Source organism: Alicyclobacillus fructus, from assembly GCF_017329605.1.
In the GTDB taxonomy this organism is placed as follows: domain Bacteria; phylum Bacillota; class Bacilli; order Alicyclobacillales; family Alicyclobacillaceae; genus Alicyclobacillus; species Alicyclobacillus fructus.
Genome location: NZ_JAFMTY010000001.1, coordinates 1 through 56,727, shown reverse-complemented (window position 1 = coordinate 56,727; position 56,727 = coordinate 1). Strand labels below are relative to the sequence as shown.

59 protein-coding genes, 2 tRNA genes and 1 rRNA gene (1 of these 62 only partly in view) are annotated in these 56,727 nt (G+C 62.8%); 6 read left to right on the top strand and 56 right to left on the bottom strand.

Annotated features, from left to right (window positions below; translation table 11 throughout):
- From J3481_RS00310 to J3481_RS00280, 7 genes are all read right to left on the bottom strand, one after another.
- On the bottom strand, positions 1-1,740 hold the 5' portion of the coding sequence (locus J3481_RS00310; protein WP_206830435.1) for a helicase C-terminal domain-containing protein. 1,119 nt of this gene lie to the left of the window's left edge; 1,740 of the gene's 2,859 nt are visible here — the first part of the coding sequence; the start codon lies at positions 1,738-1,740; the stop codon falls past the left edge of the window.
- A gap of 19 nt (positions 1,741-1,759) precedes the next feature.
- Positions 1,760-2,632 carry a tetratricopeptide repeat protein gene (locus J3481_RS00305; RefSeq protein WP_206830434.1) on the bottom strand — a complete coding sequence of 291 codons (873 nt, stop codon included), beginning with the start codon at positions 2,630-2,632 and terminating at the stop codon, positions 1,760-1,762.
- Between the two features lie 91 nt (positions 2,633-2,723).
- Complete coding sequence (locus J3481_RS00300; RefSeq protein ID WP_206830433.1) at positions 2,724-3,725, bottom strand: biotin--[acetyl-CoA-carboxylase] ligase; 1,002 nt, start codon at positions 3,723-3,725, stop codon at positions 2,724-2,726.
- A complete protein-coding gene (locus J3481_RS00295; RefSeq protein ID WP_206830537.1) occupies positions 3,712-4,899 on the bottom strand; it encodes a tRNA cytidylyltransferase in 1,188 nt (395 codons plus the stop codon). Before J3481_RS00295 ends, J3481_RS00300 begins: the two co-directional genes overlap by 14 nt.
- A gap of 4 nt (positions 4,900-4,903) precedes the next feature.
- A complete protein-coding gene (gene bshA, locus J3481_RS00290; RefSeq protein ID WP_206830432.1) occupies positions 4,904-6,058 on the bottom strand; it encodes an N-acetyl-alpha-D-glucosaminyl L-malate synthase BshA in 1,155 nt (384 codons plus the stop codon).
- A gap of 32 nt (positions 6,059-6,090) precedes the next feature.
- Complete coding sequence (dapB, locus tag J3481_RS00285) at positions 6,091-6,819, bottom strand: 4-hydroxy-tetrahydrodipicolinate reductase (RefSeq protein ID WP_206830431.1); 729 nt, start codon at positions 6,817-6,819, stop codon at positions 6,091-6,093.
- Positions 6,812-7,174 (bottom strand): nucleotide pyrophosphohydrolase, encoded by a 363-nt coding sequence (locus tag J3481_RS00280; RefSeq protein ID WP_206830430.1) that lies wholly within the window; start codon positions 7,172-7,174, stop codon positions 6,812-6,814. The genes dapB and J3481_RS00280 overlap by 8 nt, the downstream gene beginning before the upstream one ends.
- A gap of 124 nt (positions 7,175-7,298) precedes the next feature.
- Between J3481_RS00280 and ylbJ the strand changes: the two genes are divergently transcribed.
- Complete coding sequence (gene ylbJ / locus J3481_RS00275) at positions 7,299-8,588, top strand: sporulation integral membrane protein YlbJ (RefSeq protein ID WP_206830429.1); 1,290 nt, start codon at positions 7,299-7,301, stop codon at positions 8,586-8,588.
- A 68-nt stretch (positions 8,589-8,656) separates the two neighbouring features.
- On the opposite strand, the gene J3481_RS00270 is transcribed toward ylbJ, so the two are convergent.
- Positions 8,657-9,460 (bottom strand): undecaprenyl-diphosphate phosphatase, encoded by an 804-nt coding sequence (locus J3481_RS00270; protein ID WP_206830428.1) that lies wholly within the window; start codon positions 9,458-9,460, stop codon positions 8,657-8,659.
- 172 nt (positions 9,461-9,632) lie between these two features.
- Here J3481_RS00270 and J3481_RS00265 point away from each other — a divergent pair, with 172 nt between their 5' ends.
- Together J3481_RS00265 and J3481_RS00260 are read left to right on the top strand one after the other, a co-directional pair.
- Complete coding sequence (locus J3481_RS00265; protein WP_206830427.1) at positions 9,633-10,676, top strand: YkvI family membrane protein; 1,044 nt, start codon at positions 9,633-9,635, stop codon at positions 10,674-10,676.
- A gap of 55 nt (positions 10,677-10,731) precedes the next feature.
- On the top strand, positions 10,732-11,610 hold the full coding sequence (locus J3481_RS00260) for a YitT family protein (RefSeq protein ID WP_206830426.1): 879 nt from the start codon (positions 10,732-10,734) through the stop codon (positions 11,608-11,610).
- 35 nt (positions 11,611-11,645) lie between these two features.
- Here the strand turns inward: J3481_RS00260 and J3481_RS00255 are convergent, their stop codons facing one another.
- From J3481_RS00255 to J3481_RS00180, 16 genes are all read right to left on the bottom strand, one after another.
- Entirely contained in the window at positions 11,646-12,218 is a 573-nt protein-coding gene (locus tag J3481_RS00255; protein WP_206830425.1) for a YpiB family protein, read from the bottom strand.
- Between the two features lie 135 nt (positions 12,219-12,353).
- Entirely contained in the window at positions 12,354-13,751 is a 1,398-nt protein-coding gene (locus J3481_RS00250; protein ID WP_206830424.1) for a hypothetical protein, read from the bottom strand.
- Between the two features lie 265 nt (positions 13,752-14,016).
- On the bottom strand, positions 14,017-14,841 hold the full coding sequence (locus tag J3481_RS00245) for a prephenate dehydrogenase (RefSeq protein WP_236010918.1): 825 nt from the start codon (positions 14,839-14,841) through the stop codon (positions 14,017-14,019).
- Positions 14,842-14,870: 29 nt separating this feature from the next.
- Complete coding sequence (aroF, locus tag J3481_RS00240; RefSeq protein WP_206830422.1) at positions 14,871-15,902, bottom strand: 3-deoxy-7-phosphoheptulonate synthase; 1,032 nt, start codon at positions 15,900-15,902, stop codon at positions 14,871-14,873.
- A gap of 90 nt (positions 15,903-15,992) precedes the next feature.
- Complete coding sequence (gene trpA, locus J3481_RS00235; RefSeq protein ID WP_206830421.1) at positions 15,993-16,796, bottom strand: tryptophan synthase subunit alpha; 804 nt, start codon at positions 16,794-16,796, stop codon at positions 15,993-15,995.
- A complete protein-coding gene (trpB, locus tag J3481_RS00230) occupies positions 16,780-17,994 on the bottom strand; it encodes a tryptophan synthase subunit beta (RefSeq protein ID WP_206830420.1) in 1,215 nt (404 codons plus the stop codon). Before trpB ends, trpA begins: the two co-directional genes overlap by 17 nt.
- Positions 17,972-18,673 carry a phosphoribosylanthranilate isomerase gene (locus J3481_RS00225; RefSeq protein ID WP_206830419.1) on the bottom strand — a complete coding sequence of 234 codons (702 nt, stop codon included), beginning with the start codon at positions 18,671-18,673 and terminating at the stop codon, positions 17,972-17,974. Before J3481_RS00225 ends, trpB begins: the two co-directional genes overlap by 23 nt.
- Positions 18,670-19,473, bottom strand: a complete 804-nt coding sequence (trpC, locus tag J3481_RS00220; RefSeq protein ID WP_206830418.1) for an indole-3-glycerol phosphate synthase TrpC — start codon at positions 19,471-19,473, stop codon at positions 18,670-18,672. The genes J3481_RS00225 and trpC overlap by 4 nt, the downstream gene beginning before the upstream one ends.
- Complete coding sequence (gene trpD, locus J3481_RS00215) at positions 19,470-20,519, bottom strand: anthranilate phosphoribosyltransferase (protein WP_206830417.1); 1,050 nt, start codon at positions 20,517-20,519, stop codon at positions 19,470-19,472. The genes trpC and trpD overlap by 4 nt, the downstream gene beginning before the upstream one ends.
- Before the next feature lie 152 nt (positions 20,520-20,671).
- The gene (gene aroH / locus J3481_RS00210; protein WP_206830416.1) at positions 20,672-21,040 is read right to left on the bottom strand and encodes a chorismate mutase; all 369 of its coding nucleotides are present in this window, start codon (positions 21,038-21,040) and stop codon (positions 20,672-20,674) included.
- Complete coding sequence (aroB, locus tag J3481_RS00205; RefSeq protein WP_206830415.1) at positions 21,037-22,128, bottom strand: 3-dehydroquinate synthase; 1,092 nt, start codon at positions 22,126-22,128, stop codon at positions 21,037-21,039. The genes aroH and aroB overlap by 4 nt, the downstream gene beginning before the upstream one ends.
- Positions 22,125-23,282, bottom strand: a complete 1,158-nt coding sequence (aroC, locus tag J3481_RS00200) for a chorismate synthase (RefSeq protein WP_328702022.1) — start codon at positions 23,280-23,282, stop codon at positions 22,125-22,127. Before aroC ends, aroB begins: the two co-directional genes overlap by 4 nt.
- A gap of 99 nt (positions 23,283-23,381) precedes the next feature.
- On the bottom strand, positions 23,382-24,365 hold the full coding sequence (locus tag J3481_RS00195) for a zinc-binding metallopeptidase family protein (RefSeq protein ID WP_206830414.1): 984 nt from the start codon (positions 24,363-24,365) through the stop codon (positions 23,382-23,384).
- Positions 24,362-25,402, bottom strand: coding sequence for a M42 family metallopeptidase (locus tag J3481_RS00190; protein WP_206830413.1), 1,041 nt, complete (start codon positions 25,400-25,402; stop codon positions 24,362-24,364). The genes J3481_RS00195 and J3481_RS00190 overlap by 4 nt, the downstream gene beginning before the upstream one ends.
- Positions 25,393-26,463, bottom strand: a complete 1,071-nt coding sequence (locus J3481_RS00185) for a M42 family metallopeptidase (protein WP_328702021.1) — start codon at positions 26,461-26,463, stop codon at positions 25,393-25,395. The genes J3481_RS00190 and J3481_RS00185 overlap by 10 nt, the downstream gene beginning before the upstream one ends.
- Before the next feature lie 27 nt (positions 26,464-26,490).
- Positions 26,491-27,507, bottom strand: coding sequence for an RluA family pseudouridine synthase (locus tag J3481_RS00180; RefSeq protein WP_236010917.1), 1,017 nt, complete (start codon positions 27,505-27,507; stop codon positions 26,491-26,493).
- 239 nt (positions 27,508-27,746) lie between these two features.
- Here J3481_RS00180 and J3481_RS00175 point away from each other — a divergent pair, with 239 nt between their 5' ends.
- Both J3481_RS00175 and J3481_RS00170 read left to right on the top strand, forming a co-directional pair.
- The gene (locus tag J3481_RS00175; protein ID WP_206830411.1) at positions 27,747-27,950 is read left to right on the top strand and encodes a hypothetical protein; all 204 of its coding nucleotides are present in this window, start codon (positions 27,747-27,749) and stop codon (positions 27,948-27,950) included.
- A gap of 78 nt (positions 27,951-28,028) precedes the next feature.
- On the top strand, positions 28,029-29,090 hold the full coding sequence (locus J3481_RS00170) for a lytic transglycosylase domain-containing protein (protein WP_206830410.1): 1,062 nt from the start codon (positions 28,029-28,031) through the stop codon (positions 29,088-29,090).
- On the opposite strand, the gene J3481_RS00165 is transcribed toward J3481_RS00170, so the two are convergent.
- The 7 genes from J3481_RS00165 to J3481_RS00135 all read right to left on the bottom strand — a co-directional run bounded on the left by J3481_RS00165 (position 29,083) and on the right by J3481_RS00135 (position 34,772).
- On the bottom strand, positions 29,083-30,924 hold the full coding sequence (locus J3481_RS00165; RefSeq protein WP_206830409.1) for a vWA domain-containing protein: 1,842 nt from the start codon (positions 30,922-30,924) through the stop codon (positions 29,083-29,085). The genes J3481_RS00170 and J3481_RS00165 overlap by 8 nt on opposite strands.
- A 12-nt stretch (positions 30,925-30,936) precedes the next feature.
- On the bottom strand, positions 30,937-31,773 hold the full coding sequence (locus tag J3481_RS00160; RefSeq protein WP_206830408.1) for an ATP-binding protein: 837 nt from the start codon (positions 31,771-31,773) through the stop codon (positions 30,937-30,939).
- A gap of 411 nt (positions 31,774-32,184) precedes the next feature.
- Positions 32,185-32,421, bottom strand: a complete 237-nt coding sequence (locus J3481_RS00155; RefSeq protein ID WP_206830407.1) for a biotin/lipoyl-containing protein — start codon at positions 32,419-32,421, stop codon at positions 32,185-32,187.
- A 12-nt stretch (positions 32,422-32,433) separates the two neighbouring features.
- On the bottom strand, positions 32,434-33,135 hold the full coding sequence (locus tag J3481_RS00150; protein WP_206830406.1) for a biosynthetic peptidoglycan transglycosylase: 702 nt from the start codon (positions 33,133-33,135) through the stop codon (positions 32,434-32,436).
- 12 nt (positions 33,136-33,147) lie between these two features.
- Positions 33,148-33,603: a cyclic-di-AMP-binding protein CbpB gene (gene cbpB, locus J3481_RS00145; RefSeq protein WP_206830405.1), complete on the bottom strand. Its 456-nt coding sequence runs from the start codon at positions 33,601-33,603 to the stop codon at positions 33,148-33,150.
- Between the two features lie 99 nt (positions 33,604-33,702).
- Positions 33,703-33,906 (bottom strand): hypothetical protein, encoded by a 204-nt coding sequence (locus J3481_RS00140; protein WP_206830404.1) that lies wholly within the window; start codon positions 33,904-33,906, stop codon positions 33,703-33,705.
- 95 nt (positions 33,907-34,001) lie between these two features.
- Positions 34,002-34,772, bottom strand: coding sequence for a CheR family methyltransferase (locus J3481_RS00135; protein WP_328702020.1), 771 nt, complete (start codon positions 34,770-34,772; stop codon positions 34,002-34,004).
- A gap of 22 nt (positions 34,773-34,794) precedes the next feature.
- Between J3481_RS00135 and J3481_RS00130 the strand changes: the two genes are divergently transcribed.
- On the top strand, positions 34,795-35,664 hold the full coding sequence (locus tag J3481_RS00130) for a patatin-like phospholipase family protein (RefSeq protein WP_206830402.1): 870 nt from the start codon (positions 34,795-34,797) through the stop codon (positions 35,662-35,664).
- Positions 35,665-35,700: 36 nt separating this feature from the next.
- Here J3481_RS00130 and ndk read toward each other — a convergent pair whose 3' ends face one another.
- The 25 genes from ndk to rrf all read right to left on the bottom strand — a co-directional run bounded on the left by ndk (position 35,701) and on the right by rrf (position 56,414).
- Positions 35,701-36,159: a nucleoside-diphosphate kinase gene (gene ndk, locus J3481_RS00125; protein ID WP_206830401.1), complete on the bottom strand. Its 459-nt coding sequence runs from the start codon at positions 36,157-36,159 to the stop codon at positions 35,701-35,703.
- A 77-nt stretch (positions 36,160-36,236) separates the two neighbouring features.
- Positions 36,237-37,202, bottom strand: coding sequence for a polyprenyl synthetase family protein (locus tag J3481_RS00120; RefSeq protein WP_206830400.1), 966 nt, complete (start codon positions 37,200-37,202; stop codon positions 36,237-36,239).
- Positions 37,203-37,214: 12 nt separating this feature from the next.
- Positions 37,215-37,919 (bottom strand): demethylmenaquinone methyltransferase, encoded by a 705-nt coding sequence (locus tag J3481_RS00115; RefSeq protein ID WP_206830399.1) that lies wholly within the window; start codon positions 37,917-37,919, stop codon positions 37,215-37,217.
- Position 37,920: 1 nt separating this feature from the next.
- Positions 37,921-38,628, bottom strand: a complete 708-nt coding sequence (locus tag J3481_RS00110) for a heptaprenyl diphosphate synthase component 1 (protein ID WP_206830398.1) — start codon at positions 38,626-38,628, stop codon at positions 37,921-37,923.
- A 69-nt stretch (positions 38,629-38,697) separates the two neighbouring features.
- Positions 38,698-38,931: a trp RNA-binding attenuation protein MtrB gene (mtrB, locus tag J3481_RS00105; RefSeq protein WP_206830397.1), complete on the bottom strand. Its 234-nt coding sequence runs from the start codon at positions 38,929-38,931 to the stop codon at positions 38,698-38,700.
- 61 nt (positions 38,932-38,992) lie between these two features.
- A tRNA-Pro gene (locus tag J3481_RS00100) sits at positions 38,993-39,069 on the bottom strand.
- Between the two features lie 135 nt (positions 39,070-39,204).
- Entirely contained in the window at positions 39,205-40,254 is a 1,050-nt protein-coding gene (locus J3481_RS00095) for a zinc-dependent alcohol dehydrogenase family protein (protein ID WP_206830396.1), read from the bottom strand.
- A gap of 142 nt (positions 40,255-40,396) precedes the next feature.
- Positions 40,397-41,875 (bottom strand): stage IV sporulation protein A, encoded by a 1,479-nt coding sequence (gene spoIVA / locus J3481_RS00090; RefSeq protein ID WP_206830395.1) that lies wholly within the window; start codon positions 41,873-41,875, stop codon positions 40,397-40,399.
- Between the two features lie 265 nt (positions 41,876-42,140).
- Positions 42,141-42,521 (bottom strand): glycine cleavage system protein GcvH, encoded by a 381-nt coding sequence (gene gcvH / locus J3481_RS00085; RefSeq protein WP_206830394.1) that lies wholly within the window; start codon positions 42,519-42,521, stop codon positions 42,141-42,143.
- A 69-nt stretch (positions 42,522-42,590) separates the two neighbouring features.
- Positions 42,591-43,628 carry an NAD(P)H-dependent glycerol-3-phosphate dehydrogenase gene (locus J3481_RS00080; protein WP_206830393.1) on the bottom strand — a complete coding sequence of 346 codons (1,038 nt, stop codon included), beginning with the start codon at positions 43,626-43,628 and terminating at the stop codon, positions 42,591-42,593.
- Complete coding sequence (gene plsY / locus J3481_RS00075; protein ID WP_206830392.1) at positions 43,625-44,239, bottom strand: glycerol-3-phosphate 1-O-acyltransferase PlsY; 615 nt, start codon at positions 44,237-44,239, stop codon at positions 43,625-43,627. The genes J3481_RS00080 and plsY overlap by 4 nt, the downstream gene beginning before the upstream one ends.
- A gap of 24 nt (positions 44,240-44,263) precedes the next feature.
- A complete protein-coding gene (gene der, locus J3481_RS00070; RefSeq protein WP_206830391.1) occupies positions 44,264-45,592 on the bottom strand; it encodes a ribosome biogenesis GTPase Der in 1,329 nt (442 codons plus the stop codon).
- 70 nt (positions 45,593-45,662) lie between these two features.
- Entirely contained in the window at positions 45,663-46,196 is a 534-nt protein-coding gene (locus J3481_RS00065; RefSeq protein WP_206830390.1) for a hypothetical protein, read from the bottom strand.
- Between the two features lie 95 nt (positions 46,197-46,291).
- On the bottom strand, positions 46,292-47,449 hold the full coding sequence (gene rpsA, locus J3481_RS00060) for a 30S ribosomal protein S1 (RefSeq protein WP_206830389.1): 1,158 nt from the start codon (positions 47,447-47,449) through the stop codon (positions 46,292-46,294).
- Positions 47,450-47,691: 242 nt separating this feature from the next.
- The gene (locus J3481_RS00055) at positions 47,692-48,297 is read right to left on the bottom strand and encodes a lysophospholipid acyltransferase family protein (RefSeq protein WP_206830388.1); all 606 of its coding nucleotides are present in this window, start codon (positions 48,295-48,297) and stop codon (positions 47,692-47,694) included.
- The gene (gene cmk, locus J3481_RS00050; RefSeq protein WP_206830387.1) at positions 48,287-48,964 is read right to left on the bottom strand and encodes a (d)CMP kinase; all 678 of its coding nucleotides are present in this window, start codon (positions 48,962-48,964) and stop codon (positions 48,287-48,289) included. Before cmk ends, J3481_RS00055 begins: the two co-directional genes overlap by 11 nt.
- 79 nt (positions 48,965-49,043) lie before the next feature.
- Entirely contained in the window at positions 49,044-49,517 is a 474-nt protein-coding gene (locus J3481_RS00045) for a hypothetical protein (RefSeq protein WP_206830386.1), read from the bottom strand.
- Between the two features lie 48 nt (positions 49,518-49,565).
- Entirely contained in the window at positions 49,566-50,210 is a 645-nt protein-coding gene (locus tag J3481_RS00040) for a flagellar brake protein (protein ID WP_236010915.1), read from the bottom strand.
- A 103-nt stretch (positions 50,211-50,313) separates the two neighbouring features.
- Positions 50,314-51,558, bottom strand: a complete 1,245-nt coding sequence (locus tag J3481_RS00035) for a PepSY1/2 domain-containing protein (protein ID WP_206830384.1) — start codon at positions 51,556-51,558, stop codon at positions 50,314-50,316.
- A 16-nt stretch (positions 51,559-51,574) separates the two neighbouring features.
- Positions 51,575-52,375, bottom strand: a complete 801-nt coding sequence (gene sleB, locus J3481_RS00030) for a spore cortex-lytic enzyme (protein WP_206830383.1) — start codon at positions 52,373-52,375, stop codon at positions 51,575-51,577.
- Between the two features lie 365 nt (positions 52,376-52,740).
- On the bottom strand, positions 52,741-54,015 hold the full coding sequence (locus J3481_RS00025) for a Glu/Leu/Phe/Val family dehydrogenase (protein WP_407929305.1): 1,275 nt from the start codon (positions 54,013-54,015) through the stop codon (positions 52,741-52,743).
- A 160-nt stretch (positions 54,016-54,175) separates the two neighbouring features.
- The gene (locus J3481_RS00020; RefSeq protein ID WP_206830382.1) at positions 54,176-54,790 is read right to left on the bottom strand and encodes an adaptor protein MecA; all 615 of its coding nucleotides are present in this window, start codon (positions 54,788-54,790) and stop codon (positions 54,176-54,178) included.
- A 144-nt stretch (positions 54,791-54,934) separates the two neighbouring features.
- Complete coding sequence (locus J3481_RS00015; RefSeq protein WP_206830381.1) at positions 54,935-55,915, bottom strand: substrate-binding domain-containing protein; 981 nt, start codon at positions 55,913-55,915, stop codon at positions 54,935-54,937.
- 290 nt (positions 55,916-56,205) lie between these two features.
- Positions 56,206-56,285: transfer RNA gene (locus J3481_RS00010), tRNA-Leu, on the bottom strand.
- A gap of 12 nt (positions 56,286-56,297) precedes the next feature.
- Positions 56,298-56,414, bottom strand: a 5S ribosomal RNA gene (gene rrf, locus J3481_RS00005).
- Between the last annotated feature and the right edge of the window lie 313 nt (positions 56,415-56,727).

Genomic DNA, 56,727 nt, shown 5'->3' with positions numbered 1-56,727 from the left:
CATCGCTTCGCGGTACGCCTGGAAGGAATCGCTCTTGCGCCAGGACGCATCCAGGCGCACCTCCGTCTGACCTTGCGATGCATAGCCCGCGATGGCCTGAAACGCCGCATCCACCTCCGCGCTGAGCGCACCCACCCATTCCTTGCCTTCTTCCAGGAGATCGAGCGTGCGGCCGCCGACGTGAAGCTCCTCCAGCATGCGCGCGATCTCGGCCAGCACGCCCGCCCGGCCGCGATCGCGCACCAGGCGATGCGCCAGAGCAGCCATGCCTCCGCTTTGCACCTCAAATCCCAGGTGGTTGGTGGCCTGTTCCTCGAGGTGATGCGCTTCGTCCACGACGAGGTGCTGGTACTTGGGCAACACCCTGTGTTCCGAAGCGAGATCCGACATGACGAGCGAATGGTTCGTCACGATGAGATGCGCAGCTTGGGCCGCCTGCTTGGTGCGAAAGTAGTAGCAGGGGTGGAAAAACGGACAGCGCCGGTTGATGCACGATTCGCTCTCGCTCTGCACCCGAGCCCAAAGCCCCGCGCCGACGGACGATTTGGACAACGTCTCCCGCGTGCCGTCGGGCGTCTCGGTCAGCCAGACCAAGAGGGCCATGATGCCCTGGATGTCGTCGATCGGCGTGGCCATGGTCGAAAGGCGCGCCTCGCTTCGGACCTTGCGCAGACAGACGTAATTGTTGCGGCCCTTCTGGACGACCAAGCGCAGGTCGTCCCCGAAGATCCGGCGAAGCAACGGAAAATCCCGCTCCGCGATTTGATCCTGAAGCGACAAGGTATGCGTGCTGACGACCACGGGCTCACCCGTCGTCATGGCGACAAGCGCCGCCGGCACCAGATACGCGAGGGATTTGCCCGTCCCTGTCCCCGCCTCGACCATCGCGTGTTTTCCCTCTGCCAGTGCCTGCGCGACCGCCTCCACCATCGCCAGTTGTCCCGGACGCGCCTCAAATCCTTGCATCCAGGATGCCAACGGGCCTCCGGGCGCCAACATGTCTTTTGCCTTCTTCACGATCTCGTCCAGACCGCGCCGGTCAGCCGCGGAATCGGACACCTCGTCTTCGGTCCGCGGGACAGGAGCTGGGCGCGTGTAGTAGAGGCCCTGTCGTTCTTCGAGTGGCAAGCCCTGATGTGCCTCAACCCTTTCGGCCACACGTTGAAACCAGGACGCGGTGAGCGGCGAGTAGAGCGAAGCTAGGCCCGCAAGCAGCTCGATCACGCCGGGCGGAAGGCGCCGAGCCTTTTCGTCGAGGCGCAGAAGCAGTTGATGCGTGGTCTTGGCGTCCGCGAGCGCGCGGTGGCTCGTGTCCGCGCCAAGACGCAGGCGCCGGGCGAGATACTCCAACCGATGGCTCATCAGCCGCGGCGCCAGGATTCGAGCGAGATTCAACGTGCACAGCCCGTCCCCCGGCTCGATGGAAAGGCCGTATCGCGCCGCGCGATGGCGCAAGAAGCTCCGATCAAACGCCCAGTGGTGGGCGGCCATCGGCGCGTCTCCCGCGAACGACGCAAATCGCGTCAGGGCCTCGCGCTCAGAAGGCGCCCCCACCACGTCTGCGTCCGACAGGCCCGTCAATCGCGTGATCTCATCGGGAATTGGACGCTCGGGGCGCACAAGTGTATGAAACATCGCCACGACCTCTTCGTCGCGCACCCTAAGCGCGCCGATCTCCAGAATCTCGGCGCGCTCCGGATCCAGCCCCGTCGTCTCCAAATCCACGATGACCCATTCCACGTGTGCCGCACTCCCACCCTCAGTTTGTCTCACGGATCTTTGCGTCCATTGTACTCGACGCGGGGCCCCCGTGCCCATCCGCCTCGAGGTTTGCGTACGCCTCTGCTTCGATCGCCAGATACGACGCCGCCTCGTTCTTCGCAGCGAGGGTCACAGCCTTTTTGGCGAGACACGCCGCGGACGCAGGATCCCCTTCCATCCACTCGATCAGGGCGCGAATCTCAAGTGCGACGGCCACATACCGCGCATCCGTCTCGCAGACGTCCGCCAAGGCGAGTGCCAAGCTTCGCTGCCCAAGGGCTAACGCCATCGCGCCGAGCCCTCTCGCATCCTGGGGACGGGATACGCCGCCTCTGACCGCCAAATGAAGGTCGCGACGAGCGGCGAGCGGCATCCTCCCCAAATACGCGCATGCGGCTGCCCAGGCATAGGGCCGTCCGTCCTCCGGGCTGCCGAGCGCGCGAAACAAAGCCTCCGCCTCTCGGTAGGCCCCGGCTGCCGCACACGCGACGCCCAATCGATACCATCCTTCGAGCCAATCCGGTTGGAGGACAAGCGCCTGCTGCCACGCATGCGCAGCGCGCAGGAAATCCCCGCGGCGAAAGGCAATCAAGCCCGAGACGCGAAGCAAATCGAACGCGTCCCCGCTTGAGCGGGCGTACCGCCAGCCCTCTTCGACCGCGCGCATCGCCTCGCTCCATCGACCTTCGCCCGCGCAGGCTCTCGCGAGATCGGCATACGCCAAACTCGTGCGCCAACCGAGGGCAATGGCGCGAGCGAGCGCCCGCCTTGCCCGATTGTATAAGCCCAGTTCAAGCGCACCCTGGGCTTCCGCCACCGCCGACTGAAGGCGCCAAAGCCTCCAACTCGCTCCGTCCGACCATCCGGTCATGCCCATCGCCCCCTCGCCGCTAGGGTTGGCTTGCAGAAGGCGAACATGCCCGGAAAAGCGCGCGTGGACCGGGGAATCCTGACGGGTGGAGCTAGACCTGCTCGCGATCGGAGAACAACACCTCGCCGCTCACGACCGTCCGCGTCACGCCCGGTGACGTCTCCAATACCAAGCTTCCGTCGGGCAACACCTCGCGGGCCTTGCCCCGTAAGCGCTCATCCCCGACGGCCACCTCCACCTCTTGTCCGACGGTCGAGCAAAGGGCGATCCATTCGTCGTAGACGACCTGAAATCCGCGCCCATCTCGCAGATCGCGGTACAGGCGGTCGAGTTCCGTCAACACGCGAGCCAACACTTTGGGCCGATGGATGGGCCGTCCCGTCTCATGGAGGATGGTGGTCGCGCGATGCCGGATTTCCGCGGGCAGCAGATCGATGGGAAAGTTTGCATTCAGTCCGATGCCGATGACCGCGTGATCCACCAGTTCACCCTCGGCCCGGATCTGCGCCAGAATGCCTCCCGTCTTCCTGCCGCGGATCAAAAGGTCGTTCGGCCACTTGATTTCGACCGGCACGCCCTCATGGCGCAGCGCACGGCACACCGCGAGCGCTGCGAGCAGCGTGAGGTCCGGCGCGTGGCGCAACGGGCACGGGTTCCGGACAAAGACGGAGAACCACATCCCGCCGCGCGGCGACGCCCAAGCGCGATCGCGCCGTCCCCTTCCGCCCGTCTGTTCTCCCGCGGTGATCACCGCCCCGTGCGGCAGCCCCTTCTGAGCGAGTTCGAGCGCCGTATCGTTCGTCGAAGCGCGCGACGCCTCCCAGAGAATGGGGGAGCCCAACAAGCAGTCAGGGGGCAGGTGAGGTCGGACGAGCGGTGCCATCAACTCATCCGGAATGTGAACCGCGCGGTAGCCGACGCGCGGGGACGCTTCGATCACAAATCCCAACGGTTCAAGCGACTTGATGTGTTTCCAGATAGCCGTTCGTGAAAGCCCAAATCGATGGCTCAATTCTTCGCCGGAGATAGGACCCTCGGCGTTCACAAACGCCTCAATCAGTTGATCCCGCACGCGGGTATCATCCATGGCCATCGCATCCCTTCCACCGCGCCATCACTTCGCGGCGCAGAGCATCGGGTTCGTTCTCGATCTCGCCACGAAGAATCCGGCGCACCAGGTTCTGTTGACAGCGTCCAATCTCCTCGCCGCTGAGCCCCATGGCGATGAGCTCCCTCGCCGACAGCGCGAGATGGGACCGATCCCACAGCGGCTGAGCGGCCACGGCCCGTTTCCATCTCGCCGTTTCGAACACGTCACCGCGCACGAGGAAAGGCACCATCGCGACGGCCATCAGGCAAGAGGCGCGCCCCGCGTCGTACAGCCTCTCCGGAGACAGAGCGTCTTCTCCACGCAGCCACGCTTGCACCAGTCGCACCGCGCCCTCCACGCGCCGGCCCACGTCCTTTCCGTACGCCATGGCTTCTGCGAACGCGCGCGCACGCGCCGGTGCGTCGTCCACCCCGACGAACCAAAGCGCCACGCTGGGCCAGCCCTTGGGAGGCGCCACGGTGAACGGGCCCTGCGCGGCCAGCCATGTCCACCCCTCGGCGAGCCACGCGAGCGGCTCACCCTTTTGTTGCCACAGCGGCACAGACGTCAGCCATTCGAGGTGTTCGTGCCACGGCGCATGTGCCAGGCGCTCCAATTCTTTCCCAATTCGCTGCCAGGCGATAGGCCGGATGGCGTCCGCTGTGTCGAACAGCGCGGCCTCGGTGGCGGGATCGCACGTGAGGTCAAACTGGACGAGGAACCGCACGGCGCGCACCAGGCGGAGCCCGTCTTCGCGGAACCGCGCGGCGGGATCCCCCACCGCTCTCAACACCCGGCGGCTGAGATCGCCCCGCCCGTCAAACGGATCGATCAATTGGCCGCGCGCGTCCAACGCCATCGCGTTGATGGTGAAATCGCGCCGGGCGAGATCAGCCTGGACGTCGTCCACGTAATGCACATAGTCGGGGCGCCGGCCGTCTCCATAGGGTCCCTCGGTCCGGAACGTGGTCACCTCGATCCAACGTCCCGCGACGTGCACGGAGACGGTACCGTGCCGGACGCCCGTGTCGATGGTTCTCCCAAAGAGAGACTTGACTTCCTCCGGCCGAGCACTGGTCGCGACGTCCAAATCGAACGGCGTGGATCCCAGCAGGAGATCCCGCACCGCGCCGCCCACGAGATAGGCGCGATGCCCAGCGCGCTCCAGCGTCTCCATCACTTCAAGTGCCGGCTCGGGGATGAGCTGTCTCGCCGCGTTCAGCCGCCATCACCTCGCGGTACAAAGCCTCGTACTCGCTCACCTTCTGATCGACATGAAACTCCCGAACCGCGCGCTCGCGGGCCTGGACGGAAAACGCCCGGTAAGTGGCCTCATCCAAAAGAATCCGGCAGGCGAGCTCGGCCATTTCGTCGACGCGCCCGACCGGCGCAAGATATCCTGTCACACCGTGCTCCACCACCTCAGGGATGCCGCCGGCGGTCGAACCCACCACGGGCACGCCGCACGCCATGGCCTCGAGGGCGACCAGGCCGAAGCTCTCGCTCTCCGAAGGCAAAAGAAACAGATCGGCCGCGGCAAAAAGCGGCGCGACCTCATCCTGGCGCCCCAAAAAATGAACTCGGTCGGCGAGCCCCGCTTCCTCCACCTGGCGCTTGGCCACCCCCAGATCGGGCCCTTCACCGACCAACAGCAGCTTTGCCGGAATTCGTTGCGCCACGCGCTCAAAGATGGCGATCACGTCGCGCAGGCGTTTCACAGGCCGAAAATTGGAGATGTGGAGCAGCACGCGTTCGCCGTTGGGCGCGAAATGTCGCTTCAGCTCCCCACCACACCCGGGGCGAAACACGTCCGGATCCACAAAATTGTAAATGCAGCGGATGGGCTTGTCGGTCTCAAACAGCCGGGCAGTGTCCCGGACCAGACTCTGACTGACCGCCGTGACCGCGTCGCTCCGCTCCATGCCAAGCTTGATGATGGATTTCAGGCTCTGGTCCTGGGCGAGCACCGTGATGTCGGTGCCGTGAAGCGTGGTCACCACCCGAATTGGGTGCCGGGCCATCTCGCGCGCCAGGTGTGCGCATACGGCGAACGGAAGGGCATAGTGCGCGTGAAGGACGTCCAATTGGTACTCATCCGCCACGCGCGCCATCAGGCTGGCGAGCGCGAAGTCGTAGGGCGGCGTCTTCAGGACAGGATACGTGATGGGCTCAATCTGGTGGATGTACACGTGTTCCACGAACGCCCCAAGCCGAAACGGCACGTCGGTGACGATGAAGTGCACCTCGTGTCCCCGGCGCGCGAGCGCCTTTCCGAGCTCCGTCGCCACGGCCCCCGAGCCGCCCACCGTCGGGTAACAACTGATTCCCACGCGCAACGGCGCATCTCCTTTCTGCCAGGTGCTCTTCCTCACCACAACAGCTTGTCCAATCCGTACACCAGCTCCCGCATCTGCATCACGCGCCTGATGGCCTCGATGAGACCGGGCATGAAACTTTCCCTGCTGAGCGAGTCGTGGCGGATGGTCAGCACCTCGCCAGCGCCGCCGAAGATCACTTCCTGATGCGCGACGAGACCTGGCAGGCGCACACTGTGGATGGGAACCTCGTAGTCCACGTCCATCATGGCTCGGGTGCGAAGCGACGTGCCGGACGGCTTGTCCCGCTTGCCGTCGTGATGGAGCTCGACGATCTCGGCGCGCGGCATGAAGCGGGCGGCTTCGCGCGCGAAGCGCATCATCAGCAGGGCGCCAATCGCGAAATTCGGACACACCGCTCCTCCGATTTGCCGCTCGCGCGCCGTCCGTTCCCAGCGACGCACGTCGTCGTCGCTGTAACCGGTCGCCCCCACGACGGGGCGCACACCGCGCGAGAGCGCGAGGTCCACGTGGCGCACGACCGACTCGGGCCCCGTGAGATCCACCCATACGTCCGGCCTTTCGGTGTCCAGGAGCTTTTCGGGATCGTCATACACGGCGCCGTACGGCGAGAGCCGCCGTTCGGCTTCCTCGTTCGCGCGGCGCACCAACAGGCCGCAGAGATGCAGATCGTCTTCCCGTTGCAGCGCCTCGAGCGCCGCCTGTCCCATGCGGCCCATCGCGCCAGCCAAGGCCACCCGAATTCCATCTGGTCTATTCATCGACTCGCCCCCCGTCCTTTGCCTCTGCTTCGCGGTCCCAGCGAGTCCAGCGGTCGCGATCGCGCGTGCGGAACTTGTCCATCGTCGCCGCGAAGGCATCGCTGAGGTCGATCTCAAGCCGATTCGCGAGGCACGTCAACACAAACAGGATATCGCCGATTTCGAGCGCGATGTCCCCCTCCGGCTCGTCCGCTTTCTTCGGCTTTTCCCCGTAATGATGGTTGATTTCGCGCGCCAGTTCGCCGAGTTCCTCCGCGAGCCGGACGACCAATGTCATCGGTTGAAAATAACCTTCCTTAAATTGAGATATGTACTGGTGAACTTCCTGCTGGACCTGAGACAGCTCCACACCCATTCTCCTCCTCGCGACACCCATTATACCGAACCGGCTCTCGTACACATAAAAGCCGGGGCTTGTCATAAGCATGTATGGACCATCTCGGGCCCGAACCGGGCTTCGCAAAAGGAGGGAAGCGCCCTTGCAAACAGAGAGACGCGGACAGAAGAGCACAGTCCTCTTGGCCGCGATGGCCGTCGTGTTCACCCTGGCACTCGTGATGTATCCCAAGGTCGGGTACGAAGCCGGCATGCAAGGACTCAAGGTATGCTGGGAGATCATCATTCCCTCGCTCTTGCCGTTCTTCATCGTCTCCGAGCTGCTCCTTGGACTCGGCGTGGTCCGCGGCTTCGGCGTGCTTCTCGAACCGCTGATGCAGCCGCTCTTCAGCGTGCCGGGCGTCGGCGCGTTCGCCCTATCGATGGGGCTGGCCGCCGGATACCCGATGGACGCGGTCATCACGGCGCGGTTTCGACAGACCAAGCAGTGCACGCGCATCGAGGGAGAGCGGTTGCTCGCCTTCACCAACACGGCGGATCCGCTGTTCATGTTCGGCGCTGTGGCCGTCGGGATGTTCAAGTCTCCGGCCCTCGGAGCTCTGTTCGCCATCGCGCACTACATTTCCTCGTTTCTGGTCGGCGTGGCGTTCAAATTCTGGGGGAGGCGCGATCCCGACCATCTGCGGGAAGTGAAAGAGCGCGAAGAAGTAAGGCCCAAGGGCAATCTGTTCGCCCGCGCGTACCGCGAGATGTTGGCTGCGCGCGCAGAAGACGGACGGCCCTTCGGCAAGCTGCTCGGCAACGCCGTGAGCGAATCGGTCCAAACCATCCTCATGATTTCCGGGTTCATCGTGTTCTTTGCCGTCGTGATCGAAATCCTCGAAGTCAGCGGAGTGATGGCGGTTCTGGGGTGGCCGCTCATGGAACTGTACCGCCTGTTCGGCATCCACACAGGCCTGGTTCAGCCAACGTTGGCCGGCGTTCTCGAGCTCGACATCGGTAGCGCGCAGACCGCCGCCGTACCGGCGCCACTCGTTCAAAAGCTCGCGCTCGTCAGCGGGATCATCGCGTGGAGCGGCCTGAGTGTTCATGCGCAGGTCGCGAGCGTGCTGACGCAGACCGACATTCGCATGCGCCCGTATTTCCTGGCGCGCTTCCTGCATGCAGCATTGGCGGCTTTTCTCACGGTCGCCCTGTACGCGCTCGGTGTGGGACGCGCTCCGCAAGGCGCCATGGCCCACCTGGCCCATCACTTGCCGGCGACATCGGCGGCGCTCGGCCAAAACGGATTTTGGCCTGCGTTCACGCACGCGATGTCGAGCAGTCTGGAATGGTGGATCGCCATTCTGGGCGTTCTCACCTGCTTGTCCGCGCTGGCGTTTCTGCTGCGGCGCATTCGCGTCGTCGCGTTTTTCGTTCGCTCGCAGGGCTGAGCGCAGCCGAAAACGGCCAGGGATCGCACACAAGCGATGCCTGGCCGTTTTTGCGGGCTATGAACGGGTCACGCAAGAGGAGGAAAGAATCGGTGTTGCACCAACTGATCGAACAGAATCCAAGCCGCCAAGGCGAACGCATAGAGCGCGAACCAGCGCATTTTGGTGCGGGCGACGAGCGAAGCCGTCCATCGCACCGACAGGTATCCCATGGCGAGCGCGGCCAACATGCCCGCGATCATAGGACCGGACGAAAGGGCCACGGCGCCGTGGGCTTCGACGAGATCGTCAAGCTTGACGAGAGCGCCGCCCAAAATCGCAGGAATGGACAACAGAAACGAAAACCTCGTCGCGGCCGCCCGATCGAGCCCCCGCCACAGCCCCCCCGCGATGGTTAGCCCCGAACGCGACAGCGCCGGCAGGATGGCTGCGCCCTGCAGCGCCCCAATCCACAGACTGTCCGCCACCGTCATGGTCGATTCGTTCTTCTTGCCCGCGTCGATGGCGTCCATCCACCACAGCACGACGCCGGTCAAGAGGAACTCGAGGCCGATGGTCACGCCTGAGGCAAACAGATCGTCGAACCACTCCTCAAACAGCGCGCCGATCACGGCCGTGGGCAAGAGCGCCACAACAAGCATCCACGTCTCCCTAGCCCGAGGATGCTGGATGAGCCAACGGACTTCCCTTCGCATCGCGTACAAGACGGCAAACAGGGTTCCCACATGAAGCATGAGAATGAACGCGGTATTTCGCTCCACGTCGACGTGGAGCAACTTCTCCAACAGGACGATATGACCGGAACTTGAGATGGGCAAAAACTCCGTCAGTCCCTGCACCGCTCCAAACAGCACGGCTTCGCCGTACGTCATCGACGTTCCCCCTCGATGGACAACCTCCCTCCGCAATGACTGCGTCCACACAGCCCCTAGATGTATATGGACGGGCTCAGCGGAACATGTCCAGCGACCATAGACGGCATGTCTGCAAGACGTCTTCCATACGATGTATCGACAAGGACAGGTTGGCGAGGAGGAACGCAGGATGAGGGGAGCGAAGCTCGCCTTTCAAATTGCCGCCGTCTACATTGGCACGGTCGTCGGGGCTGGGTTCGCGTCGGGGCAGGAAGTCTACCAATTCTTTGGGCGATTTGGTGCGTGGGGGTATCTCGGAATCCTTCTCGCCACCGGCCTGTTCGCCTGGTGGGGCCACCGATTGCTCGCGCTCGGCGCCGAGTGCCGCGCCACGTCCTTCCGGGACCTCACGGCGCGTATGCTCCCGCCGTGGTTGGCTCGCGCCGTCGACGCCCTCATTGTGGCGATGCTCCTGGGAACGACCATCGCCATGCTGGCAGGTACCGGCGCGCTCTTTCGCGAACAGCTGCACGCGCCGTATGCGCTCGGCGTGGCTTGCGCCATCGCCGTGACGGCCGCGACCTCGGCTTTCGGCGTTCGCGGGCTTGTGGGCGCCAACGCCGCGATCGTCCCGTCGCTCTGCATCTTCGCCGCGGGCATTGGGCTCATCAACTTCGCCGAACCCGCGAACCGCCCGGCGATCCTCCATCCGCCCGCCAATCCGGGGGCCATTTGGCCGGCCATCACGTCGGCGTTCGTGTACGCAGCCATGAATGTGGGCTTATCCGTCGGCGTGCTTGTGCCCCTCGGCGGGCGGATTCAAGAGCCCGCGGCGCTGAGAAACGGCGCGCTTATCGGCGCGGCCGGGCTCGGCATTTTGCTTCTGGCCGTGACCGCGACCCTTTTTGCGCATGCCCCCGAGGCGTATCAATACGCCGTACCCATGGGCCACATCGCGCTCGGATACCCGCGGGCCGTATCGCTTTTGTTTATCGCGGTCCTCTTTGGGGAAATCTATTCCACACTCGTCGGGAATCTCTACAGCGTGCTTGGCGAGCGCCCCTCCACGCATGGAAGGCGTTTGGCCGCCGCGGGCCTGATTCTCTGCGCGTGCGCCATCTTTACAGCGTTTGGATTTCGGGCCATTGTTCAATATGGATACACGGCATTCGGGTGGATGGCCCTCTGGCTCCTCACCGTGTTGACCTTCGCGCAGCCGTTGAAGACGCCGTGATCTCGCCCGTATAATGGCTCATAGTACCAGCGTCGCGCCAAGGGAGTCACGTACGATGTGGAATTTGGAACGGAGCATTCAGTGGGGCGCCATTGTGGTCGGCGCCCTGATCTACGCCTTGGGATTGAACGGGTTTTTGGTGGCCAATCACCTGGCCGAGGGCGGCTTTGTGGGCATTTCCCTGCTGATGTTGTACAAACTGCACGTGCCGATCGGCGCATCTTTTTTCATCTTAAATATTCCGCTTCTCCTCGTGGCCTGGAGACAGTTCGGACACGAGTTTGTTCTCAAGACGGCCGCGGGCGTGGCGGGCGTGTCGGCCTTCAGCGAACTCACGCAACCTATCCGCGTTCCGCTGCACGATCCGCTGCTCGCGGCATTATACGCTGGCGTGATCACCGGAATCGGCCTCGGCCTCATCTTTCGTGCAGGCGGCACGACGGGAGGCTCCGACATCATCGCGCGATTGCTCAGGCATCACCGCGGCATCGGCATGGGACAGACCCTGTTCGCCATCGATTTCGTGGTCATCCTGTCCGTGATGGTGCTCATCGGCAAGGAGACCGCCATGTATTCACTCGTCGCGCTGTTTGTCGCCAGCCGCGTGATTGACTTCGTAATTGAGGGAGCTTCGAGCGGACGAGCGATGATGATTGTCTCCGACCACCATCACGCCATCATCGAGGCCATTCACCGCGAACTCGATCGCGGCACGACACTTCTCCAGGCGCGCGGCGGTTATACGGGGGCAAACCGCGAGGTCATATATTGCGTGGTGTCGCGAGACGAGGTCTCCCGCGTGCAGCGGATCATCGAGAATATCGACCCGCACGCGTTTGTCACGGTCAATCCGGTCCATGAGGTGCTGGGAGAAGGTTTCACCTTCGACGGAGAAGCGAGCTCCTCGGGCAAGCGGCGCAAAAAATGGCTGTGAGGCTCGCGGCCGCACAGCCAACGCCGGCTCGCTCGTCACGCAGGATGATCTTCCGGATAGTCGCCGCGATCGAATTGGATGAGCCGCTCACTCGCCGCCAGAAACGCGCGCTTGTCTCCAGCATCCAGCGCGGCGTCGACCGCCCGCATCAGTTGCTCTCGGCGATAGGCCCTGAGCGCCTGTTCGATGACGAGATCCGCCTGCACAGACAGCATCTCTCGGATAGCGGGATCCAAGTCCGGGCGCGCGGGCTCCTCGAGCACCGAAGCAAACTCGGGACATGTGCTTCTGTCCTTAAAGAACAGTCCCACGTAGATGTCCTCGTCCGGGTGCTGATACAAGTCCATGAACGCCTGCTCGACATCCGTGGTGACGGGCTTATTGCGCCGATAGTAACGGAAAGGCGCCACGTGCACGCAGGTGGTCGACACCACGATGACGCGCGAAAATTGGCGGAAATTGTCTACGAAGTGAACGCGCTCGAGGATGCTTTCGCGCGACATCATGTAGCGCAACAACATCTCGGCTTCACGGCTCTGCAATCGGTAGTTGGCTAGAAACCAGCGCAGGAAATGCTTTTTCTCAGCGACGCTCACGGTGGTTCCCATAGCCATTCTCCTCCCTGCTTCCCGAGGTCTCGGAAGCGTCCAGCGAGCATCCGCTAGTTTCGAATTGTGTGTTCATTGTATTCTGTAAATGAGCTCGCTTTTCCTGCACCCGGTGTGTTTTTCCCTTCGCGGGTCCTAGGCCCACGACTCTCCCGGCGGACGCGCTCCGGCGTCCGCGCCGCCGCGCGCCTCTTCGACCCAGCGAAGCATCATCCGCTCGACGTTTTGCGGAATGCCGTGCAGCGAATGCCGGGCGAGAAACGCGCGCCACGCATCGAAGTCGTAACCGTCTCGCACGCCGCGAGCGATGGTGTGAGCCAACACGCGATACGCGCGAACGCCGTCTGACGGGATCTTCTCCGCGAATGGAGCGATGCGTTCCTCGACGCGTGGGTCTGGCGACACGACGACCAATTCAAAATTGGGCTGCACCACGAGCGCCGGCCGGCGTTCGATGAGATCCGCGGTCGCCTCCGCGTCGCCTTGTGATAATAATTCTTGACCGAGTTCGGTCGTTTGAAACCACCTGGGTGGAGATTCTGGCGAGTCCGAACCAATTCTGGCGACGCCGAGGTGAACGAGCATTTTCACTACCCTTGTCTGCCACACGTCCTCCGTCGAGTCGTAGTAGAAGGCGTTCAGAAACGGCAGACACAGCTCGTACATCGACGAGAGATCCATCCAGTCTCCGCCCAGGCGGTGGATGAGCCTGAGTACGTCGGACAGCCGTGGAATGGGCCCCCGATAGCTGGAAATATAATGTCGCAAGAGACGCCGCAATTTCGTCACGGTGAGGCGAGAGGCGAACGCCGACCATCGCTCATCATCGACTTCGACCCGTCCATCCTGTTCCACGAGGATTCCTTCATCGCAGGCAAAATCGTACAACAGCGCGAGCCGGTCGGGGTACGCGAAGCTGTGCTTTCCGTAGCCGAATCTCCACCGGGGCAGCGCAAGCGACTCCTCGATCATGAACAGTTGCATGAGCTGTTCGAGGTTGCGTTTGTACATGGCGCCCGTCGTGGTGAGCCTCACGTCGTGATCGCGCACGTACGCGACGAGCGTCGCGAGATCTGCGAGTGCCGCGTCTTCTTCGTCGCGCACGAAGGGCGGGTCCTCCGAGCGCCTGGAAACACGCGCTCGCCAGTCATGGACGAAAAACGCGTGACAGGCTTCGTGAACCTCCTCCGGCACAATGAGCGGAAACTTGGTCGCCGGATCGGGATGCACGTAAAGCCAGCCGGACTCAAGCGCGCGATCAAGCGCATCGTCTCCATAGGGGGCAAGAAGCGATGCCATTTCCTCGCGCGCGAACGCGTGCCGAGGTTGAAGGACAACCCGCCGCATGGCGGCGCTCCACTCGGTGCACCACTGCCGCACCATCGCTTGCCGCATGCCCGGGTCGAGCCAGGCTTCGAGAATCGACTGGAGCATGTCGAGCTTGGAATACAAGGTGCACGAGACGCGAAGCGACCGCGCAATTCGCTGAAGCGTGGGGACGGACGCGTGGTTCAGGCAATCATTCAGGCGCATGCGGCTTCCCTCCGCACCGTTTTCGCCTAGGATGCCCAATGATATCCTAATCCATCCATCGATGACCGTTCTCCATGGCGCGACTCAACGCCCCGCCGCGGTCTGCGTCGCGCGTGAAAAAAAAAGAGGAACTCGCACAAGGCGAATTCCCAACACAGGAGATTCTGCTAGGAGTGGAGAGAAATCAGAACATAACACCCTTCGACTTGAATCATACACCGCTCTGTAAACGCTGTCAATACCACATCTGCTCCGATTTTTCAGATTACTTCGTGTTTCTGGCCCGTTCCGCTTCTTCCCGCCTTGTCTTCGCTTCCTCCAGCAGAATCCGCACTTCCGAGAAGTCGCCGCGCTCCAGTGCGGCCCGGAACGATCTCGCCGCCGATTCGAAGCGCCGCAACCAGTCGACGACGTGATCGCGATTGGCGGCGAGCGTCTGCGTCCAGAAGTCCGACGGCGACGAGGCCAGCCGGGTCACATCCCAAAAGGCGGGTCCGGCGATCTCGGCGATCTCGGCAGGTTGCATCTCGACCGCGAGCGCGGCGCACTGGCTGGCGAGGTGGATGCCATGGCTGACCTCGGCCATTCTGCGATCGTGCTCTTCGGCATTCGGCATCCAGACCACGCGCGCCCCGAGACGGGAGACGAGCTCCTCCACCTCCGCCGGCGGACGGTGCGTTTCGAGAAAGATCCAGGGCCGCCCTTCGAACAACGCTTCATCCGCGGCAAGGGGCCCTGCCTGCGCCTTGCCCGCCATGGGGTGGGACGGAATGGCGCGCGCTCCCATCAGCACGCGGTCCATCTCCTGCACGACAGGCCGCTTCACGCTGCACACGTCCATGACCCAGGGCGCCTTCGCGCGCACGCGGGGCAAGAGATGGATGGCGATCTCGACCGGAACGGCGAGAACGGCGAGATCGTAATGCGAGGGCGCGCTCTCGAGCGCATGCCAGACGTGACGAAACGCCGACAGCGTCGCCGCCTGTTCGCGGTAGCTGTCGTCGACCTCGACGGCATCCACTTCCAGGTGAGGCAAGCGACGAGAAAGGGCGAGTCCCATCGACCCGCCGATGAGTCCCGCCCCGACCATCAGTACTCTTCTCAGCGCCATAGCCGCGTTCACACCAAGCTCGCGGCGGGCTCGAACGTCTTCATCAACTCTCGCACCGCCCGCACCTGACGCGCCAGTTGATCGAATTCCTCGAGCGTGATGGTCTGGTTGCCGTCCGACCACGCCTGCGTTGGATCCTTGTGCACCTCGACGATCACGCCATGAGCACCTGCCGCAATGCCGGCTCTCGCCATGTCCGTGACGTAGCGCGCGTGGCCCACGCCATGGGAGGGATCCACGAGCACCGGAAGATGGGACAAATGCTTCACCACGGGCACGGCGTTTAGGTCGAGCGTGTTGCGCGTATAGGTTTCGAACGTCCGGATGCCCCGCTCGCATAGGATGACGTTCGGATTTCCTTCGGCCATGATGTACTCCGCCGACATCAGCCACTCCTCGATGGTGTTGGCAAAGCCTCGCTTCAGCAACACAGGTTTGCCGGTCCGTCCCACGGCCTTGAGCAGCGGGAAGTTCTGCATGTTTCTGGCGCCAATCTGCAATACGTCCACGTACTCGGCCACGAGCGGCACGAGACCGGGTTCCATCACCTCGGAAACAATGGCGAGCCCGGTCTCCTCGCGCGCCTCAGCGAGGTACTTCAGCCCTTCCTCGCCCAGTCCCTGGAACGAGTACGGCGACGATCTCGGCTTAAACGCGCCGCCGCGCAGCATGTGCGCCCCGCTCCGCTTGATGGCGTGGGCGATCTCCAAAAGCCCTTCGCGCGTCTCCACCGAACACGGGCCCGCGATGAGCGTCGGTTCCGGCCCCCCGACCACATGGCCGCGAATTTCGATTTGCGTATCGTCCGGGTGGAAGGGACGGCTGGCCAGTTTGAACGGATAGCTCACCGTCACGAGCTTTTCGACCCCCGGCAGCGTCTCGATGCCGAGCTCATGCACTTTTTCCTTCGCGCCGATGACGCCGATCACGGTCGTCTCCACACCGACGGACAGGTGCGCCCCGAGCCCCTTGCTCTTGAGCAGCTCCATCACGCGATCGATCTCCGCCTGCGACGCGCCCTCCTTCATGACGACGATCATGTTTCTCTCTCCTCCAAGCATGTTCTTCTTTTTGTACCATCCAAATGGTTTGAAAAGTCTATCACAATCGGCGAGAGAGGACAATCCCCCTTAACGCGGGCGGATCGCCTCGAGCGCCGCTTGTTTCAGTTGCTCGGTGAACGACCGCACGGCGGCCACCGGGTCGCGCCCCGCATCGACGGCCTCGCCAATGCGCCGGACGTAGGCACTTCCGACGATCACGCCGTCCGCGAACGCCGCGATTTCGCGCACGTGCTCCGGACGGCTCACGCCGAACCCGACGCACGCCGGAAGATCCGTGTGCCTGCGGACGAGATCGACCAACGCCCTCGCTTGGCGCGACACATCCTGGCGCTCTCCGGTGACTCCGAGCGACGAGACGCAATAGACAAAGCCCCTTGCCTCGCGCACAATGGCGCGGATCCGCTCCTCGCCCGACGTGGGCGCCACGAGCGGCACGAATCGGATCCCGTGCGCCTCGGCCGCGGCCGCAACCTCGGCCGCCTCTTCAAGCGGAACGTCCGGGACGATCACGCCGTCGCCCCCAGCCGCCGCGAGCTCGGCGAAAAACCTCTCGGGGCCGTATTGGATGAGCGGATTGACGTAGGTGAAGGCGACAAGCGGCTTTGAAGACCGGGCCCGGATATCCTGCACCAAGCGAAGGCAGTCCACGAGGCGCGTGCCTTGCTTCAAACTACGTACCGCCGCCGCTTGAATGACTGGGCCATCGGCCAGCGGATCGGAGTACGGAAATCCGATCTCCAGCATATCCGCGCCCGCGTCCAGGATGGCGCGCGCGATTTCGAGGGAACGCGCGTAGTCGGGATCGCCCGCGACGACAAAAGGAATGAGCAGCTTGTGGCCCGCTGCAAACGCCTCACGAATGCGATCCATGCGCCGTCTCCCCCTCTCGGGCCGCCACTTGCTCGACGTCCTTGTCGCCGCGGCCGGACAAGCAGACCACGATGATATCATCCGCGCGGTATCGACGGGCCTCCCGCATCACGTACGCAATGGCGTGGGCGCTTTCGAGCGCCGGGATAATTCCCTCGAGCTTCGAGAGCAGGAAAAACGCCTCGAGCGCCTCCTCGTCCGTCACCGGTACGTACCTGGCCCGGCCCGTCTCGGCCAGATGGGCGTGTTCCGGGCCGATGCCCGGATAGTCGAGCCCGGCCGAGATGGAATGCGCGGGTTGAACCTGGCCGTACTCGTCCTGCAACAGCATCGTCTTCGCTCCGTGCAACACACCTGGGCGGCCGCGCGCGATGGTCGCGGCGTGGTAGGGCGTATGAAGCCCGTGACCCGCCGCTTCACAACCGACGAGTTCGACCTCCTCGTCTTCGATGAAGGGATAGAAGATCCCCATGGCGTTGCTTCCGCCGCCGACGCATGCCACGACGCTCGTCGGAAGCCTGCCCTCCTGCGCCAGAATCTGCGCCTTCGCCTCGTCGCCGATCACGCGCTGGAAGTCGCGCACGATCATGGGATAGGGATGGGGGCCGACGACCGAACCGATAATGTAATGCGTGTCGTCGACGTGCGCCACCCAGTGGCGAATCGCTTCGTTGGTGGCGTCCTTCAGGGTGCGCGTTCCCGACGTCGCCGCCACGACTTCGGCGCCAAGCATCCGCATGCGAAAGACGTTGAGGGCCTGCCTGCGCATGTCCTCTTCGCCCATGAAGACGGTGCACTCCAGCCCGAACCGCGCGGCCACCGTCGCCGTCGCGACCCCGTGCTGGCCCGCGCCTGTCTCCGCGATCACGCGCCGCTTGCCCGTTCGAAGAGCGAGAAGCGCCTGGCCAATCGCGTTGTTGATCTTGTGGGCGCCCGTGTGATTCAGATCTTCGCGCTTCAGGTAGATCTTCGGCCCGCCGAGATGCTTGGTGAGGCGCTCCGCGTAATAGAGCGGCGTTGGCCGGCCCGCGTACTGCTCGAGATAGTACTTGAGCTCTGCCTGAAACGCTTCGTCGCGCGAGAGGCGCAGGTAGTCTTGCTCCAACTGGAGCAGGGCCGACATGAGCGTCTCGGGCACGTAACGCCCGCCAAATGCGCCGTATCGGCCGGTTTCGTCAGGATAGGGATAGTGACTCATGGCCCCACGCCTCCATCGCCTGGATCAACTGTTCAATGCGGCGGACATCCTTGCGACCGCCGACCTCCACGCCCGACGACACGTCAATTCCGAAGGGCTGCACGCGCCGGAGGAGGTCCTGAACGTTTTCCGGCGCAATTCCTCCCGCCACCCACCAATTGAAATCGAGCGGCATCGACGCGATCTCGGCCAGCCGATCCCAATCGAACCGCCTTCCGTGCCCTCCTGTGACGCCTGGCGCCGCATCCACGGGAGGCTTCGCGTCAAAAAGCACAGCGTCAGCCCCCGACGCGCGCCTCCGCACTTCTTCGAGAAAAGCCGACGGATCCTCGCCCGGGTCAAACGCCACGGCCCGCCAGATCTGAAATCCTTCGGCTCGAAGCCTCTCCGCGAACTCCTGCGGTTCGCCCCCGTGAAGCTGGACGGCGTCGACGCCGGATCGCTTGACGGCCGCAAACACATCATCCGGCGATCCGCCGGACACCACCGCGACGGCGACCACATCCGGCCGGATGCGCTTTGCCGACTCGATGAGTCGCCGCGCGCTGTCCGGAGGCACATAACGCCTCGAGGCCGGCACCAGGACGACCCCCAGGTGTGTCACGATCGGATGGCGCAAAAACGACAGGTCATCACCCGGCTGGAGGCCGCAGATCTTCAAATGCGGCGCGCGTCTCACTTCGCCACCGCCTCGAGCGGAACGCAAAGCTCGGACAACTGAGCCCGGACAGAGGCGAGATCCGCGTGGCGCATCAAAAGCTCGCCCACCAGAATGCCCCTTGCGCCTGCAGCCGCCATGCGCACCGCGTCCTCTCGTCCCATGATGCCACTTTCCGCGATGGCCATCACGCCTTCAGGCAGCCGCCGAAGAACGCGTTCGGACGTGCGAAGATCCACCTCAAACGTCCGGAGATCCCGGTTGTTGATCCCAACGAGCGTGGGCTCTGCGGCCACAGCGGCCTCCACCTCGTGCTCCCCGTGCACTTCGAGCAAGACCTCCAGCCCTCGCGATCTCGCGTATTGAGAAAGCTCCACCAGCCGGTCGGCCGGCATGGCGGCGGCAATCAGCAAAATCACGTCCGCTCCGGCCGACACCGCTTCGTCCACCTGAATTTCGTCGATCACGAAATCCTTCCGCAGAACGGGAATGCCGACCGCCGCGCGCGCCGCTCGCAGATCGTCCAGGCTGCCATGAAAGTAGGTTTGATCCGTCAGCACGGATACGGCGGAGGCCCCGCCCTGTTCATACACTTTGGCGCGCTCCGCGGGATCTACGTCCGCCTGAAACACGCCCTTCGACGGGCTCTTCCGCTTGATCTCTGCGATCACGCCGAGACAGTTCCCTTGCCGAAGGCGCTCTGCGAGAGAGCGGAACGGCGCGGTACGCTGTGGAAACGGCCCGTCGTTCTGAACCCGCGCCTTGAGCGCCTCCACTTCCCTGCGCTTGGTCTCGAGAATGCGATCCAAGATGGTGGTCACGGGCTCACCGCCTCCTCCACGCTCGCGAGCCTGCGCGAACCTTGGATAAACGCGTCCAACACGTCCGCCGCGCGGCCATCATCCAAGAGCGCCTCCGCCAACGCCACGCCCTCGCGGACGGATGCGGCCTTGCCTCCCACGTACAACGCCGCACCCGCGTTCAACAGCACGATATCTCGCTTCGGCCCGCGCTCTTCTCCCGATAGAATGCGTCGCACGATGGCCGCGTTCTCCTCGGGCGATCCGCCGCGCACCGCTTCGATGGGCGCCGGCTTCAGCCCGACGTCCTCAGGCGAAAGGCGATACGTGCACACGGTGCCTTCCTTCACTTCGGCGACAAGCGAAGGGCCGGCAAGCGACAACTCGTCAAGCCCTCCTGCGCCGTGCACCACGAGCGCGTGTTCTGATCCGAGGCTCACCAGTGCATCGCCCACGATGGGCACGAGATCCTCGTGAAAGACGCCCAGCACTTGGCGCTTCGCTCCGGCGGGGTTGGTCAAGGGGCCGAGAATGTTGAAAATGGTCCGGAACCCAAGCTCTTTTCGCACTTGGGCCGCAACCTTCATGGCGGGGTGATAGACTTGGGCAAACAAGAAGCAGAGGCCAATCTCCCGAAGCAGGACCTCCGAGGCGGACACCGGCAAATCGATCACGGCCCCCAGCGCCTGCAACACGTCGGCGCTTCCGCTCCTGCTCGAGGCCGCGCGATTCCCGTGCTTGGCCACGGGAATCCCAGCCGCGGCGGCGACGAACGCGACGGCCGTCGAGATGTTGAACGTGTCTCTGCCATCGCCACCCGTTCCACATGTATCCAGTGTGCCTTCCGGCGCTTGCAGTCGCACCGCGTGGGTGCGCATCGCTCGCGCAAAACCCGCAATTTCCGACGAGCGCTCGCCGCGATAGGCCATGACGGCCACCAAGGCCGCCGCCTGGACGGGCGACACACGCCCATCCATCCATGCGCTAAGAAATGCTTCGGCTGTCGTTTCATCCAATATTTTACCTGACACGACAGCGCCAAGGGTATCCCGTACCACGTCCTGCATGACTCGACTCCTCTCACCTCAGCGCCGATTTTCGGCGCGCTCCTCAACCTCAACTCAGCTCGACTGACGTCCACAGAGCTGTTATGACTATGTTAGCCGCCTGCCTCTCTTTCGTCAACCAAGCGCGCGAAAGTTGGGCACAGTGCGCGCGTTCAGCGTGTTGCGATGTCGGGGCGGAGCTGGACCGCTTCGCCCAGGTACACGTGCACGAGTTCATCCTGCCGCTTGTCCGTGTTCAGATGCACGAGCACGCGGATGCTTCGCGGCAGCGCGCCAGGCACGTCGATCTCCGTGGCGCACATCAAGGGAACCCATTGCCAACCCGGAAGTTGCCGGACGGCGAACGCCGGGAAAGCCGCGTTCAGATCGGGCGTCATCGTCAGAATGACGCTCGCCACGTCATCGACGTCGATGTCGTTGGCGCGCACAATCTCTTCCATCAACTCGCGCGTCGCCTTCAGAATCTCCTCTCGGTCGTTGCGGGCCACCGTCGTGGCTCCGCGAAGTCCCCGAACCTTCATGGACGGTGTCCCTCCCTCACCGCTTCATAGGCCTTCCTGACCTCTTCCGGATGAACCCGGCAGATTTCCACCTTGCCGACGCCCGCGGGAAGCGCGAAGGTCCATCCCTCGTGCGTGTGCTTTTTGTCGACCTCCATGAGTTTCAGCACCGCGTCCACGTCGGGATAGGGCGGCCGAACGGGCAGTCCGTGCCGCTCCAGCAAGCTCGTGATGCGCGCCGCGTCAGTTGCGGACAAGAGCCCTCGCCCCACGGCTATCGCGCATTCGACCGCGAGGCCAATGGAGACGGCTTCGCCGTGCCCGAGAGCATACGCCGAATGCTGCTCCACCGCATGCCCGACCGTGTGTCCGACATTCAACACCTGCCGAAGTCCCGCCTCGCGCTCGTCTCGGCTGACGACATGGATCTTCACGCGAATGGCGCGCGCGAGGATGTTCGCGAAATCCGCCGGATCGCCGAGGCTCGTGACGGGACGGGTTTCCAGTTGCTCAAACAGACCTGGGTCCGCGATGATGGCATGCTTGATGACCTCGGCCATTCCGTTGCGCCATTGGCGCTCATCGAGCGTCTGAAGCGCCTCGACGTCAAACAGGACGGCGCGAGGCGGGTAAAAGGCGCCGACCAGGTTTTTGCCCTCCTTGAGATTGACGCCCACCTTGCCCCCGACGGCGCTGTCGTGCGCGAGCAACGTCGTCGGCACCTGCAGATACGGGACTCCACGCATATAGGTCGCCGCCACAAAGCCAGCGAGATCTCCCACCACACCGCCGCCGACCGCCAGAATCACGTCACCCCTGCGGAATCCGCCGCGCAACAACCCCTGGTACAACTTCACAGCCGTATCCAGGTTCTTGTGCGCGTCGCCCGCCGGAAACGCGAGCACAAACATCTCGCGCCCTATGGCCCGGGCCACGTCGGCCACGTCGCGCATAAAAGGGGTCTGTTCCACCGTTTGGTCTGTGATGATCGCGATCTTTCGGTCGGCGAGGCCCAGTTCCTTCGCAAGGTCGGGCAACGACCGCCGGACACGAGCGCCTACGAGGACCGGATAGGCGCCCTGTGCACTCTGGACCTCCATCCGGATCATCGTTGGCTCACCCGCACCTGGTAAGCCCGAAACGCGTCCTCAATCTGCTCCAGGGAATCTCCGCCGAATTTCTCCAGGAACGCCTGAGCCACCACCCAGGCCACGACGTTTTCGCCGACGACGGAAGCCGCCGGAAGGGCGCAAATGTCGGATCGTTCGATGGCCGCTGGTTCCGGCTCCTTCGTTTTCATGTTCACGCTCGGAAGCGGATGGTACAGCGTGCTGATGGGCTTCATGGCCGCCCGAATCACAAGGTCTTCGCCGTTCGTGACGCCGCCCTCGAGACCGCCCGCGCCGTTGTGGGAACGAACGTAGCGCGTGCCGTCGTACAGGATGGGATCGTGCACCTTCGACCCCATGCGGCGCGCCGCCTCGAATCCCAGCCCGATTTCCACGCCCTTGATGGCCTGGATGCTCATCAGAGCGGCCGCAAGCCTTCCGTCGAGCTTGCGATCCGGCTGGGCGTAGCTGCCGAGGCCGATGGGGCATCCCCGCACGATCACCTCAAAAATGCCGCCGACCGTGTCGCCTGCGGCCTTGGCTTCATCGATGCGCGCCATCATCCGCTCGGCCGCCGCCGCATCCGCGCAGCGGACGGGGGACGCGTTCGCGCGCGCCTCGAGCTCCTCGAGGGTGTCGGGGAACTGCGTGGCCTTGACGTCGCACAATTCCACCACGTGCGCGGTGACATGAATGCCAAAGTGCTCCAAGAGCTGCCGCGCCAACGCGCCGGCCGCAACGAGCGTCGCCGTGTTGCGCGCACTGGCCCGCTCGAGCACATTGCGGATATCCTCGTGATCGTACTTGATGGCGCCGGCGAGGTCCGCGTGACCGGGCCGCGGGCGGTAAATCTCCCTGAGATCCTCGGGCTTTTCTCCGAACGGGGCCATCTTGGCCGTCCAGTTTTTGTAGTCCCGATTCTGGACGACGAGGGTGATGGGCGTGCCAAGCGTCTTGCCGAAACGGATGCCGCTCGTCACCTGCACTTCGTCCGATTCGATCTGCTGGCGATAGCCTCGGCCGTACCCCTGCTGACGACGTCGCAATTGTTCGTCAATTTTCGCTTTGTCGATGGCGACGTTGCTCGGAAAGCCGTCGATCACCACGGTGAGCGCCGGCCCGTGCGATTCTCCTGCGGACAAATAGCGCAACAAAGGCTGCCCCTCCACTTCCTGCTCTCTCCCATAAGCGTTCGTCTCTGCGAATTACGGGTAGTATAGCATATTCGGGGCGGGCGTCGCGCCCGCCCCGCGTCACGCCATGAGCGCTTCAGCGGCCGCCAGCACAAGCTGGAAGAGCGCCTCGGCGTCCGACACGTCGGCAGTCATGGCAAACGCACCCGCTCGGCGGACGGGATACCCGAGCCCCACGGCCACACATCCCGCCCTTGAGAGTTGAATGGCGCCCGTGTCGCCCAATGCCTCACGGGACACCTCGTACTGAAGCGAAAGGCCCAACCGCTCCGCCGCCTGCTCCACCGCCCGCTTGGCCTCGAGCGGCACGACCGTCGCCCGGTCCATCACCGTCAACACCGGCCCTCGACCCAAAGCGACGACGGGGCGATCCTTCAAGACGTCATCCGCCGTCACGCCGTCGATCACGATGGCATATCGCGGCTCCAACTGAAACGCCGCAGCTTGGGCCGCCCTCGCCCCGACGGCGTTCTGCGCCGTGAACGCGACGCTCGTGTTCAACCCCCGATCGGCGAGCGCACGGAAGGCCCGCGCAGCCACGGCGCACCCCAACCGGTTGTCAAGCGCTCGGCCCGTCAGGACCTTGCCGTCCCACGAGAAGGGCGGCAGGGCGATGGCGCCCGCGGTGCCGATGGGCACCATGCGCTCCGCCTCCTCGCGCGAACGCGCCCCGACGTCAATGATGAGGGCATCGACGCCGAGTTCACCCTGTTGCGACAGGTCAGCGTGCACGACGCCAGCGATTCCGTTGGTGAAGAGGATCTGACGCCCGACACATTCGCGCGCATGCACCTCCCCGACAGAGACGACGCGAAGATACCCGCGATCATCGACATCGATGACCATGAGCCCCGGTTCGTCGACATGCGCCGCCAGCATCAGGTGCGGCCCTTCACCGCGCTTGCGGGCAATCCCGTTGCCAAGCGCGTCCACAAAGACCTCGTCGGCCGCTGGCCGGACTTCGTCGAGGAGCGCCTGCACCACGGGCGCCTCGCTCCCGCTCGGAGCCACCCAGTCCATCAACCGCATCACCCAGTCGTTCATGGGCGAAATCCTCCCTTTGCGATCTCGTCAAGCACCGCGATCACGAGATCGATGGCGTGTTGAACGTCGTCCAGGGACACGAGCTGTGTCGGCGCGTGGATGTAGCGCACGGGTACGGAAATGGCCCCGCCCACCACCCCTTTGCCGACGCGATGGATGGCGCCAAAGTCGTTCGTTCCGCCCTTCACCCGGCGCCATTGCACGGGGATGTTTCGGGCCTTGGCCGTTTCCCACAGGAATTCGGCGAACCGCCTGTCTGCCACGGTTTGTCCGTCCTGCACGGTGATGGCCGGCCCGCGCCCGACCACCGTCGACTGACCATGAGACGGCGTGTCCACGACGTCGTGAGCCACCGTGCCTTCGAGCGCGATGGCGATGTCGGGCTGAATCTGATACGCCGCTGCATGCGCCCCGCGCAGGCCAATTTCTTCTTGCACCGTGAACGCGGCAAAGACCGGCAGGGGCGTCTTCCACCGGCGTATCGCCTCCAGCAGAATGTAGCAGCCGACGCGATCGTCAAACGACTTCGCCTTTGCCATTCGGCGGGGAAGCTCTTCGTACGCGGTCGCAAACACGACCGGATCCCCGGGCTTCACATGGCGCCGCGCGTCGTCCGCGTCGCGCGCACCAATATCGATGTAAAGTTTCTCCAGCGGAATGGGCTTCTCGCGCTCGCCAGGCTCCTGGAGATGAACCGGTTTGGCCCCGATGACGCCGGGAAGGCGCCGCTCACCCACGTACACCGGCTTGGACACAAGGACGCGAGGATCCACGCCGCCGAGCGGACGGAACCGGAGAAGCCCCGCTTCGTCGCGCCCCTCGCCAATATGCGTGACCATGAGGCCCACCTCGTCCATATGGGCGTCGAGCATCACGCGCGGTCCAGGGTGATGTTCTCCGGTCGACGCGATGACGTTGCCGAGCACGTCCGTTCGCACGGAGAGACCCATGGCGTCCAGTTCACGGCGAACCACGGCGCGTATCTCGTCTTCAAAGCCCGTCGGGCCAAACGCCTCCGTCAACTCCTTCAATAACATGTCAATTCCTCCACCTGGGCCGCGTCGACCTCCGCCACGTAGTGGGCGAGAAGGCGCGCGCACTGCCAAATGTCGTCGTACGCCACCGTTTCGACCGACGTGTGCATGTACCGAATGGGCGGGCCGATGAGCGCCGCCGCCAGCCCGGGCCCGGCGATCTGAAACGCGTTCGCGTCCGCGCCGACCGGCCTCTGGGACAGTTCGATCTGGTACGGGATGCGGTGCCGCTCGGCGCAATCGACGAGCCGGCGGAACACCCGGCGGTGCAGATTCGGGCCGAACGAAATGGCGACACCCCCCTCGAGCGGAAACGACTCGTCGGGCGCCTGTCCCGGAAACGCGCCGAACGTCACGTCGACGGCGATGGCGATGTCGGGCACAAGGCCAAAACCGGCGGTCCTGGCGCCGCGCAGGCCAACCTCCTCCTGCACCGTGAACACGGCGTAGAGATCCGCCTCATGAACCATGCCCTTCAGCAAGGCCAGCGCCTCCAACAGCACCGCCGCGCTCGCCCGGTTGTCAACGGACTTGCCCGCGATCCGGCCGTTCAAGAGCTCAAGCGGAGATCGCCGCAGCGTGACGCGATCGCCCACGCGCACGCGAGCGCGCACCTCGTCCTCCGGGAGTGCGAGATCGACATAGAGATCTTCCAATTTTGCGGCCTTCGACCGCTCCGCGGCAGGGGTGAGATGTGGCGGTTTCGCGCCGATGACCCCGAAGAGGCGGCCGCCCTCGGTGTGGACGACGACCTCTTGTCCGACGAGTGTTCGCGGATCGAATCCCCCGGCCTGCGCGAGTCGCAAAAATCCACCGGATTCGATGCGCGTCACGACCAGCGCGATCTCATCGATGTGCGCAGATACGAGCACGCGGGGGCGCCGACCTTCGCCGTTCCCGGGGATGAGACCGATGAGGTTGCCCACCGCGTCGCTCCAGATCTCACTTGCGTATTCCGATAGGTGGGGAAGAATCAGGTTGCGTACGTCCTCCTCAAAGCCAGGGCCGCCATGCGCCTCAAGCAACTGTTTGAATACGCCCGCGTACTTCGACAACCCGAACACCTCCTCATGGCCGAACAGGGCGCCTTGTCACACGTCTGCGAGCCGATGCATGGGATCGTCCGGCGGCTCCGCGCCCTGGGCCTCGTCGCACCAATCTTCGATGTCGTCCTTCCCGGACACGGTCTGCCAGAGCTCGCGCATGTCGTCCGGCACCCTTGCGCGAACGGTGCACATGGCCCTGTCCACCACGCGCGGCCACGAGAGCGCGTAAGCGTGAAGGGCCTGGCGGCCAAACGCCTTTTCGTAGAACTGGGCCTGCCCCAGCGGATCGCGTCGGTTGGCGAGGGCATAGGTGTAGTCGCGATCGCCGACAAGGGGCATGCCGTGGAAGGCCATCTGCGCCCGGATCTGATGCGTCCGTCCCGTTTCGAGCACGAGGGCCACCAGCGCGAGCGGCCCGGCCTGGCAGAGCGGCAGGGCGTGGGTCACCGCGCGATCGCCGCGCTCCGGCGGCACGACGATCCGGCGCGAAGGGCGGTGAGGGTTCGGCGCCAGGCCGTCCACGAAGGTCAGCCAGCGCCCCGGCTCGCATCCCTCGGGCGCGTACACAATCGCCACGTAGCGCCGATCCACAAGGCCTTGGCGGAGGGCGCGATCCAGCTGATGGTGCGCGTGGGCGTGTTTTGCAATGAGCACCGCGCCCGAGGTGTACTTATCCAGCCGGTGGACGGCGTGAGGCACACCGCCGCGATCGCGAAGATAATGCGCGGCAGCCGATAGCAGTGAACCGCGTCGCTCGTGCGGAGAAGGATGGGTCAACATCCCAGCCGGCTTGTTGACCACGATGACGTCGTCGTCTTCGTAGCAGATCTCGAGGGGGATGGCCTCGGGATCCACCGCCACCTCCTCCTCGGGCCGTTCCCATGTGACGCGATCGCCGTCCTGCACGATCACGGAGAGGTACACCGGCTCACCGTTGAGATAAAAGCCCCCCGCCTGAATGATGCGCCGGAGCATTCTGCGGGACATGCCCAGCCTGCCGCTCAAAACCGCCGACAGGCGCCGGCCCGCGAGATCGCTCGGCACCACGTATTCCTCCAACAACCGTTCCCACCCCCTACAGTCAGAGCCCGAGATGGCGTACAGCGAAGTACAGGTACGCCACACCGATGGCGACGAGACCGCCGAGCACCGCCGCATACAGCAGTTTGTTCAGGGTGCGCATCGCATTCACCTCATTTTAACTTCCGCGGCGCGGGCGAAGCGTATGCGACGTTTGCGCCGGTCGAGAACAGGCGATAACGATGATGGGTCCCTTGGCCCGAAAAAGAGGTGCTTTGCGCATGTCCACCCTGCCCTATACCTACCGTGTGGTCGGCCGCGAGTCCGCGGCCTGGCATTCCTCGCCCTGCACTCACGGGTGCGATTATATCATTCAAATCGTCGGACCGGACCAGGATGTGCACATGGAATTCTGCCCGCTGGACGCCGAGCAGTTCGCGGGGTTGCTGCTCGAAGCCGTGGAATGGAGCCATCGATCCGACTAGCTTGTCATACTTGTCCCCCAGGGCGCGTACATCTCTCCATAAACAGGCCGCGAGGCTAAGTCAAAAGGGGAGATGTGGATGATCTGCCGTCGTTGGCACACCTGGCTGGCTGGCGCCCTCGCGTTCCTCCTTGCCCTGGGACTTTGGACCAGCGACCGAACCACGCGCGCGCCCGCCACGATGGCGCCCGTGGCGGATGCGCGCCCGGCGCCCCTGCGCGAGACCGTCCGGTTCGCCTCGTGGAGCCTTGGATGGACATCGCGCCCCGAAACGGAGGGCAAAGCCGACAGCCAGTGGCTGAACGTGAAATGGATCAGCCACGCCGTGATCGTCACCGCGGCGCACGAGGCGGTGCGCCACACGCCGAGCGCGCCCCGGACAAGCTCCGCTCATGCGACGCTCGTGCGCGTTCGCGCGGGAGAGTGCCTTTGGACCATCGCTGAAACCCACCACACGACGGTGGCTGAACTTGTGCGCCTCAATCGGCTTCGTTCGACGTTGCTTCACGTCGGGCAGATCCTGCGGCTGCCTGCGCAATGCCACCGCCCGATCGCGCTGCCGAAGTCGCCGGAAGCGAGTTCCCCGTCCTGCGTGCCGAACCTCACCTACACCGTTCAACCGGGGGACTCGCTTTGGGAGATCTCGAACATCTTTGGCGTGCCCGTATCCGCCATCCGCAGCGCAAACCACCTGCGCACCTCGGCCATTTATCCTGGCGAAAGGCTCGTGATTGAACCCTCGCGCGCCTTCGGCGGATCGCAGGCGCAGAGCGTGCTGCTTCGTGAAGCGCCTGCCTGGCTCATTCCGGTCTACAAGGCCGCCGGTGCAAAGTATGACATCCCATGGACCGTGCTTGCCGCCATCCACAAAGTCGAGACGGATTTCAGCACAGACGGAGATATCGAGTCTTACGCAGGCGCCATCGGCCCGATGCAGTTCCTTCCGTCGACGTTCGCCATCTTCGGCGTCCCGGCCCCAGGCCACAGGACCGCCGACATTCATAACGTGGAGGACGCCATTTACTCGGCGGCTCACATGTTGCACCAGGAAGGATTCAGCCTAGACCCGTATTACGCCATCTGGACCTACAACCACTCGGCGACCTATGTGAAAGACGTCCTTCACCTGGCGGTCACGTGACATCCCCGGCGAGGCCGCGCAAGACGCGCTTGAGCGCTCGTTCCATGGCGGTCGACACGTCCTTGGGCGATCGCGCGATCGCGAAAGCGTGCCCGTAAAGGTACCGCACAGCGTCTGCCAGCGCCGCGTCCGGGTCGCCCGCGACGATGAGATGCATCACCTGAATCCCTCGAGCCCGGGCTTCGGCGACCGCCCGGCGCGTATCTTCGTAGCCTCCCTCGTATCCTTCGGCCGCGGGCCGCGCGTCGCTGACCACGAGGATCCACTTCGACGCCTCCGACGCGCGCTCGAGGCGCTTCGCGACGTGTCGGATGGCGGCGCCATCGCGATTGTCGAGTTCGGGCCTCAGTGCAAACAGCGCGGCCATCGCGGCGGGATCGCGCGAGTGGGTATAGGGCACGACGTCCCAGAGGATGGTTTCGGTGCCGCCCCGGCCCGTCGGCGCGTCGTCTTCCCAGTACGCCGTCACAGCAAAGGAGACCCCGAGCGTTCGAAGGACATCGCCCACGAGCACGACCGCCTCACGACAAGCCGGAAGATACGGTTCCATCGATCCAGACACGTCCACCAGGATCTGTACCATCGCGTCGTATCCGCGCGGGCTGTCCTTCTTTCCGAGCACCCTTGGGTACGTGTCAAACGCCACCCGCTCGACACGCTTCAGGGTGCGGCCGTGACGGGACAAGGTCCCTCGCCAGGCGCGGCGCCGCTCCAAATACTTGGACATGATGGCGAGAAGGCGGCGGCGGTCCTGGACCTGCCGCAGCCTCACCGATCGAAGCCAGTCCTCGGCCTCTGATGGCGGCGGCATCCATCCCCGCTCCCGCACGACATGTCCGCCCGCCGCAGGCGCTTCCGGTGTCGATGGGTCCCGCACTTCGAGATGCCCCTCATCCTCGGCTCGAACCTGCCTGCGGCGAGGTGCACCCGCCGCGCGCGACAAAACGGTGCGCCCGACGTCATCCACGAGATCTTCCGCGAGGCGTCCCGTATGGGCGCGCGCAGCAGCGCGCGCCCCGGCGTTGGCAGGCCCTTCAAGCGGAGCGCCGCGCGCGCCGTCATGAGGGCGAGTCCAGAGGTCCACACGCTGTCCTGTCGCCTTCTCGGTCTCCTCGCGGCCGCAAAACGCGCTTCGAGACCGGGAGGAGAGGTCAGAGGCGCCTCCAGGCACGCCGTCCGCAGATGGGCGCCAGCGGAGATCGAACCACGTCTCGTTCAAATCGTCCGTAGGGCCCTTTGCGATGGCCTCGAGCAAACGCTCCGCGGCCCATGAGACGGCAAGCTCGGTATCGCTTGTGAGAACCCCACGGTCCGGTTGTCGGAACAGCGCCTGGAGATCGTCCAGGAGCTCCAAATAGACGCGCTCCGCCGAGGCCGTCTGGCCGCTGCGCCCGGCTCGCCATGCCGCTTGACGCCGGACGCGGCGCCGATGAAAGGCCATGCGCCTCGCAAAAAGAGGCGCAAGGCGGGGGCGTTCACGAGAGAGGTGAACCATCAGACGCGCATCCTCGGCGGTCAACAACCATTGCCAGCCGAGCCGCGGCGCTCCACAAGCCTGGACCTCTCCGCGAGCGCGCTCCAACGCGGCAAAGTCGGTCATGCGCGCGCTGCCGCCAGCGCGAAGATAGACCTCAGCGCGCTCCAGGGTCGCTCGCGCACCTCGCTCCATCGTGCGGTACACATCGGGCAACTCAATGACCAACGCCGCCGCATCCAGGCTCGACAGGCCTCCATACCTGCAAAACGCCCGTTCATTCCCCCACAGCACGCGGGCGAGCCCCGTGTAGAGGGAGAGCGCAGGCTCATCCTCGTACGCGCTCGTGAACCGAAACATGCGCGCGCCTCCCTAGAGATTTGAAAAATAACCCGATGCGAGCTCCATCACGAGATCCTGCTCTCGCGGATCGCTGGCTTTGTTGGCCACCGCGTAGCGAATCGCGCGCAAGGACGGCATGTGACTCGACAGATCGCACGCGTCGAGAAGCGCCCGAATGGAGGCGACTTCTGCGGGCAGTTCCCCCACCTGACTGGCTCGGACCAAATCGGCCGAAAATCGGACAAAACGCTCGATTTGGGAGCTATCGGAAAGCGCGGTTGCCTCGCGAATGAGTTGGGCCAGCGCATCGCCTTGAACGTAGGAAACGTCGAACACGACGAATCGGTTCAGCAGCGCTTCGTTGAGCGGCGAGGTACCCGCGTAACCTTCGTTGATGGCCGCGATCACGCAAAAATTCGGGTGTGCGGTGACGACTTCGGCCGTCAGAGGATTGGTCAGCTGCCGCCGATGGTCGAGCGCCCCGTGAAGAATGGGCAAGACTTCGGGCCTCGCGACGTTCAGTTCGTCGACGTACAGCATGCGGCCGCGCCGCATCGCCCGAACGACGGGACCCTCCACATACTCCACCACCGTTCGGCCTTCCGAAAGCCCCAGGGTGCGGTAACCCAACAGGGCTTCCAGGTCGAGATCGACCGAGCAGTTGACGGATTCCATCTCGAGGCCGAGGCGCTCGGCCAGCGTTTCGGCGAGGCGTGTCTTGCCGCTCCCGGTCGGGCCTCGAAACAAGAGATGCTTGCCGAGCCGAAGAGCGGCCTCGGCGTCTTCCAACAGATGGGGGCGGTCGGTGATGAAGCGCGGCGGGGTTCGTCGCAGGACTGCCGTCTCCTGCCCGTCGTCCACATTCATGCGTCCATCGCTCCTTCCTGAATTCGGGCGCGTGTCCTTGGCGCGCGGATCTGGATCGGCGTAGGATATGCCAGAACCGCAAAGAGGAGGTGGCTGATATGTACGGCGTGTTTGGTAGCTACACGCAATGGGCCGTCGTGTTTCTGATCATCTTCGTGCTGTTCTTCCTGTTGGTGCCCGCGTACGGTGCCGCCGCAACCTGCTGAGTACGCGGAAAGGCCGCCCCACCGGGCGGCCCGCTTCCCGTCGCGCGGACGCGCATGAAAACCTCCCCAGCGAGCAAGGCTATGTGCAACACACCTCGACCTGAGCTGGGGGATGCGACATGGTTTTCATCGCATGGTTCATTGTGGCTTTTGTTGCCGCCGTCCTCATCGTCTACTTCGCGAACCCGCGCCGGCGCGAGTGAAATCAGCCCTCATCGATCCGGCAAAGGACGTCGTCCATCCGGACGTGATCGCCCTCCTTTGCGACGATCTCTTTCAGCACGCCGCTCACTTCAGAGGGCACTTCCACCGTCACCTTATCCGTCGTCACTTCCAGCAGCGGTTCGTCCTTCTCGACGCGATCGCCCTCGGCCTTCAGCCAGGATGTGACGACCGCTTTGGTGACACTGTCCCCCAGTTGGGGCAGGCGTATCTCCCTCATCGGTATCCTCCTTCAATCCGCCCGAAGTTGAATCGGCTCCTGCCAAATGGCCATCGCCTGTGTCGCCGTCAGTTGCCCATCGTCCACCAAATTCTCCAGGACCACCTTTTGCCTCGATCGCGCCAGGTCGTAATGGACCAGCGGATCATAGGCGGACGGAGCATTGGGCAGTCCGGCGACAAGCGTGAGTTCACCCGCGTTGCACGCCCAAGGCGGCTTGCCAAAATACGTCTCACACGCATTATACAGCCCGTACGCGCCGTGGCCAAAATACACGACATTCGCGTACAGCGTGAAGATCTCCCGTTTGGACATAGTGTCGTACAGACCCACGGCATACCAGGCTTGCAGCAGCTTGCGCCGCAGGGTCTTCTCTTTGCTGAGAAGGGTGTTGTCCACGAGCTGCTGGGTCAGCGTGGACCCGCCCTCGACGTAGCCGTCGCGCTCCACATCCACCACGATACTTCGGGCGATGCCCACCGGATCGACACCCGGATCCGACCAGAAGCGCCGATCCTCCGTGGCGATGATGGCCTCGCGAAACACCGCCGGAATCTGGTCGTACCGGACGGGATGCACGCGCTCGTCGCGCATGCGCACCGCGGCCGCCTGCCTCACGCGCGCCGCGACGAGATCGACCGTGTGAAAGTACAGGTCTTGCCCCAGCCACAGCGCTGCCAGGAGGAGCAGCGCCCGAATCCAACCGCGTCTCAATCGCTCACCGCCTCAGGGTCGCTTTCGTCCCTTGCGTATCACCCCGTTGAGGTAGGCGAGAATGCCATGGCGCGTGAGCAATCCCACGAACTTGCCCTGCTCGTCTTCCACGCACAAAAACGGCGCGTCGATGCTCAGCTGCAGGGCGCGCAAAAAAGGTTCCCATCGGCCGATGCGTTGAAAGTCCGTGCGCATCACGTCCTGAACCGTAAAGCTCGCGAGCGCCTCGAACTCGATGCGTTCCAGCCCCAAGATCCGGTCGAGGATGAGCGTCTTGCTGATGATGCCCACCACGCGACCGTCGCTCGAGACGACGGGAATGGCCGAATAGCCGGATTTGATCAGGACCAACAGCGCATGCTCGGCGCTGTGCTGCGGATGAACGCAAGCCACATCGTCCGCGTCGATGATGAGGCGAGCAATGTCCTCGTCCTGCAATGTCAAAGACTGCATAGTCTCCATAGACATAGACGAACGTCTCCCTGAAGCACAGGCTGCGCCTGTCGGTGTTCGCCTCGTATTTTACCAGAACGCGGACGCCGCCGATACGGCGACGCCGCTTCCCCATCACGACTCGGGTCCCACGCGGCGATTCGTCATGTCGGGCGGCGGCACGACCGTAGGGTCCGGCCGTTCATGCGCGATCTCGGGTGCGACGCCCCCGTCCTGTTGCAGCCGGTCGATCCCGTCGAACACCGAATCCAGGTAGACCTCGCTCCCGTGCGCCTGGTTTCCGTCCGACACAGGCGTGTGGCGGCGTTCGTCCGCCATGGCTCTCGCCCCCTTCGCATGGACTCCCACGTGTAGCGTGACCACGCAAAGGCGACGTTATTCGACTGCAAGGACGTCGGAATCTTCCACCCAGTTCAAGGTTCGACGGGCTTCTGGTACAGAAATGGAGCCACCGGGCGCAGGCCGCAGAGGTCGATCGCGACCAACTGCTCTGTGCTTCCCACAAAGAGAAGTCCGCCGCACCGAAGCGACTCGGCAAACCCTGCGATGATCGCCTGTTTGGCTGCGTCCGTCAAATAGATCAGCAGGTTGCGGCATACGATGAGATCGAGATCGCGAGGATACGGATCCGCCAACAGATTGTGGCGTTCGAAGCGAACGCGCCGCCGGACGGGAGACCTCACGCGCCATCCATCGGGCACGGGTTCGAAAAACCGCTGCAGGCGTTCCCGAGAAACGTTGGCCAACGAACGCGGTGCGTACACGCCCCGAGCCGCCGCCTGAAGTGCGCCTTCGTCGAGATCGGTCGCCCAAATGTCGGCCTGAAGGCCAAGCTCCTCGCACAGGATGGCGAGGCTGTACGGCTCTTCGCCCTGCGCACAACCGGCGCTCCACGCGCGAAGCGGAGCGTGAACCGCCGCGAGCCTCGTCTGAAGTTCGGCCCACCGCTCCGGATTTCGAAAAAATTCCGACACTTGAATGGTGACGCGATCGAGCAGTTCCCTTAGAAGCGACGCATCGCGCGCGAGCGCCGACGCATAGGACGAAAAGTCCGAAAATCCCCTGCGATCGCGCAGATGCGCAAGCCGGCGCTCCATCTGCGGGCGTTTGTAATGAGTTAAATCGATCCCGGTCAATCGCCGCACGTGGCGAAGAAAGTCGAGATACGGATCCAGATCACTCACTCCAGGAAGGCGGAGATTTGAATTGGCACACGATCCATGGAACCTCGGCATCGCGCTCTCGGGAGGTACGCTGAAGGCCGCAGCGCACATCGGCGTGCTCTCGGCCCTCGAACAACTGGGCGTCCGGCCCGACGCCATCGCGGGCACCAGTGCCGGATCGCTCGTCGGAACCTTGTACGCCTACGGCTACAGCTGTGAAGATCTCGAACGACTGGTCCGATCATTCCCCGGCTGGCGGCTGATGGATTACGGGTTTCCCGTCGCGCAATCGCTCGTCGCGCTGGCTGCCAACCGACTGGGCATCCGCGCAAAGCGCGAACCTCTTCCGCCGGGTCTTCTGCGGGGCGTCCGATTCCAGGCGTACATCGAGCGCCTCCTCAAGCACCGCCGGCCTCAGATACCCATCTTCGTACTCGCCGCGGATCTCATCTCCGGGCGCCCCGTGGTGTTCACGCCGAACCATGTCCGGCTGGACGCCGTGGAGCACACCGACGCCATGGCGCGAGCCGTCGCCGGCAGTTGCGCCCTGCCCGGCGTATTTCCTCCCGTGGAACACGGCCCCTATCTGTTGGTGGACGGCGCGATGCGACATTACGTCCCTGTTTCTGTCCTGCGCCAAATGGGGTGTCGGCGGATTCTCGCCGTCAATCTGTATCGGCTGCCCAATCCATTCCATCCCAAGACCTTGATCGACGTGTTTCTACGGGCATTCGATATTCTCCTGCGAGAATCCATTGACAACGATCTCGACGCCCCCTCGGTGTTTCTGCTCGAACCGGACCTGAGCGGCGTCAAGGGGCATCCGTTCGAACGGTTGCCAGCCTATATCCAGGCGGGGCGTGCGTGCGCTCAGGACCACGCCGACGCCGTCCTCAGCTTTGTCAGAAGCTGACTTCAACAAAAAACCCGCGCGCAAGCGCGGGCCTTCTCAAGCCAGCCAGGCGTCCACGGTTCGCTCGTACGTCAACGCGCCCTCAGGGAACCAGAGCTCAATTTCCCGCTTGGCGCTTTCCGGCGAATCCGAGCCGTGCACGACGTTCATGCCGATGGTGAGGCCGAGATCGCCCCGGATGGTCCCAGGCGCCGCCTCCGCCGGATTCGTCTTGCCCATCAGGGTGCGCGCCACGGCGATGGCGTTCTCGCCTTCCAGGATCATGGCGAACACCGGGGACGACGTGATGAACTGAACAAGTTCTCCAAAGAACGGGCGCTCCCGGTGCTCCGCGTAATGCGCTTCCGCCAACTCCTTCGACACCCGGACCAGTTTGGCGGCGACCAGTTTCAGCCCCTTGCGCTCGAAGCGCGCCACAATCTCACCGACGAGTCCGCGCTGCACACCGTCGGGCTTCACCATGACAAACGTCTGTTCTCGGGCCATGTCGTTCATCCCTCGCTCCATGCTTGTTGTCCGCGGACAGGCCACAGACGGCGCTATTGTATGAAATTCTCCCCATCGATTGCAAGTCAGTACTGACGGCGAATGATAAACGAGGTGAGCCCCATCAACTGCTCGCGCACCGTCTCGCGGCGCACGCACGCAAGCAGGTGCCGTGACTTCTCGAGATACCGCTCCGCCAGCCGTTCGGCGTCCGCCAGCGCGCCGGACGCCACCACCAAGCGGATGGCCTCGTTCGCGTCTTCCTCGGGCATGCCTTCGCGGACTAAAGCCCTGAGGCGTTCCCCGAAGCCCGGGCGCGCCGCCGCCAGAAGGGCCGGCAAGGTGAGATTGCCCTGACGCAGATCTCCTCCCACCGGCTTTCCGACGACCTCCGCAGCCCCTGTGAAGTCGAGGAGATCATCTACGATTTGAAAAGCCATGCCCACGGCATGTCCGAACCGCGCGAGCGACGCCACCTCGCGTTTGTCGACGCCGCCGACCATGGCACCGAGCTGACAGCTCAGGGAAATGAGGAGCGCCGTCTTCCGATGAATGCGGCGCAGATAGGTCATGACGCCCTGCGACCAGTTGTAAAAGTCTTCGATTTGTTCGATCTCGCCTTCGCACAACAGCACAATGCCGCGCGCCATGAGCCGATGAACCTCGAGGTTGTCCACCTCGGCCAGAAGCTGAATCGCTCGAGCGAACAGGTAATCGCCGGTGTACATCGCGGCCAGATTGCCGTAGCTCTTCCTCACCGTCGGTTTCCCGCGCCTGAGATCGGCTCGGTCGATCACGTCATCGTGCACGAGCGTCGCCATGTGAATCATCTCGAGCGCCGCGGCCACTTTGGCCACATCCTCGGACCACGCCCGTTCCCCCAAGCCGCAGATGAGCGCGAAAAGAGGGCGAATGCGCTTGCCGCCGGCCTCCAAAAGCGTGCGTCCCGCGTTCGCCAGATCCGCATGCTCCGCACGGGCGCGTTCGTCCAAGAGCCGTTCGACGCGATCGAGTTCTTGCCGGTACAGGAGGTAGATGTCATGGAATTCCACGCCGACCGCTCCTCATTTCCATCCGATGTGGAAGGCCGCAATGCCGAATGTCAGCGGGCGGCTCCACACGCCGCGCAGTCCGACGCGGCGAAAAATTTCCTCAAGCCCCTTCCGGTCGGGAAAGTCGATGAGCGACTCGGGTAACCAAGCGTACGGTTCCCGATCTCCCACCACGAGCTCGCCGATTTTCGGGAGAATGCGATAAAAATAGAAGTAGTACAACCGCCGAAACCAAGCGGCCTCGGGCTTTGAAAGCTCAAGCGACACCACGGCCCCGCCGGGTTTCACCACGCGCGCCATCTCCCGCAGACAGCCTTCCGCACTGGGCATGTTCCGCAGCGCAAAGCCGATGGTACACAGATCGAACGTGTTGTCGGGGAAGGGCAGGTTCATGGCATCGCCGTGCACAAACTGGACGCGATCGCGGAAAGGAAAACGCTGACGCCGCTCCTCCGCCACGTCGAGCATGGCCTCGGTGAAATCGAGCCCCACGACTCGGCCTTCAGGGCCGAGCCGCTTGGCGATCGCAAAGGTCCAGGCGCCGGTCCCCGCAGCCACGTCCAGCACCTGCGCGTCCGGCTTGAGCGGCAGCTGCCGCATCGCGTAGTTCCGCCACAGCCGATGCTGCTGGAAGCTCAGCACAGAGTTCATCGCATCGTATCGCCTGGCGATCTTGGAAAAGACATCGTGTACGTAAGCCGACTTGTCCCCCTGCATCTCACCGCTTCCCTTCCGCTGCTTGAAGCCCTTGCGGCTCCTCCGGAAGGGCATAGTCCAACACCGGCCACGTCCCGCGCATCTTGGCCGAGTCCTTGGGTGCAAACAAGCTACCCTCGCGGGACCGCCCAGACGTTTGGCCGCGCGTGAACGCGCGAACTTTTGCGCCGCCTGCCAGGATGCGATGGCGCACCGCTTCTTCCACCCTTGCCATCCAAGGTTCCGGGTTCGAATGGTAATGGCGCACCAGAGCGCGCAACAGCTCGGCCTCGATGGTCGACATCCGCTCCATGTACACGTCGAGGGAGAGCGGCGACGCCATCAGGAGATCCATCTTGGCTTCGTTGATCCGAACGACCGCTTCGCACAACTCATGCATCAGCTTGCGGTCTCCCAGCTCGGCAAGCAGAAGATAGTATTTGCTGCTGTCGTAATCGCCGGCCAAGACCACAAGTCCTTGTTCCGCCGTTCCCCACTCGTCGATCTCGTCATGGATAGACAGGCCCTGCTCCAGCAACAAAACGGCGGTGAGCACCCGCTCCGCCTCGCTGTCCGGCACTGCGGCCGCCCGCAGGATGGCGTAACCGAGATTGAAGTGAAATGGACTCACCGCCTGGCGGACCTTCCGCTTGGCCAAGTAGTCGTGATCCATATGCGCCTTGGCGCAACGCGTGACGCGTTGAAACATTACCTCCCGAGCGTCCGTCAAGCCGGTGTCATCTCCTTCGAACGGGCCGACCTCGCATGCTGCGGATAGTATATCATAAATGGCCGCCGCTCACGCGTCCTCGTCCGTCCGCACGATGCCGTACCTGGTGTAGATGACGGCCTTCCCTCGAATCTTAATGGCCGAGGTGTGCTCCGTGAACTGCGCGATCATCACTTCGCTCTTGTCCAATTTCTCTGCGTGATGAAACCGCGTCTGAGGTCCGCGCGTCATGCCGTTCACCTGGACACCGTTTTCAAGCGCCTTAATCACCACGTAATCGCCGCTGTAGGGCGTTTCAGCCAAGGCCGCAGCCTCCTTCAAATCCGCCTAAAATACGAAGACCAGCGTTCAACACGCTGGTCGCTGGTCGGAATGACGGGATTTGAACCCGTGACCTCTACCTCCCCAAGGTAGCGCGCTACCAGGCTGCGCCACATCCCGACGTTCTTCGCTCTGTTCCGTGAAGCCGTTGATGATTGTAACACGCGCCGCTCGATTGTGCAAGTGCTCTGGCGCCCAAGGGCGCGGCGGGGGCGCGCCCGCATCCGTGGCCGCCCCTTCCACCCGACCTTGTCATCAGAACGCCGTAATGACGTTGAAACCTTTGGTCTCAAAGCGCGTCATTTTATCAAATACGTCGTTGACGTCTTCAAGGCGCACCTCTCGCTCCACCAAGTCTTTGGGCCGCAGGCGACCTTCCGCCACCAGGGCCAAGAGGCCCGCGTAGTCCGGGTGCGGGATGCCGAGGCTGCCGACGACCTCAATCTCGCAACTCGTGATGAGATCCATCGGCAGCGGCACAACGCCGCCCTCTTCCGAGGTAGTGAGGCCAATCTGGACGTGTCGGCCCCCTTTGCGAAGGCACAGCACGGAATTGAGCACCGTGTCGCGAATGCCGAGCGCGTCAATACTGACGTGCGCCCCGCCCTTCGTGATCTCCCGAATCGCCTCCGCCACCGGTTGCGTTTTCGCGTTCACCACCTCGCAAGCGCCTTCCGCACGAGCCTTCGCCAGCTTCTGGTCGTCCACGTCCACCGCGATGACTCGAGCCCCCATCGCGTATGCGGTCTGAATGGCCGACAAGCCCACGCCGCCGGCGCCGTGCACCGCCACCCATTGCCCGGGCTTCACGTTGCCCCGCATCACCCCATGATAGCCCGTCATGAATCGGCAGCCCACGGCAGCCGCGGTCAAGGCATCGACGCCTTCCGGCAGGCGAATCAGGTTCAGATTCGCATTTCGCACCACCACATACTCCGCGAAGCTGCCGTCCCAGCTGAAGCCGTAGATGCCGACGTGATCGCACCTGTTCGGGACGCCCGCGTGACAGTGTTCACAATGTCCGCACGCGTAGTGAAACGGGACCGTCACCTTTTCGCCGATCTGAAATCCCCGCACGTCCCGCCCCAAGGCCACGATCTCGCCCCCGAACTCGTGCCCGGGCGTGATCGGCAATTGCGGCGACAGCCCTAACCACGTCCAGTCGCCCATCCATCCATGCCAGTCGCTCCGGCAGATGCCGCTCGCCTCCACGCGGATCACGGCGTCCTCCGGCCCAGGGGACGGATCCGGCACTTGATCGATCACAAGCGGCTCACGAAACCCCACCATGCGCGCTGCTCTCATGGCTTGTCCACACTCTCCTTCGAAACGTCTTCGGACATGCGTCCATTCCATCTCTATGAGCGTCGACCCGCTTCCATGCCTGGCCCAGGAGACGGCAAAACCCGCCCGATCGCGGGGAAGGGGCGGGCAGGTCCGAAAGAGTTCACAGGATGATGGCGATCAGTCCTCCGCTGCCTTCGTTGATGATTCGCTGCAGCGTTTCTTTCAGCTTGAACTGTGCGCTCTCCGGCATCAGCGACAGTTTCGCGGAGATGCCCTCCCGGACGATCGCGGCGAGCGACTTGCCGAAAATGTCGCTCTCCCAGATCTTGAGCGGGTCTTTCTCGAAGTCCTGCATCAGGTAGCGAACCAGTTCCTCCGACTGTTTTTCCGTCCCGACAATCGGCGCGAACTCGCTCTCCACGTCCACGCGGATCATGTGAATCGATGGCGCCGTCGCCTTCAGCCGCACACCGAACCGGGATCCCTGCTTGATGAGCTCCGGTTCGTCGAGCGTCATCTCCTCGAGCGCGGGAGGTGCAATGCCGTAGCCCGTGAGCTTCACCATACGCAACGCTTCCGCCACCTTGTCGTACTCTCGCTTCGCGTAGGTGAATTCTTTCATCATCTTGAGCAGCTGATCCCGGCCGGTGATCTGCACCCCGACGATCTCCGTGAGCACCTGGTCGTACAGTTCATCCGGCGCGTCCAGCTCGATCGCGGCGATCCCGTGCCCCATGTCCATGTGCGCGAGCCCGCAGGCCGCGACGAAAGGGTACTGGGCAAACTGCGCGACGACGCGATCGATGTCGCGCACGCGGCGGATGTCCCGGATGGTCTCGCGGACCGCCTCTTCGAACTGTTGGCGCAGCCAGTGGTCGGGATCGAGCACCATCACCCAGTTCGGGAGGTTGACGTTGACTTCTTTAACCGGGAACTCGTACAGTGCCTCGCGAAGCACGTAGTAGATCTCGTGCGTCGTCAACGTGGCGCAGGAAAGGGCCAGCACGGGCACGTCATACTTCGCCGCGAGCTCCTCTCTCAGCTGGACCACGCGCGGGTGATCCGGCGTAACCGAGTTCACGATCATGACGAACGGCTTGCCGAGCTCCTTCAGTTCTGCCACCACGCGCTCTTCGGCCGCGACGTAGTTTTCGCGCGGGATCTCGGCGACGGATCCGTCGGTCGTGACGACAATGCCAATGGTCGAGTGGTCGGCGATGACCTTGCGCGTGCCGATCTCGGCCGCCTCCTGAAAGGGGACGGGATCGTCAAACCACGGCGTCGTGACCATCCGTGGCCCATTTTCGTCCTCGTACCCGCGGGCGCCCTCAACCGCATAACCGACGCAGTCCACAATCCGAATGTTGACATCCAAGCCTTCGGCGACGTGGACCTGCACTGCCTGATTCGGGATGAACTTCGGCTCCGTGGTCATGATGGTGCGGCCCGCGGCGCTCTGGGGAAGCTCGTCGATCGCACGGGCGCGATCGGCCTCGTCCTGAATATTGGGAATGACAATGAGTTCCATAAATTTCTTGATAAACGTTGACTTGCCAGTGCGCACGGGGCCGACCACGCCGAGGTATATATCGCCCCCCGTCCGCTCCGCAATGTCTTGAAAGACGTCGAATTTTTCCACGATTCTCCCTCCTCGAGATGACCGGCGTGGACAGCATGAACGCATGCCTCGCCCCGGCCCACCGACAATCCACGTAGACCGTCACACAATCGATGGACAGTAGCCAATATATGCGGCACAAAGACCGGTATGCTTCGCGAAGCAGAGCGCCTCGTCCCTGACGCCACTATGTATACGGGAGAGAGATTCAGCGTAGAACCGCGGCAAGGGGGGAAACCAAGAGGAAAAGGGATCCAGCGCCAGTGCGCGTGGATCCCGGGGAACGTCAGCCCTGGATGTGTTGGCGATAGGCGTCGGCGTCCAGCAACGCCTCGAGTTCGGACGGGTCGTCCATCTCCACGACGATCATCCAGGCATCGTCATAGGGCGACTCGTTCACCTTCTCAGGCGCATTCGCGAGCTCCTCGTTCACTTGGACGACGCGCCCGCTCACCGGCGCGTACAGGTCGGACACCGTCTTCACGGACTCCACGGTTCCGAAGGTCTCTCCTGCCTTCAGCTGGGCTCCAACCTCCGGCAGCTCCACATACACGATGTCACCCAGTTCGTCCTGCGCGTAGTCCGTAATCCCAACGTAGGCGCGCTGTCCGTCGACCCGCACCCATTCGTGCTCGCGCGAATACTTCAATCCCTCCGGAATGTTCACGAACACGCCTCCCTCCACCGATCAACGAGGGTAGTGTATCAAATCGTTCGCAAGGTCGCCACGCCTGTCTCACGGGAGGCGGAACTCGGCTGTCAAAGGCTGCGCACCAACGACTTCCATCTCGTGGTTTTTGTCCCTGGTCATCAACAACTCAATTGCCTCGCTCGGCGAGATTTCGCCCATCAACACCCGCGCGATGGCGTGCGTGATCGGCATCTCGACCCCACAGTCCTTGGCGAGCTGCTCAGCAGCGAAGGTGGCATGGACGCCTTCAACCACCATTCCGATGGACGCGAGCACTTCTGACAGCGACAACCCTTTCGCCAACAGCCGACCCGCCCGGTGATTGCGGCTGTGTTCACTCGTGCAGGTGACAATCAGATCTCCGATTCCGGCCAAACCCGAAAAGGTCAGCGGCGACGCGCCGAGCGCCACGCCAAGGCGCGTGATCTCAGCCAGCCCGCGCGTCATCAGCGCCGCTCGGGTGTTGTCTCCCAACCCCAAGCCCTCGGCCAGCCCCGCGCCGAGTGCGATGATGTTTTTCAACGCGCCGCCCAGCTCGACGCCGACGACGTCCGCCTGCGTGTAGACGCGAAACCGCTCGGTCATCAGGGCGTCCTGCGCGCTCTCCGCCACGCGCCTGCTGGCGCTCGCCACGACGACGGTCGTCGGAAGCTGGCGAACCACCTCTTCCGCGTGCGATGGGCCCGAGATCACGGCCAACCGGCGTTCAATTCCGGGAATGTGGCGCTCGAGCCACGCGCTGACGCGCAAATTGTCGGGACGCACAAAGCCCTTGACCGCGTGGACCAATAAGACGTCCTCCCCGAGGCCGCGAAGAAAAGGCAACATATCCGCCACGGCTCCAGAGGGAACGGCGAGCACCACAAGTTCGGCATGGCGGAGAGCGTCCTCCGGATCGGTCACCGCTCTCAGACCAGCGGGCAACCGCGCCCCGGGAAGATAGCGTTCATTCCTGCCGCGCAGGTTGATATCCTCCGCCACCTCAAGACGCCGCGCCCAAATGGTCACGTCCCACTGGTTCGACACGAGCACCGAAGCCAGGGCGGTCCCCCAACTGCCGGCCCCCAGAACACATGCTTTCATCGCGCACCCTCGCTCGTCCGGTCAAAAATTCGCCGCTCCGTGCCATGCAGCAACCGATCGATGTTGGATCGGTGGCGATAGACGGCGAGCAACGCAAGCACGACGCTCGCGCCAAACGTCCACGCCTCAAAGTGGAAGACGGCTACCAGGATCGGGACAAGGCATACGAACACGAGCGACCCGAGGGACACGTAACGCGTGACGGCGATCACGGCTAAACAGACCAGCCCCGCGATCACGGCCGAAAGCGGCGCGAGCCACAGGAGCACGCCGATCGTCGTGGCGATGCCTTTCCCGCCGCGGAAACCAAAAAAGATCGGCCAATTGTGCCCTGCCACGACGGCGATGGCGGACAGGGCCAGCGCCCACATCGCGTGCGGCGACAGCGCATTCGCGATCCACAGGGCCAGGGCGCCTTTCAATCCGTCGAACAGAAGAACGACGACACCCCATTTCAGCCCAATGGTCCGCATCGTGTTCGTGGCGCCGGCATTGCCGCTTCCTTCAGAGCGAATGTCTCGGCCACTGACCCACCGGACCACCAACGTGCTCGTCGAAATGGAACCTATGAGGTACGCGACGACCATCGACAACAGTCCAGACCAAGCCATTCGATCAACGCTCCTTCGCGGAGATCAGCCCGATTCCGCCTCATCGCGCGCCCGCAAAACCATGCGGATGGGCGTCCCTCGAAAACCAAACGCCTCTCGCAGTTGATTCTCGAGATAGCGCTCGTACGAGAAATGACTGAGTTCCGTGTCATTGACAAAGATCACGAACGTGGGCGGTTTCACACCGACCTGCGTGCCGTAATAAATCCTCAACCTGCGCCCGCCCTTGGACGGGGGCGACACGGACACTTGCGCATCCGCAAGCACTCGATTCAACGTCGCCGTGGGAACGCGCATCGCGTGATACTCCGCAATCTCCTTGGCGAGATCGAGCAACCGCCCCACGCGCTGACCCGTAAGCGCGGACACAAAGATCACGGGCGCAAAACGCAGGAACGGAAACTCTTGCCTGATCTTCTCTTCAAACCGATGCGCCGTTTTGTCGTCCTTTTCAATGGCATCCCATTTGTTGACCACGAACGCGATGGCACAGCCAGCGTCCAACGCGTAGCCCGCCACACGCTTGTCCTGCTCCACGATGCCAGTCTGCGCATCGAGAACGACAAATGCGACGTCGGCCCGATCCAAAGCTCGAAGCGCTCGCAACACGCTGTACTTTTCGATGCGTTCGTACACTTTTCCTTTGCGCCTCATGCCGGCCGTATCGACGAGCACATAGGCTTGACCGTCGCGTTCCAGCGGCGTGTCGATGGCGTCCCTCGTGGTTCCGGCCACGGGACTCACCATCACGCGCTCCTCGCCAAGCAGGCGGTTGACGAGACTCGACTTCCCGACATTGGGTCTGCCGACAAACGCGATGCGAATGGCGTCCTCGTCTCCATCCTCTTCGCCCGCCTTGGGAAGCGCGGACACGACAGCATCCAGCAGGTCCCCTGTGCCACGCCCGTGCTCGGCCGAAAACGGGATGGGCTCTCCGAAACCCAGTCGGTAAAATTCGTAACTCAGCGCATACTGGTCGACGTGATCGAGCTTATTGACGCCAAGCACCACAGGCTTGCGCGAGCGGCGCAACACCTGTGCAACGTGCTCGTCGGCCTGCGTCACGCCCTGCCGTCCATCCACCACAAACAGAATGACATCCGCTTCGTCGATGGCGATCTGCGCCTGCACACGAATCAGATTTCCGATCTCGTCCTCTTCATCCATCTCGATGCCGCCTGTGTCAATCACGCGGAACGGAACACCGTTCCACTCGCTCTTTCCGTAAATGCGATCGCGCGTGACCCCAGGCGTATCCTCCACAATCGAGACGCGTCCACCCACGAGTCGATTGAAGAGCGTGGATTTGCCCACGTTTGCTCGTCCCACAATGGCCACAACCGGCAAAGTCATCCTCTTCACCTCCGATCGTTCCGCAACGCGCGCTGTCGGCAGCCCATTATCCCGGAATTCGAAGCAGACGTCAATGACCCGTTTCCTTTCGCGATCTCCCCCACACCCAGGCGCGTTCAAACCGTTCCCACAGCTCAAAAGCCGCGGCAAAGATGAAAACGGAATCCATGTCGAGCCCGCTGCGCCCCGTCACCCAGGACACCGCGACCTGCCCTGCACACGCCAAGGCGCGCGTCCAAGGGGTCGGAGAGGCGACACTCGCCGCAACGCCAGCGATGGCGGCCGCCCACACCTGGGGAGATACGCTCCACCAGTCGGCAAATGGTGCCCACGCCGGCCATTCCGTCATGACGGCGACAGCCGCAAAAGCGACGCTCCCCGATCGAAACCATCGTTCGCGAGGGAGTCTCACCATCTCGTACAACGAGAGGGTGAGCCATGCCACCGGCGGAACCCATGCCGGGACAAGCCAGCGGAGCGGAAGCCAAGCCGCGAGACAGGCAATCACGACGGCCCGGACCAGCCAGCGGGGTGAGAGGGACGGCGGCGGCCACAGCATGAGCCAAACCGCCGCGGGGACAATCCACATGAGTGGGCTCTGCACACCTCAACGCCCCCAATCATCGCGTACGTGAAGATCAGCGGCCCTGTCTAGAGAAAACCCCGCCCTTTCGGGCGGGGTCCGGTATGCAACCACTATCATTTGAACAAATCGCCGAACAGATCGCCCAACGTCGGACCCGAGGCTCCATCGTTGCGAGGCTCGACAGCCCGGCGCTCGCGACGATTCCCTCTCCCCTGACCGCCGCGCGGTTGAGACGAATCTCGCATCGACAGCGAGATGCGCTTGCGCTCCGGGTCCACGCTCAGCACGCGCACCGTGACCTCTTGCCCAGGCTGGAGAACGTCTGACGGCTTGTCGACGTGCTCATTGGAGATCTGCGACACGTGCACCAAACCCTCGAGGCCCGGGCGGAGCTCGACGAACGCGCCGAAGTCCACCACACGGCGCACCACACCCTGCACCACGTCACCCGGTTGAAACTCATGCGCATACGTCTCCCAGGGCTCCGGCAGCGCCGCTTTGATAGACAGCGAAATTCGCCCGGCCTCCGGGTCCACGCGCAACACCCGGACCTTGACGCGATCGCCTTCATGGACGACCTCGGACGGGTGGTTGACGTGCGAAAACGACAACTCCGAGATGTGCACCAAGCCGTCGGCGCCCCCGACGTCCACAAACGCCCCGAAATCGGTCAGCCGCTGCACGGTGCCCTCGATCACGTCCCCGGGCTTCAACTCCTCGAACAGTTTGCGTGCACGCGCCTCGCTCTCCTCTTCCAGCACAGCGCGACGCGACAGGATCAGTTTGTTCTTCTGAGGATCCACCTCGATGACCTTGGCGCGAAGCTTCTGTCCCTTAAACTGTTCGAGATTCTCGACAAAATGACGATCCACCAAGGAGGCCGGAATAAAGGCGCGAACGCCGACGTCCGCCACCAGACCGCCTTTGACGACGTCGCGAATCTCTACCTCGATGGGTTCTCCGCTTTCCAGCAACTGCTGCATGCGTTCCCACGCAGACGCCTGTTCAGCGCGCCGCTTCGAAAGGGTGACATGGCCTGATTCCATGTCGACTTTCAAGACTTGGGCCGTCACCGTGCTGCCCACGCTCACGACGTCGCTCGGGTGCGTCCCTGGGACCGCCGAAAGCTCTTGCGCCGCAATATGCCCCTCATAACCGTGAGGCAGTGCGACGGTCACGCCGTGATCATCCACGGCGGTCACTTCGCCGGTCACCACGTCCCCCTCGCGAACCGCCGAATCGGTCAACATTTCACGCAAATCCTCTGACATGTCAATGGCCTCCCGTATCCATGGTCACTTTATGATGGCAACGCGCGACAGGAGTCGGCGTTTATTCGCATGCGCCATCGGCAACCTCCTGACGACGCCAAGTTCACGTTGGCCTTCCACAAAGGTTACCTATAGCATACCAAATTGGACAAGCTACAAACGCGATTTTGGAATCTCGCCACCAACTTTTCATACGCCTACTGTAACACAGTCTTGCGCGACAAGGAAAACCGACGCACCTCTCACCCCGATTCTCGATCGGCTCCGGTCAGCTGGATCAATTGATCGCGCAGCCTTCGCATGATCTCTTCCTCCGACTGTTCGCATGGGACGATGGGCTCGCCAAATCTGACCTCGATGCGGCCGAACAATCGGTATCGGCCGCGAATGCCCACGGGCTGGATCACAGCGCCCGCCTTCTTGGCAATGGACGCAATCCCAGGTTGCAAAGGTCCAAGTCGGCCGGTTCGCGACCGGTGCCCTTCGGGAAACATCACGAGGCAGGTCCCGGCTTGAAGAACTTCGATCGCGGTGCGGATGGCGCGCCGATCCACGCGTCCCCGCTGAATCGGAAAGCCTCCGAGAGCGAGAAACATGCGCCGAAGCACGGGGATGCGAAACAGTTCGGCCTTGCCCATGAACCGTATGTATCGCGGAACCAGAATCCCTAGAAGCGGAGGATCGAAGTTCGACAGATGGTTGGATGCGAGAATCACGCCCCCCTGCTGCGGAAGCCGTTCAAGCCCCTGTACGCGGATGCGAAAACAGGCCCGAAAGAAAGCCGTCACAACGGCACGCGCAAACCTGTAAAACGGAGCGCGAGGCAAATCACTGGGTTCACCGGACATGCGCATTCTCCACCAACTGCACGATCTCGTCGACCACGGATTCCACGCTCTTGTCGGTCGAGTCGATGCGCACCGCATCCTCCGCCATTCTGAGCGGAGCCACCAAACGCTCGGAATCCTTGCGATCCCGCTCAAGCACGGTTTGCACCATGTCTTCGAGCGCGACGTCGTAACCCATTCGCTTGTATTCCTCCATGCGTCGTCGGGCCCGCTCCTCCGGCGCGGCGGTGAGAAACACCTTCACGGTGGCGTGAGGCAACACAACCGTGCCGATGTCACGGCCATCCATGACCACCGAATGGCGCTCCGCAAATGCGCGCTGCCATTCGGTCAACAGCTGCCGCACGCGAGGATGAGCAGCGACGGTGGAGACCAGCGCGCTGACCTCCGGAGCGCGAAGCTTGGACGTCACGTTCACGCCGTCGATGAGGACCTGCAACGTCCGGTCTTCCCCTTCCTCAAACGACACCCGGTGTGCATCGAGGACGGCCTCGACGTCGCGCTCCGAATGCACGTCAATCCCTTCTTGAGCGCAAAGATACGCGACTGCCCGGTACATGGCGCCTGTGTCGACATACATCAGATTCAGCCGTTCCGCCACCCGCTTGGCCACGGTACTTTTCCCAGCGCCAGCGGGTCCGTCGATGGCAATGGTCACAGGTGCCACGTCGAAACCTCCCTCCGGCTCGATCCCTCATTTCCTCGATGGTAACACAACCGGAAAAGGCTCGGCAATGCGGTCAAATTCAAAAGAAAGACACAGGCTCCAGTGAAGCCGTCGCGGTGCCGCCCCCCAAAGACACGGTCTCTCCCGTTACAGGGTACAGCATGTCGCTCGCGCCATCCGTGACGTAAATCGTGACCGGAGGCCCTTGCGGTCGCGTGTCGCGGAACGAGATCACATCGCCCGAATGCACCAGAATTTGCATCTCATCCGTGGTAAACGGCCCTAGCGAGACCCCGTTGCGGAAGACGATCACGTTCGCCGCGCGCGCGGCGCTATCCGCCTTGAGCATCACACTCCCCGAGGCTCCGGTGAGCCCCGGCGGTGTGCCCGTTTGCACCGCCAACGCGGGACGAGTGCGGATCGTGGCTGAGACGTGATCGTGCACAAATGGCAACTGCATGGCGAGCTGAGCGAGCGCAAGCGTGGTCACGGTCCCGAGTGCGACAGGCACCAACCCATCGTCCAACATGCGGAGCATCCGCCGGATCGCCATGGACATCCCTCCACAGCTAACGTATGCGCCGGCGGACGCGCTATGAATCTATCTTCTTCTCAGCGCACGCTGCCGCATGAAGGTGTATCGCACCACCTGATCCCGCACCCGTTCCGGCATGTCCACGAACTGCATAGACAGCGTGCGCCCCATGCCTTCTTCCTCGATTCGCACCACCTGGCACATCGCTTGCAACCGGAATCCCGTGTACGGCAACGTCACCTCGATGCCGACGCGATCGCGAAACTGGATGTCGACCGGTTCGCGCGTGCGGACGGCCAATCCGCCCCCACTGATGTCCACGGCGTGTGTGAGATAGGTCTCCCCCGTTCGCAGGCAGGTCAGCTTAACCTGGGCATCCAACGAAACCCGAAAATATTCGCGGCGCTGAATTCTGGTGAGATCCGAACTTTTCAACGGATGCTCCAGGCGCACGGCGGGCGTGGGGATGTACGAGAGACCCAAAACCCGGGAACGATATTGATAAACGTCGTTTTCGGAGGCGGCGTACTCGACCACCAGCGTGGTGTCGACATGGACTTCCATTTCCTTCCCAGTGCCTTGATGGACGGGAACGTCCGCGTATAGAAACTCGTCGTCCAAATCCGCAACACGCGACTTGTAGCTGTTCTCAGAGGTGTCTCCTGCCACGCGGACGCGCAACGGAGCCCCTACCCGTGGCACAATCGGCATACCGTTCCCCATCCCTTCCAATCTCCTGCCTTATTATACACACAGAGCGGAGGATTGCGGGGAAACTTGGACAGAAAGCCTCGATTGCGCCAGAAGCATCGAATTATGTCAAGCGTTCAATGCTCAACTCGTGACCGGTCACCAGGTCGAGCACCACCCGATAGGGCTCATCGCTTGGGGCAAGCGTGCCGTCGAACGCGATGGCCTGAACCCATTTCCCATTCGGATCTTCGGCCAGGATGCGCCGCTCGTCCTGAACGTGAAACTGTGGCCCCAGACGCCCGCGGAGATCGCGCTCGGAAAGCGGATGCGGCGCAGGTGGCAGCGTCTTTGGCGGCCATTTGCCGCGATCGTAAAATCCGATGACCTGCCCGTTATCGAGTGCCACCAGCACCTTGCAACTCGCATCCGGGGCCGGTATCCCCTGAACGATCGGCTGATACGTAAACCGCGCGATCCCGTCCACCTGGCTGGCGTAGGTACGGACCAGCTGCTGTAGACCGATGCTCTTCAGCCAACGCGCCGAAGAGGCGGCAGCGTCCGCCAGATCCACGCGGGCCTTGCCGAGCGGCCGGTTCAGTCGATAGCTCGCCAGGGTGCCCGCGTTTGAAAATTCGATCCGCACAGGCCTCCCGTTCAGCGAACCGGTGACCAAAACATAGGAACCGTTGCGAGGATCGCGGACGTGGCTGACTTGAGGTTTGTCCAAGGTGCCTCCTGCCACCTGCTCGGCCCTGCGAATCCAAGGCCCGGGCGCCACCGGAACGGTTGTGTCCGACGCTTTCGGCTGGTGCCTGGTCGCGGCGACACTGGCCTGCAGCCGTGTGAGCGCGTTTCGAATGGCCGGCGCAAGCTCCGTTCCCGACGGGCCGCCGAGAACCCTTCCTGTGTGCCATGCGATCTGCTCGAGTTGCGTCTCCAACTGCGCAACCGTCTGGGCGTCACGTCGCAGAGCGTCCTGTACGCTCACGTTCCGCGGCGACGTGCCACTGACCATCCAATGTTCTGCCTCCGTGTCGATCTGGTGCAACGCTTCGTTCACCCGGTGATCCGGACCTCCGTCGGGAATGCGCGCCATGTCCAACTGCGCCGCATACGCGTATTTCTCCACGCCCGCGAGGTGACGCTGGAAAGATTGCGGATCCGCCATGATCGACGCGGAAGCGAGTGCAGCTCGAAGAGCATCCAGATCCGCCACGGCTGTCCGCAATGCCCCTGAATAGCTGGCATCGACCATCGCGGCCAACGACTGAGCACGGCTCCGCTGGTTGTCGCCCCAGGCGAAAGCTGCCGCCCCCACCGCGATCACGGCCGCAGCAGTTCCGGCCCACCACGTCCATTTGCGCATGTCGTACACCCCCTCATCAAAGCGTGAAAATGTGATGACCTATGGTGACAAGTTCGGGTTGCGCCCACATCCACGCATTGGATGTCTTGGCCGGATTGAAGTAGTACAGCGCCCCGTGGGTCGGATCCCAGCCGTTCACCGCATCGATCACGGCCTGCATCGCTTGCCGATTCGGCTGGAGGTTAATTTGTCCATCGTTGACGCAATCAAACGCCCCAGGTTGGTACACGATAGCAGGAATGGACTTAGGGAATTTTGGGTCGTGCAGTCGGTTCAAGATGACGGCCGCGACCGCCACCTGCCCTTCAAAAGGTTCCCCGCGGGCCTCGCCATACACCACGTGCGCCATGAGGTTCAGATCGCTCGCACTCAGGTTGTCCATCCCGTGCGTGAAGCCATCCCCCGAGATGAGTGTGCCAGCGCCGCCCGAAGCGGTGGTCTGCTGCGTGCTTCCGGACGTCGAAGCGGCCGGACGGTTTGGGAAGTCCATTTTGTAATTCCAGTTTGGCGTCGCCTTGACGAGCATGATCTTGGTTCGCATGTCGACCTCCCCGGTGACGGGAAGCCCGAAGTTGTATTGAAAGGTCCGGACCGCCCAGTACGTTTTCCAGCCGAACACGCCGTCGATGCGCCCCCAGTAGTAACCGAGCAGATGCAACCGCCCTTGGAGCTCGTCCACGTCATAACCCGTACTTCCGTAGATGAGATTCCGCGCTGTAAAGGCTTGTGCTGTTGGCATTTCATCGGCGTTGAACGCGGTCAGCCACAAAGCAAGAACGCATGCCCATGCCGCGATCGCGCGTTTCCCCCTGCTCATGCGGCAGCCTCCTCGTGCGAAATGGTGGAACATCCATCTCTGTTCGTCAGCCCGCATCGGCGACAACCTGTATTCTGTGAACAGGCAAAAAAAATATGCCCGGGCAACCCCGAGCACATGACTTCCGTGTTCCGTTTCTCAGCCAAGTACCTCGATATCAAAGTCCTTGTCGTTATCGCACAGGCAGCGTTTGAATCCCGTCTCAATATTCCCCTTCGAGTCTCGCGTGCCCCGCAGAATGAACGTCTCGCCGCACTTCCGGCACCGGATCATGACCTTGATACGATGGGAAGCAGGGGTCGATTCTTGAGCCGACAAAGACGACTCTGCGCGCATAGCGATCCCTCCTTCAACTGGATCCTGGTTCATATCCATCCCCGCCAGCGGCTCGCTTCCGCCAACCGCTGCACACCCACGATGTAAGCCGCAAGCCGCATGTTGACGCCGTACCGATCTGCCACCTGATACACGCGATCAAAGGATTGCCGCACGCGATCGTCCAACTTGGCCTGCACTTCGGATTCACTCCAGTAATATCCCTGGTTGTTCTGAACCCATTCAAAGTACGAGACGATCACGTCTCCAGCAAAGGAGAGTACGTCTGGAATGACGAGGATCTCGCGCTCGGTGAGAATCTCCATGGCATCCTGAGGCGTCGGCACGTTAGCCGCCTCGACGACGAGGGACGCCTTGATTTTCGGCGCGAGATCCGCTGTGATCGCGGCGCCCGACGCGGCCAACACCAAGACGTCGCAGGGCTGCTCCAGGAGCTGGCGATTGGTGAGCACGTCGCGGTAGAGGCGCGTTACGGTCCCGAACGAATCGCGCCGCTCCAACAATTCGTCCACATCGAGCCCGGTTTCACGGTACAGGGCTCCGTATGCGTCTCCCACGCCGACGATCGTTGCGCCGCGATCGCTCAAATATTTCGCCAGGTAGCTCCCAATGCCGCCAAATCCCTGAACAATGACGCGCTGTCCCTCGAGCGTTTGCCGCCGCTGCCTCACGGCTTCTTCCAACGTGAGCGCGACGCCTCGCGCCGCAGCCCCATCGCGCCCGCGCGTTCCGCCCAAAATCACCGGTTTTCCAGTGATGAACCCCGGGCTGTCCGATTCACGTATGTGAGAATACTCGTCCAACATCCACGCCATGTTTTGAGAGTTGCTGAACGCGTCAGGCGTCGGTACGTCCTTCGCCGGCCCCACGATCTGACTCACGGCTCTCACATAGCTCCTGCTGACCCGCTCGATTTCGGAGAACGACATGTCGCGCGGATCGCAAACAATGCCGCCCTTGGCGCCGCCAAACGGAAGTTCGGCGATGCCGCAGCGAATCGACATCCAGATGGCGAGCGCCTCCATTTCCTCGAGCGTGATGTCGGGATGCAGCCGAATTCCGCCCTTCGTGGGACCGATGGCGTCGTTATGTTGGACGCGATAGCCGGTAAACACGCGCACGCTTCCATCGTCCATGCGCACGGGAAAGCGCACCGTCAGGACGCGCATGGGGAGTTTCAAGAGTTCGAAGGCCTCCCGCCCGTATCCCAAGACGTCGAGTGCCTGATGGACGATATCCTGCGTCTCCTGGAGCATATATGTACCCTGCTGACGCTTGTCCGCGGACGCCACAGAATCTGCCACAGTGTTTACCACCTTTTCCCGGTTGTCGACAAGATGAAAATCGGATCAGGACAGCCCTAGTATACACGCCCGCCCGCATTCCGAAAAGCGCCACACATCGCGGGCGGGCACAAAAAACAGAGTAACTAGAGTCATCTAGTTACTCTCTTGAGCTTCCACCTCAGGTGGGAAAGTTCTTGAGAAGCTTTTCTAGGGCGTGATCGGCGAAAATCGCCTTACCGTATTCCTCGAGAACCCAAGGCGTAACTCGACTCATGTTGCCGTATTCCACGAGAATCGAGAACACTTCCTCCCACTGGTCCGGTCTCAGATCCCCCCGGATCACGAGCTGATAAGCGCCTTCGTGATGGTAGAGCGCTGTACTGACCGGATACTGCCGCAGCGTTCGGCAGGCAGCAAGAAGGTCATCAAAATCGCGAAACGCCATCACCATGTGCGTTGGCGCTGTACGCGAAGAAAATCCATGGTCTCGTTCGAAGTAGGTATCGTCTTCGTCCGTGTAATCCCCGTCATCATGGCCGGCCCCCGGCATGGACGGGATACGCGTGACGATGACGACCACGCCCTCCGTCGGCATCGTGAACGCCTCCACGGAAATCGGACCCGCAATGTCAAATCCGACTTCCATATAAGCGGTCTCCATCATATCCCAAAAAAGGTCTTGCACTTTCTTTCCGTTGTGCCAAATTTCATCCCGATCGATCCCGCGTTCCTCGAGATCGTCGTAACTGATGAAAATTCGCACCTTGTCTCGGGCAATTCGCTCGACTCGCATCGGCGTTCCCTCCTTATCGCCAAAGGCCGAGTGAAAGGGCGTGTGATGAATTATATTATACCTCATTTGCTCCCCATGTCATGGCGGACGGCGTCGATTGCAACAACGCGAACATCACGGGGAACTTCACGTTCTGTCGCACCTTCAGGTGGATGCCCGCTCGACAATATTGTGCTGCAGAATCACCGTGTAGTTGTCCACTGGCTCATCCTGCAACAACTTGGTCAGCAGTCGCATCGAAACCGCGCCGAAGTCGTACATCGGCTGCGCGATCACGGTCATCTCGGGACGAACCATCACCGCAAGACGCGTGTTGTCAAATGCGATCACCTTCACGTCATCGGGAACCGATTTTCCCATGTCCTGTACCGCGTGAATCGCCGCCAACCCGAGTTCGTCGGACGCCGCGACCACTCCGTCCAAATCATGTTGCTCGAAATACGCCCGTATGACCGGAAGAGAGGTCTCGTACCGTCCGCGGCCTGTCCGAATGATGTGCAGCTCCTGCCCGCGCATCCGATTTTGCGCACCCTGCAGCCGACGATCCGCCACCACCGAGAAGCCTTCATCCATGGTGATAAAGCCGATTCGTTGACATCCTTTTTGCAGCAAAAAATTCACAGCGTCCCGCCCGGATCGATAATTATCAATGTTCACAGACGGGATTCTTCGCTCCGGGTCCTCTGTCGCGCAAAGCACGACTGGAATTTGCGCCTCTTCAAACGCGTCGATCTCCCGGGAAGTGAGAACGTTCGTCATGTACAGGATCCCGTCCACTTGCTTCTCCCACATGGTCCCGATGAGGCTGACCTCCCGGTCCACCTGGGCGTCCGAGTTGACGAGAAGGATATTGTAATCGTACATATTGGCGATATCCTCGATCCCGCGGACCATTTCTGCCACGAAGGCCGCGGAGACGTCAGGAACGATCACGCCAATCGTACGCGTACGTTTACTGGCCAAACCGCGAGCCACCGCGTTGGGTCGGTACCCTAGCTTTGCGATGGCCTCCAACACTCTCTTCTTCGTATCCTCTTTCACCACGGCCGTGCCATTAATGACACGCGAAACGGTCGCCATCGAGACCTTGGCTTCGCGCGCCACATCGTATATCGTAACAGGCATCGCAACCCCACCCTTCATCTCACATCGCCAATCTGTGGTATCTGCATGCGTGTCCTTATTATAATCAAGTTTGACCGGTTGCTGTCCAGTTCTTGAAGGGTTCGTGGAGTCTATGAAAAAAGCCAGCCGAGGTCGATGAAACGCGTCGGCTTGGCTATGTTCCTTCACGCGGCTGGTTTCTGCAACGAGGACGCAGGTCTTCCTGACGGACCGGCGCCCCAATGGCAGCCGATCTTTCACATGCAGACAAAAACAAAGGGCTCGGAAGCACCGAACCCCATCGTACACAATGCGGGTGGAGGGACTCGAACCCCCACGGTCGCCCGCCAGAACCTAAATCTGGTGCGTCTGCCAATTCCGCCACACCCGCATAGTTTCTCACGCCTGGCAACGACCTACCTTCCCAGGAGGCTTCCCTCCCAGTATTCTCGGCGCTGGAGGTCTTCACGTCCGTGTTCGGGATGGGTACGGGTGTTGCCCCTCCGCTGTGGTCACCAGACGGGCTTCGTTCTTCGCTCGCTCGGAGGGCTTCGGCCTTCGGCCTGCAGATCTCCTCGCTCGCGATTCACTTCGCCGCTGATTCGCTTCCGCGAAGCCTGCGTTACGAGTCGGTACCTAACCGCGCCTCGCTCGCATGTCACTTCGCTTCAGATGCCCGTTTGCGAAGTCATCGTGGCGAGTCGCTGGCTTTACGCGCACCCGCGCTCGTCTCACTTCGCTTCAGGCTCAGCTTGGCCCTTGCCACCGTGCATAGGGAGCCTTCCAGGTGAAGCCCTCGACCGATTCGTATCTGTCCGCTCCACGCATCACTG

Excerpts from the sequence above, each read along its gene's own strand:
- J3481_RS00305 (WP_206830434.1), bottom strand. The coding sequence starts at position 2,632 with ATGACCGGATGGTCGGACGGAGCGAGTTGGAGGCTTTGGCGCCTTCAG.
- J3481_RS00300 (WP_206830433.1), bottom strand. The coding sequence starts at position 3,725 with ATGGCCATGGATGATACCCGCGTGCGGGATCAACTGATTGAGGCGTTT.
- J3481_RS00295 (WP_206830537.1), bottom strand. The coding sequence starts at position 4,899 with ATGGAGACGCTGGAGCGCGCTGGGCATCGCGCCTATCTCGTGGGCGGC.
- dapB (WP_206830431.1), bottom strand. The coding sequence starts at position 6,819 with ATGAATAGACCAGATGGAATTCGGGTGGCCTTGGCTGGCGCGATGGGC.
- J3481_RS00280 (WP_206830430.1), bottom strand. The coding sequence starts at position 7,174 with ATGGGTGTGGAGCTGTCTCAGGTCCAGCAGGAAGTTCACCAGTACATA.
- J3481_RS00270 (WP_206830428.1), bottom strand. The coding sequence starts at position 9,460 with ATGACGTACGGCGAAGCCGTGCTGTTTGGAGCGGTGCAGGGACTGACG.
- J3481_RS00265 (WP_206830427.1), top strand. The coding sequence starts at position 9,633 with ATGAGGGGAGCGAAGCTCGCCTTTCAAATTGCCGCCGTCTACATTGGC.
- J3481_RS00260 (WP_206830426.1), top strand. The coding sequence starts at position 10,732 with ATGTGGAATTTGGAACGGAGCATTCAGTGGGGCGCCATTGTGGTCGGC.
- J3481_RS00255 (WP_206830425.1), bottom strand. The coding sequence starts at position 12,218 with ATGGGAACCACCGTGAGCGTCGCTGAGAAAAAGCATTTCCTGCGCTGG.
- J3481_RS00250 (WP_206830424.1), bottom strand. The coding sequence starts at position 13,751 with ATGCGCCTGAATGATTGCCTGAACCACGCGTCCGTCCCCACGCTTCAG.
- J3481_RS00245 (WP_236010918.1), bottom strand. The coding sequence starts at position 14,841 with ATGGTCGGGGCGGGACTCATCGGCGGGTCGATGGGACTCGCCCTTTCT.
- aroF (WP_206830422.1), bottom strand. The coding sequence starts at position 15,902 with ATGATCGTCGTCATGAAGGAGGGCGCGTCGCAGGCGGAGATCGATCGC.
- trpA (WP_206830421.1), bottom strand. The coding sequence starts at position 16,796 with ATGGATCGCATTCGTGAGGCGTTTGCAGCGGGCCACAAGCTGCTCATT.
- trpB (WP_206830420.1), bottom strand. The coding sequence starts at position 17,994 with ATGAGTCACTATCCCTATCCTGACGAAACCGGCCGATACGGCGCATTT.
- trpD (WP_206830417.1), bottom strand. The coding sequence starts at position 20,519 with ATGCAGGACGTGGTACGGGATACCCTTGGCGCTGTCGTGTCAGGTAAA.
- aroH (WP_206830416.1), bottom strand. The coding sequence starts at position 21,040 with ATGAAGGTTCGGGGACTTCGCGGAGCCACGACGGTGGCCCGCAACGAC.
- aroB (WP_206830415.1), bottom strand. The coding sequence starts at position 22,128 with ATGATCCGGATGGAGGTCCAGAGTGCACAGGGCGCCTATCCGGTCCTC.
- J3481_RS00195 (WP_206830414.1), bottom strand. The coding sequence starts at position 24,365 with ATGAACGACTGGGTGATGCGGTTGATGGACTGGGTGGCTCCGAGCGGG.
- J3481_RS00190 (WP_206830413.1), bottom strand. The coding sequence starts at position 25,402 with ATGTTATTGAAGGAGTTGACGGAGGCGTTTGGCCCGACGGGCTTTGAA.
- J3481_RS00175 (WP_206830411.1), top strand. The coding sequence starts at position 27,747 with ATGTCCACCCTGCCCTATACCTACCGTGTGGTCGGCCGCGAGTCCGCG.
- J3481_RS00170 (WP_206830410.1), top strand. The coding sequence starts at position 28,029 with ATGATCTGCCGTCGTTGGCACACCTGGCTGGCTGGCGCCCTCGCGTTC.
- J3481_RS00165 (WP_206830409.1), bottom strand. The coding sequence starts at position 30,924 with ATGTTTCGGTTCACGAGCGCGTACGAGGATGAGCCTGCGCTCTCCCTC.
- J3481_RS00160 (WP_206830408.1), bottom strand. The coding sequence starts at position 31,773 with ATGAATGTGGACGACGGGCAGGAGACGGCAGTCCTGCGACGAACCCCG.
- J3481_RS00155 (WP_206830407.1), bottom strand. The coding sequence starts at position 32,421 with ATGAGGGAGATACGCCTGCCCCAACTGGGGGACAGTGTCACCAAAGCG.
- cbpB (WP_206830405.1), bottom strand. The coding sequence starts at position 33,603 with ATGTCTATGGAGACTATGCAGTCTTTGACATTGCAGGACGAGGACATT.
- J3481_RS00140 (WP_206830404.1), bottom strand. The coding sequence starts at position 33,906 with ATGGCGGACGAACGCCGCCACACGCCTGTGTCGGACGGAAACCAGGCG.
- ndk (WP_206830401.1), bottom strand. The coding sequence starts at position 36,159 with ATGAACGACATGGCCCGAGAACAGACGTTTGTCATGGTGAAGCCCGAC.
- J3481_RS00115 (WP_206830399.1), bottom strand. The coding sequence starts at position 37,919 with ATGCAGGGGGACAAGTCGGCTTACGTACACGATGTCTTTTCCAAGATC.
- J3481_RS00095 (WP_206830396.1), bottom strand. The coding sequence starts at position 40,254 with ATGAGAGCAGCGCGCATGGTGGGGTTTCGTGAGCCGCTTGTGATCGAT.
- J3481_RS00080 (WP_206830393.1), bottom strand. The coding sequence starts at position 43,628 with ATGAAAGCATGTGTTCTGGGGGCCGGCAGTTGGGGGACCGCCCTGGCT.
- plsY (WP_206830392.1), bottom strand. The coding sequence starts at position 44,239 with ATGGCTTGGTCTGGACTGTTGTCGATGGTCGTCGCGTACCTCATAGGT.
- der (WP_206830391.1), bottom strand. The coding sequence starts at position 45,592 with ATGACTTTGCCGGTTGTGGCCATTGTGGGACGAGCAAACGTGGGCAAA.
- rpsA (WP_206830389.1), bottom strand. The coding sequence starts at position 47,449 with ATGTCAGAGGATTTGCGTGAAATGTTGACCGATTCGGCGGTTCGCGAG.
- J3481_RS00055 (WP_206830388.1), bottom strand. The coding sequence starts at position 48,297 with ATGTCCGGTGAACCCAGTGATTTGCCTCGCGCTCCGTTTTACAGGTTT.
- J3481_RS00045 (WP_206830386.1), bottom strand. The coding sequence starts at position 49,517 with ATGGCGATCCGGCGGATGCTCCGCATGTTGGACGATGGGTTGGTGCCT.
- J3481_RS00040 (WP_236010915.1), bottom strand. The coding sequence starts at position 50,210 with ATGCCGATTGTGCCACGGGTAGGGGCTCCGTTGCGCGTCCGCGTGGCA.
- J3481_RS00035 (WP_206830384.1), bottom strand. The coding sequence starts at position 51,558 with ATGCGCAAATGGACGTGGTGGGCCGGAACTGCTGCGGCCGTGATCGCG.
- sleB (WP_206830383.1), bottom strand. The coding sequence starts at position 52,375 with ATGAGCAGGGGGAAACGCGCGATCGCGGCATGGGCATGCGTTCTTGCT.
- J3481_RS00020 (WP_206830382.1), bottom strand. The coding sequence starts at position 54,790 with ATGCGAGTCGAGCGAATTGCCCGAGACAAGGTGCGAATTTTCATCAGT.
- J3481_RS00015 (WP_206830381.1), bottom strand. The coding sequence starts at position 55,915 with ATGCCTGTTACGATATACGATGTGGCGCGCGAAGCCAAGGTCTCGATG.